The organism is Leclercia adecarboxylata, from assembly GCF_035787115.1.
GTDB classification, from domain to species: domain Bacteria; phylum Pseudomonadota; class Gammaproteobacteria; order Enterobacterales; family Enterobacteriaceae; genus Enterobacter; species Enterobacter adecarboxylatus_E.
In genome coordinates this window covers 172,552-229,614 of sequence record NZ_JALKTL010000005.1, presented here as the reverse complement: position 1 = coordinate 229,614, position 57,063 = coordinate 172,552, and the positions used below count along the sequence as shown (strand labels likewise).

Sequence of the window (57,063 nt, the reverse complement as noted above, 5' to 3'; positions counted from 1 at the left end):
TCACGTATCAATTCTAATCATTTATTATATTTCTGGTTGGCTTTTGTTTTATCATTTTAAATGATCTTTTGTCAGGGTGTGCCTGGCTTTTAATTAAATTTAACTGACTGTAATTAATGGTAATTTTGATGTTTTTATACTTAAAAAAAAGGCCGTGTTTTATTCTGTCTGATTTCGGACTTAATTAGATGATTTATTGAACCATTTTGTTTGGACACTGCATAATTCTCCTCGCAATATATTTGCACTGTATTTACGGACAAACTTGCTTACGTCCCTGAGGAGGGATGACCCAATGCAAACATGGAAAAAGAAACTTGTTGTATCTCAACTTGCATTAGCCTGCACGCTGGCTATCGCTTCTCAGGCCAATGCAAAAGATATATCCGGTAGCCACTACAATACCTTTGGGTATGATAATACTGCGGCAGCGCCCTGGTACCACGGATATACCGACTGGGATGACGCGGGTACCGCCCTGGATAACGATATCTACCCTGTTATCAACAAATCAACGGTAAACGGCGTTATCTCAACATACTATCTGGATGATGGCGCGGGCGGACGTGCCAATGCCCTGAACATCTCTAACAGCACCATCAACGGGATGATCACCTCTAAGTGCATGACCAGCGAATGTGCCGGCGGCCTGAATGCAGACGGTACAACCCATCTGCAGTATGACCGTTTTGCGCTGACCGTGGACAACACCACCATCAACGATAACTATGAGCATTACGCTTACGACGTGGTGAACGGCAGCAATACCACTACCCGCTACTGGGATACCTACGCGCTGGGGAATGCCATTACCCTGGACGTAGAATCTGACATTGTTATCCAGAACAACTCCCGCGTGGCCGGGATTACCCTGACGCAGGGTTATCAGCAGTCGGATAACACGCCGTATGATGGGGTCAGCGGCATTGAAGACAATAGCCATGTCTTTACCAACACCCTACAAGTGAAAGATTCTGTTGTGACCTCCGGCGCCTTGAGCGATCTGGGAACCAACGGTTTCTATGGGCAGTCGTCCAAACCGAGCGATTACGGTGAAAATAACGCCACGTCGTCAGATGATGCGGCGCTGATCGTGACCGCCAGCAATGCGGATAACGCCATGCGCACCACGGCGAACTTCGATCACTCCACCCTGACAGGCGATGTGCTGTTCACCAGCACCTTCGACAAAAACTTCTACCCGAATGGCGATCCGGCCACCGACACCACCGCTGACGGGATCTACAACCCAACCACCAACGGCTGGGACGGCACCGACAAGCTGGATCTGACCCTCACCAACGGCAGCAAATGGGTCGGCGCAGCCGTCTCCAGCGTCCAGTCGATTGGGCCTTCGCAGATGTATGGTCTGGGCTATAGCAGCGTCGACTGGCGCAGCCTTCAGCCAAACAGCATCTGGCCTGAATCCACCTTCAACAGCAACGGTCATCTGGTGGGCAATCAGGTTTATCAGAGCGGCCTGTTCAACGTGACGCTGGATAACGGATCCGAATGGGATACCCGTAAGCGGTCCAACATTGATACCCTGACCGTCAACAACCGTTCACAGGTGAACGTGGAGAGCTCCAGCCTGCTGGCTGACAGCATCACGCTGACTAACGCTTCAACCATGAATATCGGTGATTCCGGTGGTGTGGCAACCGACAGCCTGTACCTCGACAGTTCAAGCCTGACTACCCTGACGCAGGAAACGGCAGAGCTGTACGCCAACACCATTACCGTGGACAACCGTGCGGAACTGGCGCTGGGTCTGGGCCAGGTTGATACCCACAAACTGGTACTGACCGACGGCGGTGTGCTGAATGTCGCCAGCCGTGACTATGTATTCAATTCCGATCTGAACAACGCCCGTTACGTTACGAACGATATTCATCAGGCTGAGTACGACTACGGGACAATTGCGCTGAACTCAGACGGCCACCTGGCGGTGAACGGTGAAGTGTCCGGTAACTACAAGGTTCGTCTGGATAACGCGACCGGCGCGGGTTCGGTTGCTGATTATAAAAATAAGGAAGTTATCCGCATTTACGATAACAACGCCGATACGCAGGCCCGCTTCACGGCGGCCAATAAAGCCGATCTCGGTGCTTATACCTACCAGGCACAGCAGCAGGGTGACACCGTGGTGCTGCATCAGGAGCGTTTGACCGACTACGCTAACATGGCGCTGAGCATTCCATCCGCCAACACCAACATCTGGCATCTGCAACAGGATGCGCTGGCTAACCGTCTGACCAACAGCCGTCATGGCCTGAAAGATAAGGGCGGCGCATGGGTGAACGTCTTCGGCGGTAACGTCGACGGCGATAACGGCACTATCCATTACGATCAGGACGTTAGCGGCATCATGGTGGGTCTCGACACCTGGATTGATGGCAACAACGCCGACTGGATCTTCGGTGCGGCAGCGGGCTTTGCCAAAGGCGATATGAACGATCGCAGTGGCCAGGTGGATCAGGACAGCCAGACCGCGATGCTTTACTCCGCGGCGCGCTTTGCTAACGATGTGTTCATCGACAGCTCCCTGAGCTACTCGCGCTTCAATAACGATCTCTCTGCCAACATGAGCAACGGTGAATATGTCGATGGCAACACCACGACGGATGCCTGGGGCTTTGGGCTGAAACTGGGTTACGACTGGAAACCGAACTCTGCCGGTTACCTCACGCCGTACGCGGCCATTTCCGGCCTGTTCCAGTCTGGCGATGACTACCGCCTGAGCAACGGCCTGCGCGTGGGCAGCCAGTCTTATGACAGCATGCGTTATGAGGCCGGTTTTGACGCGGGCTACACCATTGGTTATGGCGACGATCAGGCGCTGACGCCGTTCTTCAAACTGGCGTATGTCTATGACGATGCGGGTGAAGATGCACGCGTGAACGGCGATGACATCGATAACGGTGTGAAAGGTTCCGCGGTGCGCGTGGGCCTGGGTACCCAGTTCAGCTTTACCAAAAACTTCAGTGCTTACACGGATGCCACTTACCTTGGTGGTGGTGATGTCGATCAAAACTGGGGCGCTAACCTCGGTGTGAAATACACCTGGTAATACGCCTGATGCAGGGAGGCACGCCTCCCTGCTTTTAGCCTTAGTAAAGGATGATCTGAGGTCTGCATGAATCGTTATGCAAAGCCCATTCCTGAATTCTCCCGGCTCGAGAAGTGCCTGGTTGCGCATAGCACGCCGTTCAAACTTTCTGCCCATCTCCCGGTTTTTCCTGAGCGCAATGAAGAAGAGCACTGCGCGGTGGTGCTGCAGTCAGGCTCGCTCAGTATTCACCGGCAGCAGGATGATTTATTGGTGGAGATGGTTGCCGCGCCGTACATCTTTGGTATTAACGCCGGCATGATGGGGTGCAGCACCGAGTACCTGCTGGTGACGCAATCACCCTGTACCGGTTTTTACCTGCCGGCACCTTGCGCCCGCTATCTGATCCAGCAGGCTGGTTTATGGTCCGATGCCTTTTGTTGGCTCTCCTGGCATCACCGGGTGATGGAGATCCGCGACAAACAGCTGGTGGGCAATAACTCATACAGCCAAATCCGCTCCACGCTGCTGGATATGGCCCAGTGGGATGAGACGCTGCGTATGCGGGTGGGGGTGATGAACTACATTCAGCGCCGCACGCGCATTTCGCGCTCGGTGGTGGCAGAAGTGCTGGCGGCGCTGCGTCAGGGGAACTACATCACTATGGACAGGGGCAAACTGGTCAGCGTCAACCATTTGCCCGCTGAATATTAGCGTCAGGACGCCGGAATGACCCGTGGTTTATTCTCGCTCAGTTCAACCACCAGCTGGTTGACGCCGTCGCTCATGTTGACGAAACGCGTGAGCGGCGAGCGCGTCACCACCACAAACACCCCCACGTTCGATTGTGGGATCATCGCCATATAGGTGATGAATCCGCCGCCACCGCCGGTTTTCTGGATAATCCCGGGCCGCCCATTTTTAGGCGCCATATAGACCCAGCCAAGGCCCAGTGCGTCCGCCCGACCTGGCACATCCATACCGATCACCCGGGTTAACTGGCTGCGTTGATAGATCAGGGTCTGCATTCTGTCGGCCTGATTGCTACGGGCATAGAAATCCGAGGAGAGGAACTGCTGCATCCAGCGCATCATGTCGCCCGGGGTGGAGTAAACGCCGCCGCTGCCCACCGCTGCCAGGGTGTTGTTACATGGACTTGCCCCTTTTTCCGCCACCATCAGGCGCTTGCACTGATCGGGGGAGGGGGTAAAGGTAGTGTCTTTCATCCCCAGCGGACGGGTAATTTGCTCTTCGAACAGCCGGGCATAGGGTTTACCCGCCGCGTTGCCCAGCGCATCGGCCAGCAGATCGAACGCCAGGTTCGAGTAGGCGGCCTGCGAGCCCGGGGAGGATTTCAGGGTTGCCGTCGACAGCCAGTTCCAGCGCTGATCGCGGGTTGGCCAGATGAAGACCGGACGATGTGCGGCGCCGCCCGGCTGCTCTCGCGGCAGAGCGCTGGTATGGGTGGCCAGGTTGACGAGCGTAATCGGCGCGCCCTGATACGTCGGCACGCGCGCACCCGGCGGAGCATATTTACTTAACGGATCGTTGAGCTTGACCACGCCCTGATCGAGCAGTTTTACCAGCATCTCACTGGTCATTAACTTGGTCAGGGAGGCAATGCGCACCACCGAATCGAGCTGCGGGTGGACATTATTGCCCGGGCGCGTTTCACCGAAGCTGCGGAACACGCGCTGGTTGCCGTCAATCGCCACCAGAGCCATCCCCGTTGCGCCACTTCCGTAAAAAATGAGATTCGCGTAGCGATCAACCACATCGGAGGCAAAAGCCGGATCGGCGATCGGCTCGGCAGCCTGCACGCTGGTGAGGCTGGCCGCATACAGCGCGGCGGAGAGTAACAGACAACGTTTCAACGAAAGTATCCATGAAGTGAATGAAAAAGTATGCGTATTTATACTACTAAACGGCATATTGCAAAGGCCTGAACAGCATAACGATAGCGTGAAAAACGTAACCGTGGGTAAATACAAACATTTTCGTTATTACCGATCTCATGTTTTGTGACATTGCGCTTATGATACCAGTCAGGTTCATTGACTTTTCCGCTCGGGTGGCGGTTGACGGCGAACTAAAACAGGGCCGACAGGTCTGATAATCCGTCGTCCACAGCAGTAGCGATAACTACAAGAAGGAAGCGTTATGTTTAAGTCGTTTTTCCCAAAACCGGGACCCTTTTTTCTCTCGGCCTTTATTTGGGCTCTGATCGCGGTCATTTTCTGGCAGGCGGGTGGTGGAGCCTGGTTTGAGCGTATGGTTGGCGCCACGGGCGATGTCCCAATCAGCGCGGCGCGTTTCTGGTCACGCAGCTATCTGCTGTTTTACGCTTATTACGCGTTCTGCGTCGGGGCGTTTGCCCTGTTCTGGTTTACCTACTCACCGCACCGCTGGCAGTACTGGTCTATTCTCGGCACCGCGCTGATTATCTTTGTTACCTGGTTTCTGGTGGAGGTTGGGGTGGCGGTCAACGCCTGGTATGCCCCGTTCTATGACCTGATCCAGACCGCCCTCAGCGCGCCGCACAAAGTCTCAATCAATCAGTTTTATCACGAAGTTGGCGTGTTCCTTGGCATCGCGCTGATCGCCGTTGTTATTGGCGTGATGAATAATTTCTTTGTCAGTCACTACGTCTTCCGCTGGCGTACCGCGATGAACGAACACTATATGGCCCACTGGCAGCAGTTGCGCCATATCGAAGGTGCCGCTCAGCGTGTGCAGGAAGACACCATGCGCTTCGCCTCCACCCTTGAGGATATGGGGGTCAGCTTTATCAATGCGATCATGACCCTGATTGCTTTTCTGCCGGTACTGGTGACGCTCTCTGCGCACGTGCCGGATCTGCCGATTGTGGGCCATCTGCCGTATGGCCTGGTGATCGCTGCGATTGTCTGGTCGCTGATGGGCACCGGCTTACTGGCAGTGGTGGGGATCAAACTGCCGGGGCTGGAGTTCAAAAACCAGCGCGTCGAAGCGGCCTACCGTAAAGAGCTGGTCTATGGCGAAGACGATGCCAGCCGCGCCTCGCCGCCGACGGTGCGTGAGCTGTTTGGCGCGGTGCGCCGGAACTATTTCCGCCTCTATTTCCATTACATGTATTTTAATATTGCCCGCATTCTTTACCTGCAGGTGGATAACGTTTTCGGCTTGTTCCTGCTGTTTCCGTCGATTGTGGCCGGTACGGTTACCCTGGGTCTGATGACGCAAATTACTAACGTGTTCGGTCAGGTACGCGGATCGTTCCAGTATCTGATCAGTTCATGGACCACGCTGGTGGAGCTGATGTCCATCTATAAACGTTTACGCAGTTTCGAACGTGAGCTGGACGGCCAGGATCTTCAGGAAGTTACCCATACGTTGAGTTAATACAGGGAGCAGTTATGTCTTTTACCGTACCGCGCGCGTTACCCTTTTCGCTGCTTGCCGCCCTGGTGCTGGCCGGGTGTGCTGAGCAAGGGGCGGCGCCGTTGAAAAAGGGTGAAAAACCCGTCGATGTGGCAAGCGTGGTGCGGCAAAAAATGCCCGCCACGGTAAAAGACCGGGACCACTGGGCCTCGGCGCTGGCTAAAACCTTTGAGAGCCAGAAGATCGCTCCTACCGAGGAGAACATCTGTTCGGTACTGGCGGTGGCACAGCAGGAGTCGCTGTATCAGTCCGACCCGGCGGTGCCGGGGTTAAATAAAATCGCCTGGAAAGAGATCGATCGCCGCGCCGAAAAAATGCATATCCCGGTATTTCTCGTCCACACGGCGCTGAAAATCACCTCGCCAAACGGCAAGAGCTACAGCGAGCGGCTGGATGCGGTGAAAACCGAGAAGCAGCTGAGCGCCATTTTTGATGATTTTATCAATATGGTGCCGATGGGGCAGACCCTGTTTGGCTCCCTTAATCCGGTGCATACCGGCGGGCCAATGCAGGTGAGTATCGCCTTTGCCGAAAAGCATACCGACGGCTATCCGTGGAAAATCGAGAACAGGGTTCGCCAGGAGGTCTTCTCCCTGCGCGGCGGTCTCTGGTTTGGTACTTACCATCTGCTGAACTATCCCGCCAGCTACGAGGTGCCGCTCTACCGCTTTGCTGACTTTAACGCCGGCTGGTATGCCAGCCGCAATGCAGCCTTCCAGAATGCCGTCAGCCGCGCCAGCGGCGTGAAGCTGGCGCTGGATGGCGATCTGATTGCCTATGGCAGCAGCGAGGCAGGGAAGACGGAGCTGGCGGTGCGTAAGCTGTCAGGCAAGCTGGAGATGAGCGACAGTGAGATTCGCCAGCAGCTGGCAAAAGGCGACAGCTTCGCGTTTGAGAAAACCGAGCTTTATCAGCAGGTGTATAAACTGGCGGAGCAGAAGAGCGGAAAGGCACTGCCAAGAGCGATGCTGCCCGGGATCCAGCTTGAGAGTCCGAAAATCACCCGTAATCTGACCACAGCCTGGTTTGCCCAGCGCGTTGACGATCGCCGGGCGAAGTGTATGGCGCTCAACTAGCGGTAACGGCGCCAGCGCACGACAAGGGCAACGGCGCCCAGTACGACCAGCCCCACCAGGAACGGGATCAACCCGAAGACGGTGCCGACGCCCAGCCCAATCTCAACCCGCGGGCGGACGCTGTCCTCAACCTGCATCAGGTGTTCATAGACGCCGGGGGCATGCACGAGGATGTTAAGTAGCTGTGAGCCAGCCCAGAAGCAGAACAGCACAAACAGCGCGTAAGCAATATTTCCTGCCGTGGAGGTCTTTGGTTGCCTGGTGTTGAAGATGGGCTTTGACATTGTGAAATCTGCCATAAATACCTCCGGAGTGTTCTGACTGGCTATGTGCCTGTTGTACACGTCAAGTTTGACAGCTCAGAGCCATTGTCAATATCGGAATGATGGTAATTTGGCCTGGGGAATTCTCCTGGTTTATCGATTTCTGCCGCGCATCACAGATTTTTTACTTAAATGAAATTCACTCGCATTTCAGATTTTCCGCATCCGCCACAGACCTGAAGACAAATCTGTGCGAGGATAGATTTTTTCTTCTGGAGCGACCATGAAACTGCCTGCCAAAATTCGCCGTGACTGGCATTTCTACGCCTTTGCTATTGGGCTTATCTTTATTCTGAATGGGGTGGTGGGGCTGCTGGGCTTCGAAGCGAAGGGCTGGCAAACCTATGCGGTGGGGCTGGTAACCTGGGTTGTCAGCTTCTGGCTGGCGGGGTTTATCATTCGCCGTCGCCCGGAAGAGACGGCGGCGAACGACGCGGATTAAGCGGTTACCGATACCTGAAGGGCGCTGTCTGCGGCATGACGCTCCAGCGCCAGTTCGATCAGGCGGGTAATTAAATCCGGGTAGCTGAGGCCGCTGGCCTGCCACAGTTTCGGGTACATGCTGATGTTGGTGAAGCCGGGCAGGGTGTTGATTTCGTTGATCACTACGCTGTTGTCTGCGGTTAAGAAGACATCGACACGCGCCATACCCTGGCAGCCCAGCGCCTGATACGCCTCGATGGCAATTCCGCGGATTGCGTCATTAATTTCAGCTTCCAGTGCCGCGGGCACCACCACCTGTGCGCCTTTGTCGTCTATATATTTGGTGTCGTAAGAGTAAAACTCGCTGTTCAGCACCACTTCGCCGCAGGTGCTGGCCTGTGGGAAATCGTTACCCAGCACCGCGCACTCAATCTCACGCCCCTTGATACCCTGTTCAACCACCACTTTGTGATCGAAGGTGAACGCCAGACGTACCGCCTCGCTGTACTGCGCCTCGCTGTTCACCTTGCTGACGCCAACGGAGGAGCCCTGGTTAGCCGGTTTGACGAACAGCGGCAGGCCAAAGCGGGCGCTGAGATCGGCAAAGGTGTGTTGTTCGCGGTTGGCGCGGGTCAGGGTAACGAACGGCGCTACGTTCAGACCGGCATCGCGAAGCAGGCGTTTGGTGACGTCTTTATCCATACAGGCGGCGGAACCGAGCACATCGGAGCCGACGAACGGCAGGTTGGCCATCCGCAGCATCCCCTGCAGGGAGCCGTCTTCGCCCAGCGTGCCGTGGACAATCGGGAAAATAACGTCAATTTGTGAAAGCATCTGCCCGGTAGCCGCGTCGATCAGCTGGCCCTGCGCCACGCCTGGCACCGCGGCCACGCTTACCTCGGACGGGTTCAGCGCAATGTGTGCCGGATCGTCGGCATTGAGCAGATAGCCCTGCTCGTCGTTAACGTGCCACTGACCCTGTTTATCAATACCCAACAGCACGACCTCAAAGCGGCTTTTATCGATCGCGTTAACGATATTTTTGGCCGATTGCAGCGACACTTCGTGCTCTGCTGATTTTCCCCCAAAGACAATACCTACCCGCAACTTCGCCATCACGTACACTCATCCAGTCTGACTCAAAACTCCTACCATATCACGATGCCCGGCGGGATTCGCCGCCTTCTGCCATAATGTTTTGACACAGTGCGAAGGAGGGTGAGTGAAAGGGAAAAGCCTGATTATCTGTCTTGTTATCATTGCCGTGGCCGTTGCGGTCTACCGCTGGCTGCCGTCTTATTACAATCCGTTTGCGCCGCTCACCCTCGACGATCCCCCCGGCACCCTGACACAGTTTAAGCTCCGTCGCCTGACGCCTGAACATTGCGAAGTACTGTTAGCGCAGGCCAATGCGCGCCAGATAATCCGCACCCAGGCGGTGGCCGACAGCACGGGAGAGTGTCCGCTGAGTGATGTGGTGCGTGTGCGAAGTTTTGGGCGCGTCAGCCTTAGCAGCAGCTTCCTTGCCAGCTGCCCGCTGGCGCTCAGCTCGGCGCTGTTCATCGATCAGCAGGCCCGACCGCTTACCCAAAGCCTGATGGGGAGCGGCCTTGCGCGAATCGACCATTTCGGCAGTTTTGCCTGTCGCAATATTTACCACCGCGCCAACGCCCGGCGCAGCGAGCATGCCACCGCCGAGGCGCTGGACATCAGCGGCTTTACGCTGGAAAACGGTCAGCGGATTTCAGTCCTGCGCGGCTGGAAGAACGCTTCTACCGAACCCTGGCTGCGTGCGCTACTGAGCGCCAGCTGCGGCTATTTCGGCAATGCGCTCGGCCCGGACTACAATGCGGCTCATGCTAACCATTTTCACCTCGGGATGCGGGGGTTTGGCTACTGCCCGAAAAGCATAAATCACCAGACAAAAGGCGATAATATGTGACATATTTCACAAATATGATGACTGGGAAGATAAAACACCGAAGTCATCCGGGACGCATCTCTGACAACTTCTGATGCTGCCTGACTTGCTAATCTGTTGACGAATTTACGTAATATGAAGACAGTGCCCGCCTATGGAATCCTGGAAGGTTAACCTTATTTCGGTCTGGTTTGGTTGTTTTTTCACCGGCCTGGCCATCAGTCAGATTTTACCGTTTTTGCCGCTGTATGTGTCTCAGCTTGGCGTCTCGTCGCACGAGGCGTTGTCGATGTGGTCAGGGCTCACCTTCAGCGTCACCTTTCTGGTTTCGGCCATCGTCTCGCCCATGTGGGGGAGCCTTGCGGACCGAAAAGGGCGAAAGCTAATGCTGCTGCGCGCCTCGCTGGGCATGGCGATTGCGATCCTGCTACAGGCGTTTGCTACCAACGTCTGGCAGTTGTTCCTGCTGCGTGCGCTGATGGGGCTGACCTCAGGCTATATTCCCAACGCGATGGCGCTGGTGGCATCGCAGGTTCCCCGTGAGCGCAGCGGCTGGGCCATCAGCACGCTCTCCACGGCCCAGATAAGCGGCGTGATTGGCGGGCCGCTGATGGGCGGATTTCTGGCCGACCACGTAGGGCTGCGCGCGGTGTTCCTGATCACTGCCGTCCTGCTGGTGATTAGCTTTCTGGTGACGCTGTTTCTGATTAAAGAGGGGGCCCGTCCCACCGTCAGCAAGACGGAGCGGCTGAGCGGCAAGGCGGTGTTTGCCTCGCTCCCCTATCCAGGGCTAATGATCAGCCTGTTCATCACCACCATGGTTATCCAGCTCTGTAACGGCTCGGTAGGGCCGATCCTCGCGCTGTTTATTCAGTCGATGGCGCCTGAAAGCAACAACATCGCCTTCCTTAGCGGGATGATTGCCGCCGTGCCGGGAATCTCCGCGTTGATGTCTGCCCCCAGACTGGGCAAGCTGGGGGATCGCATCGGGACGGGCCGCATTCTGATGGCGACGCTCATCGTGGCGGTGGTGCTCTTTTTCGCCATGTCCTTTGTCACCACCCCATTGCAGCTTGGTGTTTTGCGCTTTCTGCTCGGCTTTGCCGATGGCGCCATGCTGCCTGCCGTGCAAACGCTGCTGATTAAGTATTCCAGCGATCGGGTCACCGGGCGGATCTTCGGGTATAACCAGTCTTTTATGTACCTGGGAAACGTCGCCGGCCCATTGATGGGCGCTGCGGTCTCGGCGATGGCTGGATTCCGCTGGGTATTTGCTGCCACGGCGGTGGTGGTGCTGGTGAATATCCTGCAGCTGGCATGGGCGATGCGCCAGCGCCGCCAGCAGGACGCAAGGCGCGCTTAACTTCGTTGTATAATATATTCAGACCTGACCGCCATTATCATTCTTATGAAATGGCGGTTCTTCGTTTTAATTCAGCCTGCGCGGATAAAACTAAATTTAATTTAAGTCGCATCTTTTCCCGACCGCAGTGAATCTATTTTATGAGGCGTGTGGGGTTTGCTTAAAAATAGTACTTTTACCCACTTTGCAAGACTCAGACATAATGATAACGTCGAAAAAAACTGATAAGGAAATAGCGCTGTGAAAAATCTCATTGCAGAGTTGTTAGTGAAGCTGGCAGAAAAGGAAGAAGAGTCAAAAGAGCTGGTGGCTCAGGTTGAAGCACTGGAAATTGTGGTCACCGCACTGTTACGACAGATGGCGCAAAGCGATCAACAGGCGCTGATCAAAAGCGTGGAAGGCGCGCTGGATGAGGCCCGACCAGATTCAGAGGTTCCGGCCCAGGACAGCGAGATGCTGCAGCAATACGTAAAAAAGCTGTTGCGGCACCCGCGCAGCTGACCGGTTATCTGACATAAGTTTTTGTCATAGAACCGTCACATCGGTTGCCTATAGTCGCTCTGTTTTATTTTTTTATGTATTTCTACATGGAGAAAATAAGTGAAACAGAGCGCACTTTATATTGCATTACTTCCTGTCCTGTTTACCCCCACGATTTATGCCGAAAATGTCGCCTCAACTGCGGTACTGGATAATCGTGCTGCCCAGGGGGATATCACCCAGCCTGGCGGAGCTCGCCGCCTGACGGAAGATCAGACCGCCGCAATACGCGCATCGTTAAATGACAAACCGGCCAAAAATATTATTCTGCTTATTGGCGACGGAATGGGTGACTCCGAAATAACCGCCGCGCGAAATTATGCCGAAGGCGCGGGCGGCTTTTTTAAAGGTATCGACGCTCTGCCGCTGACCGGACAATATACCCATTATGCGCTGGATAAAAAGAGCGGTAAGCCCGACTACGTGACCGACTCTGCGGCCTCTGCCACGGCGTGGTCCACCGGCGTGAAAACCTACAATGGTGCGCTGGGTGTAGATATCCGCGAACAGGATCATCAGACCATCCTTGAGATGGCGAAAGCGGCGGGTCTGGCGACCGGCAATGTGTCGACGGCAGAGCTGCAGGACGCCACTCCGGCGGCGCTGGTAGCCCATGTCACCTCGCGTAAATGCTATGGCCCCACCGTTACCCGCGAGAAGTGCGCCAGCAACGCGCTGGAAAAAGGCGGCAAAGGCTCCATTACCGAACAGCTGCTGAACGCCCGCGCCGACGTCACCCTCGGCGGCGGCGCGAAAACCTTCGCTGAAACGGCGACCGCAGGCGAATGGCAGGGCAAAACCCTGCGCGAGCAGGCCGAGACGCGTGGCTACCAGCTGGTAAGCGACGCCGCGTCACTGGCCGCTATTACCGACGCCGGTCAGGATAAACCTTTGCTGGGCCTGTTTGCTGAGGGCAATATGCCGGTGCGCTGGCAAGGGCCGAAAGCCAGCTATCATGGCAACCTCGATAAGCCACCCGTCACCTGTACGCTAAACCCGGCGCGCAATGAGAGCGTGCCTACCCTGGCGGCGATGACCGATAAAGCGATCTCTCTGTTGAGCAAAAACGAAAAAGGGTTTTTCCTGCAGGTTGAGGGTGCCTCTATCGATAAACAGGATCATGCCGCCAATCCGTGCGGACAGATTGGCGAAACCGTCGATCTGGATGAAGCCGTGCAGAAAGCGCTGGAGTTTGCGAAAAAAGACGGCAACACGCTGGTGATTGTGACCGCAGATCATGCCCACTCCAGCCAGATCGTCGCGCCTGACACCAAAGCCCCTGGGCTAACGCAGGCGCTGACCACCAAAGACGGTGCGGTGATGGCGATGAGCTACGGTAACTCGGAAGAGGAGTCGATGGAGCATACCGGCAGCCAGCTGCGGATCGCGGCCTATGGCCCGCATGCTGCCAATGTGGTCGGTCTGACCGATCAAACCGATCTGTTCTACACCATGAAAGCCGCATTAGGGCTGAAATAACCTTATCACCCGACAGGAAAACAATCCCGTCGGGTGGTTTTTTTATCAGTACGAACCAGACTTAAGGAGATCATTCACAGAAGGAAAGTGCTATGAAAATCACACTGCTGGCTACGCTGCTCCTTGGCCTGTTCTCGCTTGCTCCGGCAGGGGCGCAAGATAAATCGCTCACACCGCAGCAGCAACGTATGACGACCTGTAACCAACAGGCTACTGCTCAGGCCCTGAAGGGCGACTCCCGTAAGACCTACATGAGCGATTGCCTGAAAAACGCCTCCTCTAAACCCAACGAAAAAAGCCTGACGCCGCAACAACAAAGGATGCGTGAATGTAATTCCCAGGCGACCCAACAATCGCTCAAAGGCGACGACCGGAATAAGTTTATGAGCGGCTGTCTGAAGAAAACGGGCTAGTTCAAAAGGGTGAGCGCCCCGGTTGGCTCACCCGAAATATCATACTTAGCGCCTGATAAGCCTTTCTATAATTTGGGAAAATGCTTTTGAGTGTTCCCAATGACCATGAATGATGAAGACTTTTACAGCAAAGACTATGCCCGGGAAGGCGTAAAGCAGGCGAATTCGGAGGAGGAGTATCATCGTTCGGGTATCCGCCTTGCCCACCGGTTACGGTTACCGCGAGCGGCAGGTCTGGCTATGCTGTTTTTCCCGATTGCCAGCGTGCTGGTCGCGCAACCGGTTAACGGTGTCTGGTGGCTACTGCTGGTCGGCTGGGCCTTTGTCTGGCCGCATCTGGCCTGGCAATTAGCGGTGCGCGCCGCCGATCCCCTGCAAAATGAGATGTTTAACCTTAAAGTCGACGCCATTATGGTTGGGGTATGGAGCGGGCTGATGGGGGTTAACGCGATGCCCACCGCGGCGCTGGTCATGATGATGAGCATGAACCTGATGGGGGTGGGAGGGATCCGACTGTATACCACAGGGGCGATCATGAGCGCGCTGGCGGCGCTGGTTACCCTGCAACTGATGCACGTCCCGACAGGCTTCGTCAGCACCCCGCTTGAGGTCTGGCTTTCGCTGCCGGGCATTGTCGGTTACCCCATGCTCTTTGCCTGGGTGAGCTATCGTACAACCAGCCGTCTGGTGGAACACAAGCGTCGGCTTGAGCTAATGAGCACGCTTGACGGGATGACGGGGGTGTTTAACCGTCGTCACTGGGAAGTGCTGCTGCGTACAGAGTTTGAAAACTGTCGTCGCTATCACCGTAGCGCCACGATCCTGCTGATCGACATCGATCACTTCAAAGGAATTAACGACACCTGGGGCCATGATATTGGCGATCAGGCCATTATTGCCGTTACCCGCCAGCTGCAGCTGACGCTACGCGCCAGCGATCTGATTGGCCGCTTTGGCGGCGATGAGTTCGCGGTAATTATGAGCGGTACGCCAGCGGAAAACGCCATTGCGGCGATGTCACGGGTCCATGAACGGCTGGCGGAATTGCGCCTGCCGGGGGCACCGCAGGTAAAGGTGTGCATCAGTGTGGGTGTGGCGCCGCTTACGACCTCAATCGTGCATTATCAGGAATGGCTGAAAGCGGCGGATATCGCGCTCTATAAAGCGAAGAATGCCGGACGTAACCGCACCGAAGTGGCCGCATGACGCCCGGCTGTCGGTCAGGACTTGCTCAGCAACTCTGACTTTTCCATGCACTTATTCATGGCTTCAATGACTGCTGCCCTGAATCCGCGCTCTTCCAGCACCCGCACCGCTTCAATGGTGGTGCCGCCTGGTGAACAGACCATATCTTTGAGCTCGCCCGGATGTTTGCCGGTTTCCAGCACCATTTTGGCTGAGCCCATTACCGCCTGCGCCGCAAATTTATAGGCCTGCGCGCGCGGCATCCCGCCCAGCACCGCCGCATCGGCCATCGCTTCGATAAACATAAACACGTAGGCTGGCGCCGAACCGCTGACGCCCACAACCGGATGGATCATCGCCTCGGCAATCACTTCAGCTTCCCCGAAGCAGCGGAAAATATTGACGACATCGGCAACTTCTTCAGGGGTCACCAGCGCGTTAGGGGTGATGGAGGTCATGCCCGCTTTTACCAGCGACGGCGTGTTAGGCATAGCGCGGACAATTTTACGGTCGTGGCCCAGCGCGCGCGCCAGCTGATCGAGAGTGATGCCCGCTGCAATCGAGACCACCAGCGTCTCTTTATTAAGACTGGAGGTGATGTCGCTCAGGACTTTTATCATCATGTTTGGCTTCACTGCCCCGAAGACGATATCGGCCACCTGCGCCACTTCCTGGGCGCTTTGCGCGGCGTTGATCCCGTACTGGTCGTGCAAGGCAGCGACCTTGTCCGGCGACGGGGTGTAGACCCAAATCTGACCAGGCTGCACCTGACCGCTGGCAATCAGACCGCCGAGAATGGCTTTGCCCATGTTACCGCAGCCGATAAAACCGATTTTCTTCTCCATCACGTCTCCCTCTTAGGCTTTGTTATGATTGTGGAACTTTAGCCTATCGCGGTTTTTTACGCAGCATTAAAGCGTCGGCGCCATCCGCGGCTTTGCCTGGGACGAAAAGCAGGCGACAATAGCACCACACTTTATGGCGGAGAGAGAAGATGGCGATTTGGGTGGATGCCGATGCGTGTCCGAATGTAATTAAAGAGATCCTGTTTCGTGCCGCCGAGCGCGTGCAGATGCCGCTGACACTGGTGGCGAATCAGAACCTGCGCGTGCCGCCGTCCCGGTTTATACGTGCCCTGCGCGTACCGGCCGGTTTTGACGTGGCCGATAACGAAATTGTACGCCTGTGCAGCGCGGACGATCTGGTGATCACCGCAGACATCCCGCTGGCGGCGGAGGTGCTGGAGAAAGGGGCAGCAGCACTCAATCCGCGCGGCGAACGCTATTCGCCAGCTACTATCCGCGAAAAGCTGACGATGCGTGATTTTATGGATACCATGCGTGCCAGCGGCATTCAGACCGGCGGGCCGGATGGGTTATCCCAGCGTGACAGACAGCTGTTTGCCGCCGAGCTGGACAAATGGTTGCTGGAAGTGAAGCGTCGTCAGGGTTAATCATCACTGTGACATATGATTTGGCCACGATTAGCTCAATCAGGGTTGTCAACGGTGGGCGGGTTCAGGTAAGGTGAGCGCACCTGTTAGTGCAATAATTTCTTTACAGATACTTTCCCTGATATTTCTGGGGTTGAGTGAAATGTCAGTTTAATACCACGCTCACTGTAATAAAATTTTTACATTTAACTTATGTACTAGTTTAATGGTATCATTGCACTCTTTTCGACTTCACGCACCGCACGCCCGCGGCATCAAAGGGAACACCTGGTCATGACCCAGCCTATTTTTTTAATTGGCCCCCGCGGCTGTGGCAAAACCACCGTCGGTCTTGAACTGGCTCGTCTGTGCCAGAGCGAATTTGTCGATACCGATCACTGGTTACAGACCCATGCCGGTCAGAGCATCGCCGAGATTGTTGAGCAGGAAGGATGGGAGAGTTTCCGCGCTCGTGAAACGGCAACCCTCGAAGCGGTGACCGGGGGCTCTGGCATTATCGCTACCGGCGGCGGCATCATTTTGTCCGCTTATAATCGCCAGTTTATGCACGAAAAGGGCATGGTGATATATCTCTGCGCCCCCGTACCTGTGCTGGTTGAGCGCCTCGAAGCCTCCCCGGAAGAGGGGCAGCGTCCCACCCTGACCGGCAAACCCATCAGCGAAGAGGTGAGCGCTGTGCTGGCAGAGCGTGACGCGCTCTATCGCGAAGCGGCCCATCATGTGGTGGATGCATCGCTTCCTCCTGCCCTGGTGGTGCAAAATATCGTCGCTGCGCTTCATCTGGCATGCGCCAGCTAACTGATGTCTATACTGATAGTTCAGCCAACCAAAAAAAGGATGAACTATGCCAACCAGACCTCCCTATCCGCGTGAAGCCCGTATTGTTGCCGTTGAGAAAGGTGCAACGGGCCAGACCATTACCTGGTATCAACTGCGTGCCGACCATCCGAAGCCCGACTCGCTGATCAGCGAGCATGAAACGGAGCAGGAAGCGCAGGATGCAAAAGTGCGTTACGAAGATCCCGATAAAGCCTGAATCAAATCTGAAAGCGACCAGAACCGTACGGTAATCACACTTTTTAAAAAGCGTTAACGTTAACCGGAGGGTAAAGTTCAGGGTTTACAGACACATTGTGTCAGGCACGTGGATCTTTACACTCCGCGACCTCAATCTGCTGCTACGCTTTTCAGCACTTTTTCCTGAACAGCGAACTGTGCAGCGAAGTGAGCCTGCATCTGTGTCACGGTCACGGTAGTGGTTGTAAAGAAAGGCGAGAACGATGAAGGCGACATTGGCGATCCTCACGATTGGGGTAGTCCCGGTAAGCGAAGTACTACCGCTCTTAACGGAGCACATTTCTGTACAACAGATTACGCATCATAGTCTGCTCGGTACGCTGAGCCGGGAAGAGGTCATGGAAGACTACGCCCCTGAACCGGGCGATATCCTCCTGCCAACGTTATTAAGCGACGGCGATTTGGCGAACGTCTCGCTCCGTAAGATCGAGCGCGCGTTGCAAAGCATGGTCGAAGTGCTCGATAACCAGGACTATGAGGTGATCCTGCTAATGAGTACTGCGCCCATTACCGGCCTTATTGCCAGCAATGCGATCCTGCTGGAGCCGATGCGGATCATTCCGCCGCTGGTCGGATCGATTGTTGACGGCCATCAGGTGGGGGTGATCGTGCCGATCCCTGAGCTGCTGGAGACCCAGTCGCAGAAGTGGCAGGGACTGGTTAACACGCCGCTGCTCGCCGTGGCCAACCCCTTCTGGGACAGCGAAGCAAAACTGATCGACGCCGGGCGCGATCTGCTGGATCGTGGTGCGGATGTTCTGATGCTCGATTGTCTCGGTTTCCATCAACATCATCGCGATTTACTGCAAAAAAGCCTGGATGTGCCGGTACTGCTGTCAAATGTGCTGGTGGCCCGGCTGGCCTCGGAATTGCTCGTCTGATGATTTTGCGTGACAGGCAAGGAGTGTCACCCCTATATTGGACTGACAACCAACGACAATAAGGACCAGTCCATGCTTCAGAGTAATGAATACTTTTCCGGTAAAGTGAAGTCCATTGGTTTTACCAGCAGCATTACTGGCCGCGCCAGTGTCGGCGTAATGGAAGAAGGGGAGTATGCCTTCGGTACAGCGCAACCTGAAGAGATGACCGTGGTCAGCGGCTCGCTGAAAGTTTTACTGCCGGGTGAAACCGAGTGGAAAGTGTATAACCCAGGGGATGTTTTCAACGTACCCGGCCACAGCGAATTCCATCTGCAGGTCGCTGAGCCTTCGTCCTACCTGTGTCGTTATCTGTAAAAAATAGCCGGGCACGTTAAACGCTCCCGGCTCTGGTTCTTTCGCCCTCTCACATCGGGAGGGCAGAATCGCAGCATCAGCGCTGTGCTTCGCCGCCTAATCCTTCTACCACGCTCTTAATCAATGCCGCCAGTTCACCCGTCATCAGAATGAAGTCAGCATCAAAACGCTGGGCGTAGTCGTCCCGGTCGATATCATCGTTCTGATCGCGCAGCTCATCGGAAAACTTCAGGCGTTTAATCGAGCCATCATCACACATCATGAACTGAATGCGCTGCTGCCAGTCGAGGGCGAGCTTAGTCACCAGCTTGCCGGCTTCAATATGCACGGCGATTTCATCGCTGACCAGCTCCTGCTTCTTAGCGCGGATCACGCCGCCGTCTTCGAGGATCGCTTTCAGTTCGGCTTCGTCCAGCAGCTGGAACCCTTGCGGTACGTTGTTGCCGCGTACCCACTCGGTGAGGGTCAGCTCGATGGGATTTTCCATCGTCAGCGGCACCACCGGCAGCGAGCCGAGGCTTTTACGCAGCAGAGCCAGAGTATCTTCTGCTTTTTTAGCGCTGGCGCAGTCAACCATAATCAGGCCGTTTACCGTGTCGATCCACATCATCGTCTGGCTGAAGCGGCTAAAGGCGCGCGGCAGCAGGGAGTGCAGCACTTCATCTTTCAGCGAATCTTTTTCGGTTTTTTTCAGCTTACGGCCCTGTTCAGCTTCCAGCTTGAAAATTTTGGCTTCCAGCGCCTGCTTCACCACCGGCGTTGGCAGGATCTTCTCTTCCTTACGCGCGCAGATGATGATTTGACCATTGGTGGTGTGGGTCAGCGCATCGCTCTGTGATCCCATAGGCGGAACCCATCCGGTTTTGGCCATATCCTGGCTGCCACACGGGGTAAATGCGTAAAGGTCTAACTGTTTTTCCATCTCGTCTGCGCGCAGGTCGATGTCGCGGCTGAGACGGTAAACCATCAAATTTTTGAACCACAGCATGATAATTTCCACGGTCTTGTCGTTTAATTCAGCGGGCATGATAGCGAATTGTCGCATCGCTTGCATTGCTAATCGGGTAGCGGGCTTCTACTCTGTTGATAATCAAAAAAATGAGGAACGTCCTGTGCGAATTGGTATTGATCTCGGCGGCACGAAAACAGAAGTTATTGCCCTGGGTGAGCAGGGGGAACAGCTGTTCCGCCATCGCCTGCCCACCCCGCGTGACGACTATCGGCAGACCATTGAAACCATCGCTAACCTGGTGGAGATGGCCGAAAAGGCCACCGGTCAGACCGGAACGGTCGGTATGGGGATTCCGGGTTCCATTTCGCCCTATACCGGGGTGGTGAAAAACGCGAATTCGACCTGGCTTAACGGCCAGCCTTTTGACCGCGATTTAAGCCAGCGCCTGAACCGTGAGGTCCGACTGGCTAACGACGCCAACTGCCTGGCGGTGTCCGAGGCCATCGATGGCGCCGCGGCGGGCGCCCAGAGCGTCTTTGCGGTGATTATCGGTACCGGTTGCGGCGCAGGCGTGGCCTTAGGCGGTCGGGCCCATATCGGCGGCAACGGCACGGCAGGTGAATGGGGGCACAACCCGCTGCCGTGGATGGATGAAGACGAACTGAAATACCGCGCCGAAGTGCCGTGCTACTGCGGCAAACAGGGCTGTATTGAGACCTTTATCTCAGGCACCGGCTTCGCCACCGACTACCGGCGGCTGAGCGGGCATCCGCTAAAAGGCAATGAGATTATGCGGCTGGTGGAAGAGCAGAACGCCGTTGCGGAGCTGGCGCTCAGGCGCTACGAGATGCGGCTGGCAAAATCACTGGCGCACGTGGTGAACATTCTCGATCCGGATGTGATCGTGCTGGGAGGCGGCATGAGCAACGTCGACCGTCTCTATACCACCGTGCCTCAGCTGGTGAAGCAGTGGGTGTTTGGTGGCGAATGCGAAACCCCGATCCGTAAAGCGGTACACGGTGACTCCAGCGGCGTGCGCGGCGCGGCCTGGCTGTGGCCACACTGATGTAACTCGCGGTGCGGCTTGTTCCCCCTCACCCCGGCCCTCTCCCCACAGGGGAGAGGGTGTTCAAGTTCCCTCTCCCCTGTGGGGAGAGGGTTAGGGTGAGGGGCATCAGACCGCACCATCAAACAATTACTCTACCGCAAACACCTTATCCAGCCTGCTGTACCCCAGCCCGTTAATCTTCTTCACTTTGATTTGTACCGGGATGCGCTCTTTCATCGCCTCGACGTGGCTTATCACTCCGATGGTTTTGCCGCTGGCGTTAAGCGCATCCAGCGCGTCCAGCGCGGTATCCAGCGTTTCGCTGTCCAGCGTGCCGAAGCCTTCATCAAGGAACAGCGAGTCAATTTGCGTTTTATGGCTCACCAGATCGGAGAGCGCCAGCGCCAGCGCGAGACTTACCAGGAAACTTTCACCGCCGGAGAGGGTGCGGGTATCGCGAACGGCATCCGCCTGCCAGGTATCCATCACTTCCAGCTCCAGCGCATCGCTGGCTTTGCGTTGCAGCAGGTAGCGGCCATGCAGGCGGGTCAGCTGCTGGTTGGCGAGCCATACCAGGTTATCGAGGGTTAAGCCCTGGGCAAACTTACGGAAGCGATCCCCCTCTTTTGAGCCAATCAGCGCGTTGAGATAGCCCCAGTCATCCGCCTGGCGGGCCGCCTCTTCAATTTGCAGCATCAGCGCCTGCTGGTGCTGACGGTTATCGCTGTCCTGCTTGAGCTGCTGGCGGATCTCACCCTGGCGGGTGGTGTTTTCCCGTAGCTTCAGCGCGAGCTGCTGGAGCTGCTCCTGCAACACCCCGGCTTCGGCCGTCAGTCCTGCCGGGCGTTGTTCCAGGTGCACGTTCAGCCGTTGACCGGCCTGCTGGAGCAGGGCCGTGCTCTGTTGGATCTGATTCTCGAGCGTCTGTTTCAGCTGCTCCAGACGGCGAACCGTATCGGCATCCAGCAGGGCCGCCAGAAACGCCTCCCGATCGCTGAATACACTGGCGGCCAGTGCGGCGGCAAACTGTTCCCTGGACTGCTGCAAGCGTTCGCTTTCCAGTGTGTACTGCTGCTGGAGCGTGGCGAGCTGGCTTTGCAGGGATACGCACTCGGTGTGGATCTCGCGCCAGTTATCCGGAATCACGCTCTCCTCTTGCGTGGATCCCGTTGCCGGAAGGGTATCCAGCAGCGGCGTCAGGGCGGTTATGCGCTCCCGTAGAGCGCTATGCTGAGACTGCCGCTCCTGCCAGCCCATTGACTCTTTTTCCCGTTCGGCAAGCCAGGTCGACTCCGTCCCGTCCTCCGGCGCCGCCAGCGACAGCGCCTGAAGCGCCTGTTCCATGGTGGTGCGCGTGGTCAGCAACTGCTGCTGGTAGAGCTGTTCCTGCGCTTCCTCTTCGCCCAGCTGGCTTTGCAGCGTCAGTCGCTGGCTCAGCTGATAAAGCTGCTGCTCGTACTGCTCCTGTTTAGCCAGCCACGGAGCGATATCGTCCTCAATATTTAGCTGGACAGAGAGGGAAGCACATGCCGCGTCCCACTCTTTAGTGAGCGCTTGCTCTTCATGAGCCAGCTTCTGCGCCTCGCTTGTTTCTCGCTGAAGCTGACTGTTTAGCGCATTCACCTGCCCAAGCACCAGCAGCCCTTCCTCTTTAAGCCCGGCGACCTCTTTCTCCATCGCATCCCGGCGGCGCTGGTTCACGGTGAGCGCCAGGGCCTGGTATTGGGCGATCGCCGGGTGTTCAGTGGCGCCGCAGAGCAGGCAGGGTTTTCCGGCCTCCAGTTCCGCCCGATAGCTCTCCAGCTTTTTGATCTTCTCTTCCTGCTCACACAGGGTTTTAAGATCGAGATAGTGCTGGTTTTTCTCTTTGTACTGGTGACGGCGCAACGTCAGGGTTTCGTTCAGCGTTACCAGCTCAGCCTGGGCCTTTTGCACGCTTTCGCCATTCTGCCGCAATCGCTGCAGCAGAGGTTGATAGCGGGCATGCAGGGTAGTCATACGCTGGCGTGCCGCACGGGACTGGGTCTGCAGCGCCATTTCGGCGGCGGTCTGTTCCGCCGTGAGCGTCAGCGCGCTTTCCGGTAATGCCGCCAGCTTCTGGCGTAATTCCGCGATACGACGGGTCAGGGTCGCGATCTGTGTTTTATCGCGATGAAGCTGGGTGAAATGCGCCCGCCAGCCCGCGATCTCCTGGCTCCACTGGCGGAAACGGTCGTGCTCGGTGAGCCACCGGGTCAGCGCGGTCAGTTCGGTTTGCAGTCCATCGTGCGCGCGCTGGGCCCCGTTGCGGATACGCGAACGCAACGCCGAGCTGGACTGTAAGCGAGTGTTCACATCTTGTATCTGCTGTTCCGTTTGCGCCAGACGGGCGAGCTGCTCCTGCTGGCGCTCCCACTGCGGACGCAGCTGGGCCGCGGGCTGCGCCAGATGCAGTTTTTCCAGCTCGGGCGTGGCGTCCGCCAGGGCCTGCTGCGCCTGTTGCCGGGCAACCATTGCCCGCTGTTGTTCGCGCACCAGCTCATCGTGACGTGTAAGCCATTGAAAATCTTTCTGCTGCGCCTGCTGTTGAGCCAGCAGTTGCGCTTCTTCGTCAGTAAGTACCTGCAAACCTTGCTGAAGCTGCTGTTGCTGCTCTTCGCTGAGTAACACTACCCCGGCAGCCTGGGCTTCACGCCTCTCCAGCTCGCTGCGAGCCGCTTTATGTTTCTCAAACACCATGGCGGAAATCTGGCCGTAGATTTCCGTGCCGGTCAGCTCCTCCAGCAGCTCGGCACGCTCTTTCGGTTTGGCATTCAGGAAGGCGGCAAACTGTCCCTGGGATAACAGCATCGAGCGGGTAAAACGGTCATAGTCCAGCCCGGTAAGAGAGGCCACCAGTTCCAGCTTGTCCTTCACTTTATCGGCGAGGATCTTGCCGTCCTGGCACTGGGCCAGCTCCACGCGCGGCACCTGCAAGTTGCCGTCCGGCTGGTTGCGTGCCCGGTTCTGACTCCAGAATGCCCGGTAAGCCACCCCTTTAACTTCAAACTCTACCTCGGCGAGGCATTCGGCCGTGTCGCGGGTCATCAGATCGTTTTGCGATTGCGAAACCGTGTTCAGGCGCGGCGTCTCGTGATAGAGCGCCAGACAGATAGCATCCAGCAGGGTCGTTTTACCGGCGCCGGTGGGGCCGGTTATGGCAAACAGGCCATTGCTCAGGAAGGGTTCGGCGGTAAAGTCGATTTTCCATTCGCCCTTGAGCGAGTTGAGGTTTTTCAGGCGCAGGCTAAGAATTTTCATGCCTCATCCTCCTCATTGCTGAGGGCGTGTAGCGTGTGGCTGAACAGTTCGTTGAGCCGGGTTCGCTGTGCGTCATCAAGGGTTTCCTGCGCCAGACGGCGCTCAAAGACCTCCTCCACCCGCAACTCGCTGAGGGTCTCCCGCAGACTACCGGCAAGGCGCCTCTCGCGCTGCTCGCGACTGCGCCGCACCAGTAGCACCTCTACCGGCAGATCTTCCGTCAGGTGCTGGATCTTACGCTGCATATCGTGCAGATACTCATCGGTGGTAAGTTCGATATCCAGCCAGACGGGAGGCGTCTGCTCCACGCCGCGCCACTGCTCAAGCTGGGCGGTAATGGCCGCCAGATCGCCCTTCAGCACCGCCAGCGGCTGGGTAATGGGCACCTCAAGTGATTCGACGGCGCTGAGCTTGCCCTGGTCAAAGCTCACCAGATGCACGCATTTGCTTTTGCCGGTTTCATCAAAGCTGAGGGGAATAGGGGAGCCGCAGTAGCGAATATGGTCACAGCCGCCAATCATCTGCGCCCTGTGGATGTGGCCCAGCGCAATGTAGTCTGCCGCCGGAAAGTGCTGCGCGGGAAACGCATCCAGCGTACCGATATAAATGTCACGTACGGCGTCACTTTTACTGGCACCGACGGTCGTGAGGTGCCCGGTGGCGATAATCGGCAATACGCTGTCGCCGCGAAGCTGGCAGGCCTGGGAATATTGCTCTGCATAATAGTGGGTGATGGCCTGTAGCAGCTGCTGCTGTTTCTCCAGACCGGAGAGGCCCGCCTGGCTTTGTACCACATCACGTGGACGTAAAAACGGGATTGGGCACAGTACCGCCCCGGGCGTGCCGTCGCGTCGGGTCAGAATTTGCGGCGCATGGCCGGCGCTGGCGACCACGGTAGTGTTGAGAAAAGCAAGAATCTCACGGGATTCATTCAGGGTGGCGACGGAGTCATGATTGCCCGCCACAATCACCAGATGACATCCGGTTTTTTGCAGGTTAACCACGAAACGGTTATACAGCTCGCGCGCATAGCTGGGGGGCGAGCCGGTATCGAAAATATCACCGGCTACGAGGATGGCATCGACGTCATGTGATTGCGCAATCTCAAGCAACCAGTTGAGGAACGCTTCATGTTCGGCGGCGCGGCTTTTGCTGTAAAAATTTTGTCCCAGGTGCCAGTCCGAGGTGTGAAGTATGCGCATAACAGTTCCGTGGCAAAAAAAGGTTAGCGGGATTATAAACTTTAAGGATAAGGAAGATAACCGCTACAATCGTGGCTGCCTTAAAACAACAGCTTGCCTTTATTAGCGGGCATTTTTTTCATAAATCTGTCATAAAACTGACGCATAATGACGCCGTATTACAAACATGTAACCTCAATAAGACAGGGCTAAGTATGGCGAGACGTATTCTGGTCGTAGAAGATGAAGCACCCATTCGCGAAATGGTCTGTTTCGTGCTCGAGCAAAATGGCTTTCAACCGATAGAGGCCGAAGATTACGACAGCGCGGTGAATCAGCTCAACGAACCCTGGCCCGATCTGATCCTGCTCGACTGGATGTTGCCTGGCGGCTCTGGTCTGCAATTCATCAAACATATCAAACGTGAAGCGTTAACCCGCGATATCCCGGTGATGATGTTGACGGCCCGCGGCGAAGAGGAAGATCGCGTTCGTGGCCTTGAGACCGGCGCGGATGACTACATTACCAAACCCTTTTCCCCGAAAGAGCTGGTGGCGCGCATTAAAGCCGTGATGCGCCGTATTTCACCGATGGCGGTAGAAGAGGTGATCGAAATGCAGGGGCTGAGTCTGGACCCTACCTCGCATCGCGTGATGACCGGTGAAAATCCCCTCGATATGGGACCAACGGAATTCAAGCTGCTGCACTTTTTCATGACCCACCCGGAACGCGTCTATAGCCGCGAGCAGCTGCTCAACAATGTGTGGGGCACTAACGTTTATGTTGAAGACCGGACGGTGGATGTTCATATCCGTCGTTTGCGTAAGGCACTGGAAACCAGCGGTCACGATCGCATGGTACAGACCGTCCGCGGCACGGGTTATCGTTTCTCCACCCGTTTCTGAACAATGACAGGAGTGTGACGCGTGCTGGAACGTCTGTCATGGAAAAGGCTCTGTTTTGAACTGGTACTGTGCTGCATTCCGGCCCTGATCCTCGGGGCCGTTTTCGGTTATTTACCCTGGTTTTTACTGGTGGCAGTCACGGGACTGCTGGTCTGGCATTTCTGGAATTTACTCCGCCTCTCCTGGTGGCTGTGGGTTGACAGAAGCATGACGCCACCGCCTGGAAGCGGCAGCTGGGAACCCCTCCTGTATGGCCTGCACCAGATGCAGATGCGTAATAAAAAACGCCGACGCGAGCTGGGTAGCCTGATCAAACGCTTTCGCAGCGGTGCGGAATCGCTGCCGGATGCGGTGGTGATGACCACCGAAGAGGGGACGATGTTCTGGTGCAACGGACTGGCGCAGCAGCTACTGGGGCTGCGCTGGCCGGATGATAATGGACAAAACATTCTCAACCTTTTGCGTTATCCGGAGTTCGCGCAGTATCTGAAAAAACGCGACTTCACCCGCCCGCACAATCTGGTCATGAACAACGGACGCCATCTGGAGATCCGCGTGATGCCCTACAGCGACCAACAGTGGTTGATGGTGGCGCGGGACGTGACGCAAATGCACCAGCTTGAAGGGGCGCGACGCAATTTCTTCGCCAACGTCAGCCATGAGTTACGCACGCCGTTGACGGTGTTGCAGGGCTATCTGGAGATGATGCAGGAGCAGACGCTGGAAGGCGCCCCGCGGGAAAAAGCGCTGCACACCATGCGCGAGCAGACGCAGCGCATGGAAGGTCTGGTGAAGCAGTTGTTGACCCTGTCCCGCATTGAGGCGGCGCCAACGCTGGCGCTGAATGAAACTATCGACGTGCCAATGATGCTGCGGATGCTGGAGCGCGAAGCGCAGACCTTAAGCCAGCAGCAGCACCAGCTTACTTTCGAAGTGGATAACACCCTGAAAGTGCGCGGCAGTAGCGATGAGCTGCGCAGCGCGATTTCAAACCTGGTCTATAACGCGGTGAATCATACCCCGGCGGGAACGCACATCACCGTGCGCTGGCAGCATGCGCCAACGGGGGCGGAATTCAGCGTGGAGGATAATGGCCCGGGTATTGGCCCAGAACATATTCCTCGTCTTACCGAGCGCTTTTATCGGGTGGATAAAGCGCGATCCCGGCAGACGGGCGGCAGTGGCCTGGGGCTGGCGATTGTTAAACACGCCATCAATCATCACGACAGCCGCCTCGATATCGTCAGTACGCCGGGTAAAAGCACGCGTTTCAGCTTCGTGATCCCGGAACGTTTAATTGCCAGTAACAGCGCCTGACGGCGTCTCTGTAATCAGATATTGCCACAGGCCAGCGTAAGCTGGCCTGTTTGCTTTGCACGCCAGCGAAGCGCGAGTAAATTTTATACGCTTGTTGCTTTTTTGTTCGCATGATTAGCCATGAGTTTTTCTTATAAATGGTGTAATGTTCCATCTCTGTGTTTCAGGCTGGCATATTGTTCTGGTTTTGAGATCCCATATTGCCTTTAAACGTTATAAGCGTTTAAATTGCCCCCCTGATATCGTCGGACAGACTGTATTTGCGTGGTAAATCGAAAAACTATTCTTCTCCACGCCGGTTGGGAAGCATTTCCCGCTGAGATTGCACATTTTTTCCGCTGTTTTGTTCCGCATGGGATAGCGAAAAATTCAACGTTTTCAACACCACATCCACAGGCAGTAAGGTTTTATGACCCATCAATTGAAATCGCGCGATATCATCGCACTGGGCTTTATGACATTTGCGCTGTTCGTTGGCGCTGGCAACATTATCTTTCCTCCAATGGTTGGCTTGCAGGCGGGTGAACACGTCTGGACAGCCGCAATTGGCTTTCTGATTACCGCCGTAGGTCTGCCTGTACTGACCGTCGTTGCGCTGGCGAAAGTCGGCGGCGGCGTTGACAGCCTCAGCGTACCGATTGGCAAAGTAGCCGGGGTATTGCTGGCCGTGGTCTGCTACCTGGCGATTGGCCCGCTGTTTGCCACGCCGCGTACGGCGACCGTCTCCTTTGAAGTGGGGATCGCCCCGCTGACCGGTGATGGTCCGCTGCCGCTGTTTATCTACAGCCTGGTCTATTTCGGGATTGTCATTCTGGTGTCGCTCTATCCGGGCAAACTGCTGGATACCGTGGGTAACTTCCTGGCACCGTTGAAGATCCTGGCGCTGGTAGTGCTGGCGGTCGCGGCGATCGTCTGGCCTGCTGGCCCGCTGAGTACTGCGACCGAAGCCTACCAAAACGCGGCTTTCTCTAACGGTTTTGTGAACGGCTATCTGACCATGGATACGCTGGGGGCGATGGCATTTGGTATCGTGATCGTTAACGCAGCACGTTCCCGCGGCGTGACCGAAGCGCGTCTGCTGACCCGCTATACCGTGTGGGCTGGCCTGATGGCGGGCGCCGGGCTGGCGCTGCTCTATCTGGCGCTGTTCCGTCTGGGTTCCGACAGCAGCGTGCTGGTTGACCAGGGGGCGAACGGTGCGGCGATCCTGCACGCTTACGTTCAGCATACCTTCGGCGGCGCGGGCAGCATGATGCTGGCTATCCTGATCTTCCTGGCCTGTCTGGTAACGGCGGTTGGCCTGACCTGCGCCTGTGCGGAGTTCTTCGCCCAGTACGTTCCGCTCTCTTACCGTGCGCTGGTATTTATTCTTGGTGGCTTCTCCATGGCCGTATCGAACCTGGGCTTGAGCCACCTGATTCAGGTCTCTATTCCGGTTCTGACCACCATCTACCCGCCGTGTATCGTGCTGGTGGTGCTGAGCTTCACCCGCGGCTGGTGGCATAATTCCTCACGAATTATCGCCCCGGCAATGTTTATCAGTCTGCTTTTTGGTATGCTTGACGGTATTAAGGCATCCGCTATCAGCGCCATTCTGCCTGCCTGGACACAGCGTCTGCCGCTGTCTGAACAGGGTCTGGCGTGGCTGATGCCTACCGTTGTTGCACTGGTACTGGCAATTATCTGGGATCGTGCTGCAGGGCGTCAGGTTACATCGAACGTCCATTAATCAACGGCTGAATGTTTAACCACGGGGCGTAATGCCCCGTGGTTTTTTGTTTTTTTTAGTCTGAAATGGCATGACAACAAATGGAAAGCACTAACAAACTCAAGCGTGGATTAAGCGCCCGCCACATCCGCTTTATGGCGCTGGGTTCTGCAATCGGTACTGGTCTTTTTTATGGCTCGGCAGATGCCATCAAAATGGCCGGTCCCAGCGTTCTGCTGGCGTATCTTATCGGCGGTGTCGCCGCTTACATCATCATGCGTGCGTTGGGGGAGATGTCCGTACATAACCCTTCAGCCAGCTCCTTCTCCCGCTATGCGCAAGACAACTTAGGCCCGCTTGCAGGGTATCTCACCGGCTGGACCTACTGTTTTGAAATCCTGATTGTCGCCATTGCCGACGTGACGGCATTTGGCATTTATATGGGCGTCTGGTTCCCGACGGTGCCGCACTGGATCTGGGTGCTCAGCGTGGTGCTGATTATCTGCGCCATCAACCTGATGAGCGTGAAGGTGTTTGGCGAACTGGAATTCTGGTTCTCCTTCTTTAAGGTCGCCACTATCATCGTCATGATTGCCGCCGGAATTGGCATCATCATCTGGGGTATCGGCAACGGCGGTGAGCCGACCGGCATCCACAACCTGTGGAGCAACGGCGGCTTCTTCAGTAACGGCTGGATTGGGATGGTGATGTCGCTGCAGATGGTGATGTTTGCCTACGGCGGAATAGAAATCATCGGTATTACCGCCGGTGAAGCGAAGGATCCTGAGAAATCCATCCCACGCGCCATCAACTCGGTGCCGATGCGTATCCTGGTTTTCTACGTGGGCACGCTGTTTGTCATCATGTCCATCTACCCGTGGAACCTGGTCGGCACCAACGGTAGCCCCTTCGTGCTCACGTTCCAGCACCTGGGGATCACTTTTGCCGCCAGTATTCTTAACTTTGTGGTGCTGACCGCCTCGCTCTCCGCCATTAACGCCGATGTTTTCGGCGTAGGGCGTATGTTGCACGGTATGGCCGAGCAGGGCAGTGCGCCGAAAGCATTTGCCAAAACCTCCCGCCGCGGTACGCCGTGGGTGACGGTGCTGGTGATGACCGTAGCGTTGCTGCTGTCGGTCTATCTCAACTACATCATGCCGGAGAACGTCTTCCTGGTGATTGCGTCGCTGGCAACCTTTGCCACCGTCTGGGTGTGGATCATGATTCTGATGTCGCAGATTGGCTTCCGTCGTCGTTTGTCCCCTGACGAAGTGAAAGCGCTGAAGTTTAAAGTGCCGGGCGGCGTGGCAAGTACCGTTGCTGGCCTGATCTTCCTCGTCTTTATTATCGGCCTGATTGGCTACCATCCGGAAACCCGCATCTCGCTGTATGTCGGCTTTGCCTGGATTGGACTGCTGCTGGTGGGATGGGTGTTCAAACGCCGCCGCGAGCGCCAGTTCGCAGAAGCACAGTAACCATAATGCCCGGCAAAAGCCGGGCATTTTTCTCCTCCCCCTTTCTCCTCCCCCAATAAACTTCTCCGTGAGGAGTGAACATCAACTACCCTGTGGCAAGGTGACCTCATTTCTGGGAAAGGGGATAAAAGATGTTGAATGCATGGCACCTGCCGGTTGCCCCATTTGTTAAGCAAAACAATGACAAGCTGGTCATCACGCTGTGGCTGACCGGGGAAAACCTGCCTGAGCGGGTGACGCTACGCGCTGAATTCGATAACGAAGAGACCTCGCTGCCGATGCACAAGCAGCGCAGCCAGCCGCACCCCGGCGTGACGGCCTGGCGGGCAACCATCGACGTGGAGAAAGGGCAGCCGCGTCGCCGCTACAGTTTCAAAATGCTCTGGCATAACCGCCAGTTGTGGTTCACTCCGCAAGGGTTCAGCCGCTTCCCGCCCGCACGGCTGGAGCAGTTCGCCGTCGATTACCCGGATGCCGGGCCGCAGTGGGTGGTCGAGCAGGTCTTCTATCAAATCTTCCCGGACCGCTTTGCCCGCAGCCAGCGGCGCAATCCGCAGCTGGATCAAACCTATCATCACCATGCCGCAGGTCATGAGACCCTCTTTCGCGAGTGGGATGAGCCAGTGACCGCCCAGGCAGGAGGATCGACCTTTTATGGCGGCGATCTCGACGGCATCAGCGAAAAGCTGCCGTATCTGAAAAAGCTCGGCATAACGGCGCTCTATCTCAACCCTGTATTTGTCGCCCCCAGCGTGCACAAGTACGACACGGAGGATTACCGCCATGTGGATGAGCGGTTTGGCGGCGACGTGGCCCTGTTGCGCCTGCGGGAGAATACCCACCGGGAGGGGATGCGTCTCATCCTCGATGGTGTGTTTAACCACAGCGGGGACTCCCACGGCTGGTTTGACCGCCACAATCGCGGCACGGGTGGCGCCTGTCACAACCCGGACTCGCCCCAGCGCGACTGGTACAGCTTTGACGATGAGGGCCGCGCTCTTGACTGGCTGGGATACGCCAGTCTACCGAAGCTGGATTACCAGTCTCCGGGCGTGGTAGAGGAGATCTACGGCGGCGAGGACAGTATCGTTCGCCACTGGCTGAAAGCGCCCTGGAGTATGGACGGCTGGCGGCTGGACGTGGTGCACATGCTCGGGGAAGGGGGCGGGGCACGGCATAATCTGCAGCACGTCACCGGGATCACTCGTTCGGCGAAACAGGCCAATCCGGATGCTTTCGTCTTTGGCGAACACTTCGGCGATGCCCGCCAGTGGCTGCAGGCCGACGCAGAAGATTCGGCCATGAACTATCGCGGTTTCACCTTCCCGCTGTGGGGCTTCCTCGCCAATACCGATATCTCCTACGATCCGCAGCAGATCGACGCCGAAACCTGCATGAAATGGATGGATAACTACCGCGCCAGCCTTTCGCATCAGCAGCAGTTACGCATGTTTAACCAGCTCGACAGCCACGACACTGCCCGCTTCAAATCCCTACTTGGTAAAGATGTCGCCCGCCTGCCGCTGGCGGTCACCTGGCTGTTTACCTGGCCTGGCGTGCCGTGCATTTACTACGGCGACGAGGTGGGGCTCGACGGGAATAATGACCCGTTCTGCCGGAAGACTTTCCCGTGGGAGGCTGAGAAGCAGGACGCGACGCTGCTGGCGTTGTATCAGCGAGTGATCAAGCTGCGCAAACAGAGCCAGGCGCTGCGCTACGGCGGTTGTCAGGTGGTGTACGCCCACGACAACGTGGTGGTGTTTATGCGCGTCTACAACCAGCAACGGGTGCTGGTGGCCATTAACCGGGGTGAGGCCTGTGAAGTGGTGATGGGCGACTCACCGCTGCTGAACGTAAAGCAGTGGCAGCTGAAGGAGGGAAAAGGGGTGGCACAGGATGGTGTGCTGTCGCTTCCTGCGATCTCGGCGTCCGTCTGGTTCGGTAATTAATCTTGCAGTGCGGCAGGGGCTGCGCGCCTGCCGCCTGTTCTTGCCTGCGCGTTCTGAACGTGAGAAAAGGCCAATCCGCAGGCCCGGCGGGTGGGAAGAATATCTGAAAACCGACTAGTTTTATTGTCAGGGATAGCGTAAATGCAACAATTTGTGTCAATCTGCTCTACCTGAATAGGGTGGAAGGTGGAAACATGGATGAGCTCCTGATCTTTGGCTGCATTATTTTAGTGTTCGTGGGAGTGGTGGTGCCCATCCTCGCGATAGTGGCGATTAACCGCAGCTCGGCGCTTCGCTTTGAGCTGGCGCTCCTGCGCCGTCGGGTTGAGGAGCTTGAACAGCGCGGCGTGGCGGAAAAGCCTTTGATGCCGCAGCCTGAAAGGATACAGACGACAGCGGAACGGATCGAGCCTGAGGCGACTGAGGCAACCGCTATGGCCGCGGAGCCAGTAGCCTCAGTGATGCCCGAGCCCGCCGATCCGTGGCTCGCCCGTGCGAAGCCTGTACCCGTAGCCAGTGAGCCAGCTTCAGATAACCTGGCCACCACTGCCAGAGAGTCTTCTGCAGTGGGAGGTATTATTACCTCGCTGGTACGCTGGTTTATGCAGGGCAACCCGCTGGCGAAGCTCGGTATTTTGCTCCTGTTCTTCGGCCTCTCTTTCCTGCTGCGCTATACGGTTGAACATGCACTGTTCCCCCTTGAATTACGTCTGGTGGCGGCAGCCCTGTTTGCCTTTGTTCTGCTGGCGGCAGGATGGCGACTGCGTCATAAACAGCGGGTTTATGCGCTGATTTTACAGGGAGGCGCGACAGGCGCGCTCTATCTCACCGTTTTTGGCGCGTTCCGCTTGTGGCAAATGCTGCCGATGACGCTGGCTTTTGCGTTGCTGGTGGTGATATGCGCCGCGAGCGTAGGGCTGGCTATCCTGCAAAAGGCGCTCAGCCTGGCGATGCTGGCAAGCCTCGGCGGTTATCTGGCGCCGTTGCTGCTCTCCAGCGGCGGCGGCAACCATGTGGCGCTGTTCTCGTTTTATCTTCTGCTTTCCGTGGGCATTCTCGCTATCAGCATCTGGCAGCACTGGCGGGAGCTGAACCTGCTCGGCCTGGTCTTTACCTTTGGCGTTGGGGGATTGTGGGGAGCGAATGCCTGGCAACCGGCGTACTACCTGAGCTGTCAGCTGTTCCTGATTGCAAATACGATCCTTTTTGGCGTACTGAGCGTGGCGCTGTCGCTACGTGCGCAGGAGAAAGGTAAGCAAATTATTGATGGCGTGCTGCTGTTTGCGCCGCCGCTGGTGGGCTTTGGCATGCAGTATGCCATTACCCGTCACTGGGAATATGGTCCGGCACTCAGCGCCCTGGGGTACGGCGGTTTCTATGTGGCGTTAGCCTGGCTGGCGTTGCGTCGTTACCCTTCTGCGGGAAGGCCGCTGGTACTGGCTGCGCTGGCGCTTGGCGGAGCCTTTATCACCCTCGCTGTTCCTCTGGCGCTATCGGCGCGCTGGACCGCGATGGCCTGGGCGCTGGAAGGGCTGGGGATCCTCTGGCTGGGCATGCAACAAAACCAGCGACGCATGGCTTACAGCGGTACGGCGCTGCTTGTACTGGCGCTATGCAGTGCGTTATGGGCGCAGGCTAACGGCACAGCACCGCTGTCTCTGATGCTGATCTTCGCGGTTCTCAGCCTGTGCTGGCTGGCGGGTTCATGGCTTTGGCACAGGGTTCAGCGTCAGGTCAGCCTGGGGCTTCTTGCAGGCGGAGTACTTTTCTGGATTGTCGCGCTGGCGGGCGCATCACAGTGGGTGCTGACCAACGACTCACGGGTGCTGGCGGGCGTACTGGGGCTGCTGGCGATATCGGTCTGGGGCTGGCGTAGTGTCGCGGGTCGGCTGGCATGGCAGGCGCTGGATCACAGTAAATGGCTGCTGTGGCCAGTGATGTTAGTGGTGCTGATATACCAGATATCCCAGCAGCAGATCTTCGCCGCTGGCTGGTCGAATCTGGCGTGGTGTTTTGCGTTACCTGCGGCGCTGGCGCTGCTCTGGCGCGACGGCGAGGCATTGCCGCCGCGCCTGTCTGTACTGGCGCATTTATCGCTTTTCTGGATAGTTCTGCTGGCGCTGGCGATCGAGCTTTTCTGGTTTGCACGCGATCTGCCGTGGGGCATGGCGGCCTGGGGAAGTGGCCTGATGATGGCGGCGGGCGGCCTGACCATCTTCCTGATTAACGAGGCGGTACGTCGAAAGGTCTGGCCTTTCCACGTCTGGCCTGCGCTGTATGGAGTACAGGCGATGCTGCCGGTAGCGGCGGCATTAACAGGCCTGTTAGTGCTGACCAATTTTCAGGATGGCGTGGTTTATCGTCAGAGCTACCTGCCGTTTATCAATCCGCTGGAGGAGGGGGCGGCGCTGGCGTTGCTGGGGCTGGTGATATTGTATCGCGCTGCGTTGCGCTATTTCCCGGTGTATATCTCCGTCTCTCGCCCCTGGCCTGTTAGCGCATTGATAGCTCTTATCTGCTGGTGGCTGAACGGCATGCTGCTGCGGGCGTTGGCCTGGTACGGAGAAATTGCCTGGGAGGCGGCTGCGCTGTGGGATTCGCGGCTGGTTCAGACCGCCTTTGCGCTGGTGTGGATGCTGGCGGCGCTGGTGATCATGCTTCATGCCACCCGGCGCCACTCCCGACGCCAGTGGCTGTGCGGCGCGGTGCTGCTGGGGATTGTGATTGTGAAACTGATGCTGGTGGACAGCGCAGGTGGCGGCGGGCTGGCGCGGGCAATCGCGTTTATCGGCGTGGCTATTCTGGTGTTAATCGTCGGGTATTTCTCTCCGTTACCGCCAAAAGCAGGAGAAGCAAAATGAAATGGATGAAAGCGGTGTTATGGGGCGTGCTGTTAGGTGCGGCCGGACCGGCATCGGCAAACGATAAGGCAGGGGAAACGCCGCAGGATTATGCCACGGGGATGATGCTGGAAACGTTCGACACATCGCCCTGGTATCGTGTTGCGCTGCCGCAGGCGGTATATCAGACCACGGCGTGGACGGACCTGCGTGATGTCCGGGTCTTCAACCATCGGGGTGACGCGGTGCCGTTTGCCCTCGACGTGCAAAAACAGCAGCCCGTGGCGCCAGAAACGGTGGATCTGCGGCTCTTCCCCCTTGATATGGCGCCGGTCTCGTCGGCGGAACAGGAGAGTAGTGGTTCGGCATCCGTTGTTTTACGCTCAAAGAGCGGCATAGAAATTCATCTGGAAAGCGATGAGGTTAAAACCTTTGGCCAGAGTTATTTACTGACGCTGCCCGAAGAGAGAAAAGATGCCTTTCATCTGGCGCAACTACGCCTGAACTGGAACACGCCGTCGGGCAGCTGGCAGGGTAAAGCGTCGGTATATGTCAGCCGGGATCTACGCTACTGGCGACAGGTGCAGCAAAATTCGCCTCTGATGGATCTGAGGCGCGATAACGATCGACTGAAGATGGATACCATCAGCGCCAGACTGACGCTGTCTGGCGAAGGTACACGATATGTGCTGGTGATCCTGGATTCGCAAAGCCCGGCGCTGGCATTGAACAGCGTCAGCGCCATTGCCGATAGCCGCGAGCCGGAACCCGAACGCGTTGTGATTGGCGCGCGGGCGGAAAAAGCGGGTGAGGACCAGATGGTCTGGCGCTGGACAAAGCCCCAGCCGCTGAGTTCGCTCAGGATCGCTCTGTCACATGAAGGCGTATTACCGGTAGAGCTGAGCTGGCGCAGTGGCGAAAAAGAGCCCTGGCAGCCGCTGAGCAAAACCGTGCTCTACCAGCTGGAGGGAAAACGTTCGGACGATATCCTCCTTTCCGGCCAGCCGGTTGAAGCGGTGCGGATGGAAACCATTAATACCCGCCTGCCGGAGCCGCTGCCTGAAATGAGCGGTGCCCGTGATAGCTATCAGCTGGTGTTCAACGCCCAGGGGAAAGGCCCTTATATGCTGGCGTGGGGAAACCGGGCGGCGCAAAAGGCGGATATTGGGCTGGATATGCTAATCCCGGCGTCGCTGCGTAGCACCCACCCGATAGACTCCCTGCCGTGGGCGTTGGCGCAACAGGACGTCACTCTGGGCGGGGAAGAACGACTGACGGCTACCTCGGCAGCCGAGCAAGAAGCACGCTGGAAAACGCTGCTGGTGTGGGGCGCGCTGCTGCTCGGGGTGGGTGCGCTGGCGCTGATGGCCTGGCGGATCTGGCGGGAAGTCAAAAAAGACGGCGCGGCGTAACGCCATAAAAAAGGCCCGCAGATGCGGGCCTTTTTCGTAAACCGTGCCGATTACAGGCTGGATACGTTCTCGGTCAGGTATTTAGCAACGCCTGCCGGAGAAGCGGCCATACCTTCTTTACCTTTTTCCCACTGAGCCGGGCACACTTCACCGTGCTCTTCGTGGAACTGCAGCGCGTCAACCATACGCAGCATTTCGTCGATGTTACGACCCAGTGGCAGATCGTTCACCACCTGGTGACGCACGATGCCGTTAGCGTCGATCAGGAAGGAGCCGCGCAGCGCAACGCCAGCGTCCGGATGCTCGATACCGTAAGCCTGCTGGATTTCGCGTTTGATGTCCGCAACCATTGCGTATTTCACTGGACCGATGCCGCCGTTGTCGACAGGGGTGTTACGCCATGCGTTGTGTACAAACTCAGAGTCGAAGGAGACGCCAACCACTTCCACGCCACGCTTCTGGAATTCTTCGTAACGTTTGTCGAACGCGATCAGCTCAGACGGGCAAACGAAGGTGAAGTCCATCGGCCAGAAGAACAGAACGGTCGCTTTACCGTTGGTGTGCTGTTTGAAGTTGAAGTTCTCAACGATTTCACCGCTGCCCAGAACGGCTGCTGCTGTAAAATCCGGAGCCGGACGAGTTACCAGAACCATATGATTCTCCTGTGATTACTAAGGTTATTTGGAACGCAACGCGGGCCATTATAGAGAGTGTTCATCTGAAAGACAAAGAGGCGCTGACAATCGTTAATCCAGCTTTTACCTATCAATCATATTTATATTAAAGCTGTTTACGCTTCGCCTGTTCCATCATGCGGGGATAGAACTGCCAGAAGCGCTTCTCGAGCGCGTCGTAATGGGCATCCAGATCCTGCCATGAGTCGCGCAGAGCATCGAGACGCGGGCGTCGGCTGGCCATGCCGTTAAGCACTCGCTGAATAAAATCCATTTCGCTATAGCGCTCAAGCCAGCGCTCTGACCACAGGTAGTTGTTCAGATTCACAAACCGCGGCGGGGAGTCGGGCAAAATGAGCGCCACCTGGGCATGGGCGTAGCGGACAAACGCCGGCAGCGGCATTTCGGGGGAGAGCTGCGCCCAGTGGCGGGAGACAAAATGATCCCACATCACATCCAGCGTAATGGGGGCCACGCGGCGGGTTTCCGGGCGGAACCACTCTTTGGCCTCTTTGACCTCGGGCAGGTTGTCGGTGAGAACATCAATCCGGCGGTGCATAAAAATGCCCTCCACGATGTCGGCAGGGTAATCCCCGGCAGGGTTGCCGCGCACAAAGTCGGCCAGCAGGTTGCCGGAAAGAGAGCTGTCAGCAAGATGGGCGAGATGCAGGTGAGCGAGAAAATTCATGCGATTCGTTATCCGAAGCGAGGCTAGTTGTTGCAGCAAAGAGGTGTGAGCACTAGACTAAGCCGCCTGTTTTTAAGTCACGAGTATATGCCATGCGCGTCGCCGATTTCTCCTTTGATTTACCCGAGTCCCTGATTGCCCACTATCCCATGCCTGAGCGCAGTAGCTGCCGCTTATTGTCGCTGGATGGGCCGACGGGTGCGCTGACGCACGGTACATTCACCGATCTGCTCGACAAGCTCAACCCGGGCGACCTGCTGGTGTTCAACAACACCCGCGTGATCCCGGCCCGTCTGTTCGGCCGCAAAGCCAGCGGCGGCAAGATTGAGGTGCTGGTCGAAAGAATGCTCGATGATAAACGTATTCTGGCACATATTCGCGCTTCCAAGGCACCGAAGCCGGGCGCAGAGCTGCTGCTGGGCGATGACGAGAGCATCAATGCCACCATGGTGGCGCGCCACGATGCGCTGTTCGAAGTGCAGTTCAATGATGAGCGTCCGGTGCTGGATATCCTTAACAGCATCGGCCATATGCCGCTGCCGCCGTATATCGATCGTCCGGATGAAGATGCCGATCGCGAGCTCTATCAGACCGTCTACAGCCAGAAGCCGGGTGCCGTTGCGGCGCCCACCGCGGGCCTGCACTTTGATGAACCGCTGCTGGAAAAACTGCGCGCAAAAGGCATTGAGATGGCGTTTGTAACGCTGCACGTTGGCGCAGGCACCTTCCAGCCGGTGCGGGTAGACAGCATTGAAGACCACATCATGCACTCCGAATATGCCGAAGTGCCGCAGGAGGTTGTGGACGCGGTGATGGCGGCAAAAGCGCGCGGCAACCGCGTCATTGCTGTCGGCACCACCTCAGTTCGTTCGCTGGAAAGCGCAGCCCAGGCTGCGAAAGATGCGCTGATCGCCCCTTTCTTCGACGATACACAAATCTTCATCTACCCGGGTTATCAATATCAGGTGATCGATGCGCTGGTGACCAACTTCCACCTGCCGGAATCGACCCTGATCATGCTGGTATCGGCATTTGCGGGTTATCAAAACACCATGAATGCCTACAAGACTGCGGTAGAACAAAAATATCGCTTTTTTAGTTACGGTGACGCGATGTTTATCACGTACAATCCGCAGGCTTTGAATGAACGTGTCGGGGAATAAGTCCGCGGCACCAGAATAATGTGTCGGACTGTTTTTCTGGCACAGAGGAATGAAAATGAAATTTGAACTTGATACCACCGATGGTCGCGCTCGTCGCGGCCGCCTGGTGTTCGATCGCGGCGTAGTAGAAACGCCTGCTTTCATGCCTGTGGGCACTTACGGCACCGTTAAAGGGATGACGCCGGAAGAAGTCGAAGCCACAGGCGCGCAAATTATCCTCGGTAACACCTTCCACCTGTGGCTGCGTCCTGGTCAGGAGATCATGAAGCTGCACGGCGATCTGCATGACTTTATGCAGTGGAAAGGGCCGATCCTGACCGACTCCGGTGGCTTCCAGGTCTTCAGCCTTGGTGACATCCGTAAGATCACCGAAAAGGGCGTGCATTTCCGCAACCCGATCAACGGCGACCCGATTTTCCTCGATCCTGAAAAATCGATGGAGATTCAGTACGATCTCGGCTCCGATATCGTGATGATTTTCGACGAATGTACGCCATACCCGGCGGACTGGGACTACGCTAAGCGCTCGATGGAGATGTCGCTGCGTTGGGCGAAGCGCAGCCGCGACCGTTTTGACGCTTTACAGAACAAAAATGCGCTGTTTGGCATTATTCAGGGCAGCGTTTACGAAGATTTACGCGATATCTCTGTTAAAGGTCTGGTAGAGATAGGTTTTGATGGCTACGCTGTCGGCGGTCTGGCTGTGGGGGAGCCGAAGGAAGATATGCACCGAATTCTGGAGCATGTTTGCCCGCAAATTCCAACAGATAAACCTCGATACCTGATGGGCGTCGGTAAGCCAGAAGATCTGGTTGAAGGCGTTCGTCGCGGCATTGATATGTTCGACTGCGTTATGCCGACCCGCAACGCCCGTAATGGTCACCTGTTCGTGACCGACGGCGTGGTAAAAATCCGTAATGCGAAGCATAAAAGCGACACCAGCCCGCTCGATGCTGAGTGCGATTGCTATACCTGTCGCAATTATTCTCGCGCCTATTTGCATCATCTTGATCGTTGTAATGAAATATTAGGCGCGCGTCTCAACACGATTCATAACCTTCGCTATTACCAGCGCTTAATGGCTGGTTTACGCAAGGCTATCGAAGAGGGTAAATTAGAGAGCTTCGTGACCGATTTTTACCAACGTCAGGGTCGGGATGTCCCACCTTTGAACGTTGATTAATTTATTTAATGAGGGAATTTTAATGAGCTTTTTTATTTCTGATGCGGTAGCGGCAACAGGTGCACCGGCGCAGGGCAGCCCGATGTCTCTGATTCTGATGCTGGTGGTGTTCGGTCTGATCTTCTATTTCATGATCCTGCGTCCACAGCAGAAGCGCACCAAAGAGCACAAAAAGCTGATGGACTCCATCGCGAAAGGCGATGAAGTGCTGACTAACGGTGGTCTGGTAGGTCGTGTAAGCAAAGTCGCTGATAATGGCTACATCGTTATCGCACTGAACGACACCACTGAAGTGGTTATCAAACGTGACTTCGTTGCTGCCGTTCTGCCGAAAGGCACCATGAAGGCGCTGTAATTAACTTTTCCCAAAGGGAACTGCCGTGTTAAACCGTTATCCTTTGTGGAAGTACGTCATGCTGGTCGTCGTTATTGTCGTCGGCCTGCTGTATGCGCTTCCCAACCTGTATGGTGAGGATCCGGCTGTTCAAATCACTGGCGCGCGCGGCGTCGCCGCCAGTGAGCAAACGCTGATCCAGGTCCAGAAAACTTTACAAGAAGAAAAAATTACCGCTAAGTCTGTGGCACTGGAAGAGGGCGCAATTCTTGCTCGCTTCGACTCCACCGACACGCAGCTCCGCGCTCGTGAAGCGCTGATGGGCGTGATGGGTGATAAATATGTCGTGGCGTTGAACCTTGCTCCTGCAACGCCGCGCTGGTTAGCTGCTATCAACGCTGAGCCGATGAAACTCGGCCTCGACCTGCGTGGCGGCGTTCACTTCCTGATGGAAGTGGATATGGAAACCGCACTCGGAAAACTTCAGGAACAAAACATTGATAGCCTGCGCAGCGATCTGCGCGATAAAGGCATCCCTTACACTACCGTGCGTAAGGAAGACAATTACGGGATGAGCATCGCGTTCCGCGACAGCAATGCCCGCGATCAGGCGATGGATTACCTGACCCAGCGTCACCGCGATCTGGTGATCTCTTCACAGGGTAGCAACCAGTTGCGCGCGGTCATGACCGATGAGCGTCTGAAAGAAGCGCGTGAATACGCGGTTCAGCAGAACATCAACATCCTGCGTAACCGTGTAAACCAGCTTGGCGTTGCTGAACCGCTGGTACAGCGTCAGGGCGCAGACCGCATTGTGGTTGAACTGCCGGGTATCCAGGATACTGCACGTGCGAAGGAGATTCTGGGCGCTACCGCGACCCTGGAATTCCGTCTGGTGAACACCAACGTCGATCAGTCCGCTGTCACCTCTGGCCGCGTACCGGGCGACTCTGAAGTGAAACAGACCCGTGAAGGTCAGCCGGTTGTGATGTACAAGCGGGTGATCCTGACCGGTGACCACATCACTGACTCGACCTCCAGCCAGGACGAATACAACCAGCCGCAGGTTAACATCTCGCTTGATAGCGCGGGTGGTAACATCATGTCTAACTTCACCAAGGACAACATCGGTAAACCGATGGCAACCCTGTTCGTGGAGTACAAAGACAGCGGTAAAAAAGATGCCAACGGCCGTTCGGTTCTGGTGAAAGAGGAAGAGGTGATTAACATCGCCAATATCCAGTCTCGCCTGGGCAATAGCTTCCGTATCACCGGTATCAACAACCCGAACGAAGCTCGTCAGCTCTCGCTGTTGCTGCGTGCCGGTGCGCTGATTGCGCCGATTCAGATTGTTGAAGAGCGTACCATCGGTCCAACGCTGGGTATGCAGAACATCACTCAGGGCCTGGAAGCCTGTCTGGCCGGTCTGGCGATCTCCATTATCTTCATGGTCTTCTTCTATAAGAAGTTTGGTCTGATTGCGACCTCTGCGCTGATTGCAAACCTGGTGTTGATTGTCGGCATCATGTCCCTGCTGCCGGGTGCTACGCTGACCATGCCAGGTATTGCGGGTATTGTTCTGACCCTTGCGGTGGCGGTTGATGCCAACGTACTGATTAATGAACGTATCAAAGAAGAGTTGAGCAACGGGCGTTCAGTACAACAGGCTATCGACGAAGGCTATAAGGGCGCGTTCAGCTCCATCTTCGATGCGAACGTAACAACACTGATTAAGGTTCTTATCCTGTATGCAGTGGGTACCGGCGCGATCAAGGGCTTTGCTATCACCACCGGTATCGGTGTGGCAACGTCAATGTTTACCGCTATTGTCGGCACCCGTGCCATCGTGAACCTGCTGTACGGCGGCAAGCGCGTTAAAAAGCTGTCTATCTGAGGAGTGCGTTGTGGCACAGGAATATACTGTTGAACAATTGAACTACGGCCGTAAAGTCTGGGACTTTATGCGCTGGGACTACTGGGCCTTCGGCATATCAGGTTTTCTGCTGATCCTGTCCATCGCCATTATGGGCGTAAAAGGCTTTAACTGGGGGCTCGATTTTACCGGCGGTACGGTCATTGAGATCACCCTGGAAAAACCGGTCGACATGGATCAGATGCGCCAGTCCCTTGAAAAGGCGGGCTTTGAAGAGCCGCTGCTGCAGAACTTCGGCAGCAGCCGCGACATCATGGTGCGCATGCCGCCAGTGAAGGATGCCAACGGCAGCCAGGAACTGGGCAGCAAGGTCGTTCAGGTCATTAACGAATCGACCAGCCAGAACGCGACGGTAAAACGTATTGAGTTTGTTGGCCCAAGCGTGGGTGCGGATCTGGCCCAGACCGGCGCGATGGCGCTGCTGGTGGCGCTGCTCTGTATCCTGGCGTACGTCGGTTTCCGCTTCGAGTGGCGTCTGGCAGCCGGGGTAGTTATCGCGCTGGCGCACGACGTGGTGATCACCATGGGGGTGCTGTCGCTCTTCCACATTGAGATCGACCTGACTATCGTGGCGTCCCTGATGTCCGTTATCGGTTACTCGCTGAACGACAGTATCGTGGTATCGGACCGTATCCGTGAAAACTTCCGTAAGATCCGTCGCGGTACGCCGTACGAAATCTTTAACGTGTCGTTGACCCAGACGCTGCACCGTACCTTGATCACTTCAGGGACCACCCTGATGGTGATCCTGATGTTGTATCTCTTTGGTGGCCCGATTCTGGAAGGCTTCTCGCTGACCATGCTGATCGGTGTTTCCATTGGTACGGCCTCATCCATCTACGTCGCGTCCGCGCTGGCGTTGAAACTGGGCATGAAGCGCGAGCACCTGCTCCAGCAGAAAGTGGAAAAAGAGGGGGCGGATCAGCCGTCCATTCTGCCGTAACATAACGTTTGTTCCGTCAGCAAAATCCCGGTCTTATGGCCGGGATTTTTTTTGCCTGCTCCTGGCTGTCGCGAGGGCGTTTTGCGTAATGTGGAGCAATAAAAAAGCCAGCTTTTACGCTGGCTTTTTTGCCCGGCGGCGCTGCGCTGCGCGGGTCTACGGGTTTTGTCGTGCTATAGGCCGGGTAAGGCGTAGCCGCTAGCCGGTAAAAACCGCATCGATTAGAAGTTGTAACCTACCACCAGGTAACCACCCCAGCCGGTAGAACGAACGCTGAAGTCACCGTCGCCGAAGTTCAGGCTTGCGTCGTCGTTCCACTGACCACCGTTGTGCCAGTAACGGGCAACAACAGAGTAGTGCCAGTGATCGTAGTTCAGCGCCAGGATGTGGCTGGAGGCGATAGAGTCGTTGGTGCGCGCTTTCTTGCCGTTCAGGTCACGGAAATCGTTATCGCCCAGATCTGAACCCCAGTCAAAGTTGGTGAAGCCGATATAGCTCAGGTTGCCGCCCCACAGCTGGGTGATTGGCACAAAGTATTTCACTTTGAAACGGTAGCCATCCCACTCGTTTTCGTTCGCTGCGCCGTAGTTCTGCCACTGGTATTTGGCATAGACGTTCATGGACAGGCTCATCGGCAGGCCAGTATCGATGTCAGTACCCAGACCCATGTACCAGGTGCTCTGACGACCGGACTTGTTGCGACCCATATCGTAAATGTAGTTGTTCGCGACGTACCACTCTTTGAACGGGCCAAATGCCAGGCTGGTACCGGTCAGCTTATCGATAGAGAAACGCGGTTCGATTTCCATAAACAGGGGAGAACCGTGGTTCCAGATACCTTTCGCGTCAGTGTTACCCCCGAAGAAGACAGGCGCATCCATATAGCCATAGAAATCAAACCAGTCTTTCTTGGCAAACGCTTCGTATTCCAGGTAAGTATCGTTGCGGATCTGCGGTCCAAAACGGGTGTGGTAACTGCCGACGACGTTAACGCTCTGGTGCCACCAGTCGGAAACATATTCCGGCTTGGTATCTTCTGCTGCCTGCACAGAGAAAGTCGAAGAAAGAGCCAGGGCTGCACCGGCTGCGAGTAATGTTTTTTTCATAATGATGCCACTGATTTGAAATCCCTTACGGGAGTGAAAAAGGCGCGAATTGCGTTTCTAAATATTTCGTATTTCCGGGAGCCTATTATAGGAATCCTTGCTCACAAAAATATGTGTTGTTTCACATATCTCTCATGCACGTAATCGATTGCGTTCACGTTTGCGTATTTTTGACGAAGCGGATTCTAATGGCAAACATTTTTGTTGCCAATGTTTACACTTCATAAGAGAGCGGAACGCGAAACACGTTCCGCGGGGGAATTATTGCGCGACGGGCTGAATATCGTGAATGCGGATAAAGCCGAGCTGCTCGGGCGTCATACCGTTTAGCTGTAGGGGGATGTCGACGTCGCTGGGTGCCAGCACGCTGGCCGGGGCATTAATGAGCTGGGTCTGTACGTTCAGCTCCTGGAAGCTGTCGGTCGTGCCCTGGATTTGGCCCCATTCCACGGTGGCGCTAAATGCCGGCAGCGGGTCGTTGGATTCTCCCTGAATGCGCAGCGTGGCACGGGTACCATCCGCATTTGGCGCCACATTGACCAGCGACATGCGCAGCGTGCCAATCTGGCTGTTCAGGCGGGCAGGAGTATTCGATCCCGGCAGCAAATACACGCCGCTGGTTGATTTCGCGTTCAGCGCATTCTGTTGGGTGATTTTGACGGTTTCCTGGTTGAGCTTGTTCATGGTCGTATTCAGTGAACTGATGCTCTGGTTCATCTGACGCACTTCGCTTTGCTGCGCGCAGGCGCTCAGGCTAAAGAGGCTTCCCACCAGCAGGATCCTCAGGTAACGTCTTGTCATGGCAGTTATTTCCCTGAAATATCGGATTCTGCTAAGGGTAGTCAACGAAGCAGGCGTTCGTATAGATCCTTTATCTCAAAAACGCTCTTTCTTTGTTGTGAGGCCAGTTCGGGGTAAAATAGAGTTCAGTCAACCCGATAGTCAGGACACCGTATGCATTGCCCATTCTGTCTCGCCGTGGATACCAAAGTAATCGACTCCCGACTCGTGGGAGAGGGCTCGTCCGTGCGCCGCCGTCGGCAGTGCCTGGTGTGTAACGAACGTTTCACGACCTTTGAAGTGGCGGAACTGGTGATGCCGCGCGTGGTGAAAAGTAACGACATCCGCGAACCATTCAATGAAGAAAAGCTGCGCAGCGGGATGCTCAAGGCACTGGAAAAACGGCCAGTGAGCGCAGATGACGTTGAAATGGCGCTTAACCACATCAAAACCCAGCTGCGCGCCACCGGGGAGCGCGAAGTGCCGAGTAAAATGATCGGCAACCTGGTGATGGAGCAGCTCAAAAAGCTCGATAAAGTTGCCTATATCCGCTTTGCCTCTGTATACCGCAGTTTCGAAGATATCAAAGAGTTCGGCGAAGAGATCGCCCGCCTACAGGATTAAGCGCATGCAGGATGAGATTTACATGGCGCGAGCGCTGAAGCTGGCGCAACGCGGTCGTTTTACTACCCATCCCAACCCCAACGTCGGCTGCGTCATTGTTAAAGATGGCGAGATCGTCGGAGAAGGTTTTCACTATCGTGCCGGCGAGCCGCATGCCGAAGTACACGCCCTGAGCATGGCCGGGGAGAAGGCGCGTGGCGCAACCGCCTACGTTACGCTTGAGCCCTGCAGCCACCATGGCCGCACTCCGCCCTGCTGCGATGCCCTTATCGCTGCGGGTGTTTCAAGGGTCGTGGCGGCGATGCAGGATCCTAACCCTCAGGTTGCCGGGCGTGGTCTGTACCGCCTGCAGCAGGCGGGTATTGAAGTCAGCCACGGGCTGATGATGAGTGAAGCCGAGCGCCTTAACAAAGGCTTCCTTAAACGGATGCGTACCGGTTTTCCTTATGTGCAGCTGAAACTTGGCGCATCGCTGGATGGTCGCACGGCCATGGCCAGCGGTGAAAGCCAGTGGATCACCTCCGCACAGGCAAGGCGCGATGTGCAACGTCTGCGTGCGCAAAGCCATGCTATTCTCACCAGTCATGCCACCGTGCTGGCCGACGATCCTGCCCTTACCGTGCGCTGGGATGAGCTGAACGCCGAGACTCAGGCGCTTTATCCCGAGGAAAATTTACGCCAGCCGCTGCGGATTGTGGTCGACCGACAGAACCTGGTCACCCCTGAGCACCGCCTCGTGCAACAGCCAGGCGAGACATGGTTTGCCCGCACACAGGAAGATGACCGCAGCTGGCCGGAAGCTGTGCGCAGCATTCTGGTGCCAGAGCACAATGGGCATCTTGATTTAGTGGTGCTGATGATGCTGCTGGGCAAACAGCAGATCAACAGCATCTGGGTTGAAGCGGGTCCGACGCTTGCCGGTGCGCTGTTGCAGGCCGGGCTGGTCGATGAGCTGATTGTCTACCTGGCGCCTAAACTGTTAGGCAGCGACGCACGCGGCTTATGCGCACTGCCAGGGCTGGAAAAACTGGCAGATGCACCGGCATTTAGCTTCAGCGAGATACGTCCGGTTGGGCCGGATGTGTGCCTTCACCTGACCACCGCGTAAGGCTTGCCTAAATAGGGAAGCAGTGCGCAAAATATTATGATAAAATCCGCCCCCCTGCGGGGCCACCAAATGAACCCGTTAAGGAAGAGTATGAACATTATTGAAGCAGCCGTTGCTACCCCGGACGCTCGCGTCGCCATCACCATTGCGCGTTTCAACAACTTCATCAACGATAGCCTGCTGGAGGGTGCGATCGACGCCCTGAAACGTATCGGCCAGGTGAAAGACGAAAATATTACCGTTGTCTGGGTTCCGGGTGCTTACGAACTGCCACTGGCAGCAGGCGCACTGGCGAAAACCGGCAAATATGATGCGGTAATCGCGCTGGGTACGGTGATTCGTGGCGGTACCGCGCACTTTGAATATGTTGCGGGTGGTGCAAGCAACGGTCTGGCGCACGTGGCGCAGGATGCAGAAATTCCTGTCGCTTTCGGCGTACTCACCACTGAAAGTATTGAACAAGCCATCGAACGTGCTGGCACCAAAGCCGGTAACAAAGGTGCAGAAGCTGCACTGACCGCGCTTGAAATGATCAACGTATTGAAAGCCATCAAGGCCTGATTTTTTTGTAAGGGGAATTCCGTGAAACCTGCTGCTCGTCGCCGCGCCCGTGAATGTGCCGTTCAGGCACTTTACTCCTGGCAGTTGTCCCAGAACGACATCGCTGATGTTGAATACCAGTTCCTGGCGGAACAAGACGTCAAAGACGTTGACGTCGTGTACTTCCGTGAACTGCTGTCGGGAGTGGCGACTAATAGCGCGTATCTCGATGGCCTGATGAAGCCGTACCTGTCCCGTCTGCTCGAAGAGCTGGGCCAGGTTGAAAAAGCGGTGCTGCGTATCGCACTGTTTGAGCTCTCTAAACGTGACGATGTGCCGTACAAAGTGGCCATCAACGAAGCGATCGAACTGGCGAAAACCTTCGGCGCTGAAGACAGCCACAAATTTGTGAATGGCGTACTGGATAAAGCTGCACCTGCGATCCGTCCCCGTAAAAAGTGATCCGTAAGCCGGAGTTTCGTACTGCCTCATGGCGGTGCGGGCTCCGGTTTTTTTATTTTCTTTGCTGAGGCATAACGTATGGCATGCGGCGAATTTTCCCTGATTGCCCGTTATTTTGACCGAGTCAGAAGCTCGCGTCGCGATGTGGAAACCGGCATCGGCGACGACTGTGCACTTCTTAATATCCCCGATAAACAGACGCTGGCGATCAGTACCGACACCCTGGTGTGTGGTAACCATTTTCTGCCGGATATCGATCCTGCCGATCTGGCGTTTAAAGCGCTGGCGGTGAACCTGAGCGATCTGGCGGCGATGGGGGCAGATCCGGCGTGGTTAACCCTGGCGCTGACCCTGCCGAAGGTCGATGAAAGCTGGCTTGAAACCTTCAGCGACGCGCTGTTTGAACAGCTTAATTATTACGATATGCAGCTGATCGGCGGCGATACCACCGCCGGGCCACTGTCGATGACGCTGGCGATCCACGGCTATGTGCCAACAGGCCGCGCGCTGAAACGCTCTGGTGCGAAGCCGGGTGACTGGATCTACGTCAGCGGCACGCCGGGTGACAGCGCGGCAGGGCTGGCTATTTTGCAGAAGCGCCTGGTGGTGGAAAATGCCGATGATGCGGCGTATTTCCTGCAACGTCATCTGCGCCCGACGCCACGTATTCTGCAGGGGCAAGCGCTGCGCGATCGCGCCAGTGCCGCCATCGATCTGTCGGATGGCCTGATCTCCGATCTTGGGCATATCCTCAAGGCCAGCGGCGTGGGTGCACGAATCGATCTGAACGAATTCCCGCTCTCAGAAGCGATGCGCAGGCATGTGGAGCCAGAGCAGGCTTTACGCTGGGCGCTCTCCGGCGGCGAAGATTATGAACTGTGCTTTACCGTTCCCGAGCTCAATCGCGGAACCCTGGATGTGGCGTTAGCCAATCTGGGGGCACGGTACACCTGCATCGGACAGATCATGCCGGAAAGCGAAGGGCTGCAGTTTGTACAGAACGGCGAGCCGGTAACGCTCGACTGGAAAGGGTACGATCACTTCGCATAAAAGCAAAACGGCAACCTCAGTTGCCGTTTTTAGTGTTTGCGCCCTTTCCCCGTGGAAGAGGAGCGGGGTGAGGGCATCAGGCCTCACGCTTTGTAGGCCGGGTAAGGCGAAGCCGCCGCCCGGCTTTTTTATTTGAACCCAACAACCGGATGCTGTTTGTACGGCGTCTCCAGCTCGGCAATCTGCTCCGGCGTCAGGGTGATATCCACGGCGTTTATTAGCTCGTCCAGCTGCTCTTCGCGCGAGGCACCGATAATGGGGGCGGCCACACCCCGTTTGCTCAGTACCCACGCCAGTGCCACCTGGGCGCGCGTCACTCCCAGATCTTCGGCAACCCCCGTTAAACGCTCGGCGATTTGCGCGTTATTGGCTTCGGTTTCGTCATACAGCGTTTTGCCAAACTCGTCCGACACCGAACGGGCGGTAGTTTCACCCCACGGACGGGTTAAACGCCCGCGCGCCAGCGGGCTCCAGGGGATCACCGCCACGCCGTGCTGGTAGCACAGAGGCAGCATCTCGCGCTCTTCTTCACGGTAAATAAGGTTGTAGTGATCCTGCATGGTGACAAACGGCGCCCAGCCGTGTTGTTCCTGTAATGCCAGCGCTTCGGCAAACTGTGCGGCATGCATCGACGAAGCGCCGATGTAGCGCGCTTTCCCCGCTTTAACCACGTCATTCAGCGCTTCCAGCGTCTCTTCAATGGGCGTGTTGTAGTCCCAGCGGTGGATTTGCAGCAGATCGACATAATCCATATTCAGGCGTTGCAGGCTGTCATCAATGGAGCGGAGGATCTGCCCCCGGGAAAGGCCTTCCGGCAGATTGCCTGTTTGATGGTACACCTTGGTGGCGACCACCACCTCGTCACGCCGGGCAAAGTCGCGCAGCGCCCGGCCAACAATCTCTTCGCTGCTGCCGTCGGAATAGCTGTTGGCGGTATCGAAGAAATTAATGCCGCCCTCAAGGGCGTGTTTGATGATGGGACGACTGCTCTCTTCCGGTAACGTCCAGGCGTGCTTGCCCCGGTCCGGCTCGCCAAAGGTCATACAGCCCAGGCAAAGACGGGAAACCTTAAGATCTGTTTTTCCTAATGTATTGTATTGCATGGTTCCACTCCTGCTGATTACTTAAAACGTACCGTTAAGCATAGCAGGAGCGGAAAGGGGAGGGATTATGCCAGCCAGGCGTTGATGCGTGCTTCGATGCCAGCAGCATCCAGACCGATTTCAGCGCGCGCTTCGTCCTGAGTACCTTGTGGGATAAAGTGATCCGGCAGGCCGAGATTCAGGACAGGCACAACGTTGCGCTTCGCCATCAGTACTTCATTGACGCCACTGCCTGCGCCACCCATGATCGCGTTCTCTTCCAGGGTGACCAGCGCCTCGTGTTGCGCAGCCATCTCAAGAATCAGCGCCTCATCGAGCGGCTTCACAAAGCGCATGTCTACCAGCGTTGCGTTGAGGGATTCTGCCACTTTGGCCGCTTCCGGCATCAGGGTACCAAAGTTGAGGATCGCCAGCTTTTCGCCGCGGCGTTTGACCACGCCTTTGCCAATCGGCATTTTTTCCAGCGGCTCCAGGGTTACGCCCACGGCATTACCGCGAGGGTAACGCACGGCGGAGGGCCCCTCCTGGTAGTGATAACCGGTGAACAGCATCTGGCGGCACTCGTTTTCGTCGCTCGGTGTCATCACCACCATGTCCGGAATACAGCGCAGATAGGAGAGGTCGAAAGCCCCCTGATGCGTCTGCCCGTCAGCACCGACAATACCTGCACGGTCAATGGCGAACAGAACCGGTAATTTCTGGATCGCGACGTCGTGGATCACCTGGTCATAGGCACGTTGCAGGAAGGTGGAGTAGATCGCCACTACCGGCTTGTAGCCGCCAATTGCCAGACCTGCGGCAAAGGTCACCGCGTGCTGCTCGGCGATGGCGACATCAAAATACTGGGTCGGGTATTTTCTGGAAAATTCGACCATGCCGGAGCCTTCGCGCATCGCCGGGGTCACGGCCATCAGCTTGCTGTCTTTGGCGGCGGTTTCACACAGCCAGTCACCGAAGATTTTTGAGTAGCTCGGCATCCCGCCGCTGCTTTTTGGCAGGCAGCCGCTGGTTGGGTCGAATTTCGGCACCGCGTGGAAGGTGATTGGATCTTTTTCTGCCGGTTCGTAACCCCGGCCTTTTTTGGTCATGATGTGCAGGAATTGCGGACCCTTCAGGTCGCGCATGTTCTTCAGCGTGCTGACCAGGCCCAGAACGTCATGACCATCTACCGGGCCAATGTAGTTAAAGCCCAGCTCTTCAAACAGCGTGCCGGGAACCACCATGCCTTTGATATGCTCTTCGGTGCGACGCAGCAGCTCTTTGATTGGCGGCACGCCTGATAAGACTTTTTTGCCCCCTTCACGCAGGGTGGAGTACAGCTTGCCGGAGAGCAAATTGGCCAGATGGTTGTTCAGCGCGCCGACGTTTTCGGAGATCGACATCTCGTTGTCATTAAGAACCACCAGCATATCCGGTTTGATATCGCCCGCGTGGTTCATCGCCTCAAAGGCCATTCCGGCGGTGATTGCGCCATCGCCAATCACACAGACGGTGCGGCGTTGTTTGCCCTCTTTGGCGGCCGCGACGGCTACCCCGATCCCGGCAGAGATAGAGGTGGAAGAGTGACCGACGCTCAGCACGTCATACTCGCTTTCACCACGCCAGGGGAACGGATGCAGGCCATCTTTCTGGCGAATGGTGCCAATTTTATCTCGACGGCCGGTAAGAATTTTGTGTGGATAAGCCTGATGACCCACGTCCCAGATCAGCTGATCGAACGGGGTGTTGTAGACATAATGCAGCGCCACGGTGAGTTCCACCGTGCCAAGTCCGGAGGCGAAATGACCGCTGGAGCGGCTTACGCTGTCGAGAAGATAGCGACGCAGCTCGTCGCACAGCTTCGGCAGGCTCTCTTTCGGCAACAGACGTAACTCCTGGGTGGAGTCAACCAACGCCAGTGTCGGGTATTTGGCAATATCAAAACTCATCAGAGACTCATCGTGGTGTTTTCGTTATTTATCACGCTGGATTATATAGTCCGCTAGCGCTTCCAGTGCCGAGGTGTCCAGTGACTGCGCGGCCAGTTGTTCAAGCGACTGGCGGGCATCGTCAATCAGGTCCCGGGCTTTTTGTCGGGCTTGCTCAAGGCCCAGAAGGGCGGGATAGGTACTTTTGCCAAGCTGCTGATCGGCACCCTGACGTTTACCCAATGTTGCAGTATCGCCCACGACATCCAGAATGTCATCCTGAACCTGGAAGGCTAAACCGATACTTTCGGCATAGCGATCCAGAACTGGCAGGGCTTCGCGTCCTCGCTCACCCGCGCTCAGCGCGCCCAGACGAACGGCTGCACGAATCAGGGCCCCGGTCTTGTGGCGGTGAATTCGCTCCAGCTGTTCCAGATTAACCTGATGACCTTCCGCCTCCAGATCCAGCGCCTGACCACCGCACATGCCGGCAACCCCGCTGGCCATTGCCAGCTCGGAGACCATCGCAACACGGTCGCGATCCGCCACTTCAACCATCGGCGCATCGCTCAGGATAGAGAATGCCAGCGTTTGCAGGGCATCGCCTGCCAGAATAGCGTTCGCTTCGCCAAACTTAATATGGCAGGTCGGCTGACCACGGCGCAGGTCGTCATCGTCCATGGCAGGCAGATCGTCATGGATCAGCGAGTAGGCATGGATACACTCGACCGCGGCAGCTGGCGCATCCAGCGTATCCGCGCTGATACCAAACATCCTGCCGGTGGCATACACCAGAAAAGGACGCAGGCGTTTACCGCCTAACAGTGCGCCATAATGCATGGCCTCAACCAGTGGAGTGTTCTGAAAAGGCTGCGGTTCTATAAAACGGCGCAGTGCGTCGTTGGCACGCTCGACGCACGCCTGAAGCTGATTCGAAAAATCCATCTACTCGGCATCCGGTGTGAAGGGGGTCGTGGCAGCGTCTTCGTTATCGGAGAGCAGGATCTGCACGCGCTGTTCCGCCTGTTGCAGCTTAACCTGGCCCTGGCGCGCCAGCTGCACGCCGCGTTCGAATTCATTAAGCGCCTCTTCTAACGGCAGGTCGCCGCTTTCCAGACGGGTAACGATTTGCTCCAGTTCACTCAGCGCAGTTTCGAAACTGGCAGGTGCATCGTTTTTCTTCGGCATAGTGAATGTCTGACTCTCAGTTTTTTATCCCTGATATGGTATCGGACTCAGGGTAATTATCAAATAACGCGCAATGTGCACAGGAGGCGCATGATGGTGGTATACTTGCGCGCCTGGATGCAGCCTTCGGTATAGGGGCCGCTGTACTTTTTCCATTACAAGCTTTAATGCTTGCCAAAGAAACATTGCCGCCATGAAGTTTATCATTAAATTGTTCCCGGAAATCACCATCAAAAGCCAATCTGTGCGTTTGCGCTTTATTAAAATTTTAACCGGGAACATTCGTAACGTTCTGAAGCACTACGACGAGAACCTTGCCGTCGTGCGTCACTGGGATCACGTTGAAGTCCGCGCTAAAGATGAAAACAAGCGTCAGGATATTCGTGATGCGTTAACCCGAATCCCTGGGATCCACCATATTCTGGAAGTGGAAGATGTGCCTTTCACTTCCCTTCACGACATTTTCGAGCAGGTGCTGACGCAGTATCGCGATCGGATCGAGGGGAAAACCTTCTGCGTGCGCGCCAAGCGTCGCGGCAAGCATGAGTTTAGCTCCATTGAAGTGGAACGCTACGTGGGCGGTGGTCTGAATCAGCACGTTGAGTCCGCGCGCGTGCGCCTGACCAACCCGGAAGTGACCGTTAACCTGGAGATCGAAAACGACCGTCTGCTGCTGGTTAAAGGTCGCTACGAAGGGATCGGCGGTTTCCCGATAGGTACTCAGGAAGATGTGCTGTCGCTTATCTCCGGCGGCTTCGACTCCGGTGTCTCCAGCTATATGCTGATGCGTCGCGGCTGCCGCGTACACTACTGCTTCTTTAACCTCGGCGGCGCCGCCCATGAAATTGGCGTGCGTCAGGTTGCACACTACCTCTGGAACCGCTTTGGTAGCTCCCACCGCGTGCGTTTTGTCGCCATTAACTTTGAACCCGTGGTCGGCGAAATTCTCGAAAAAGTGGACGACGGCCAGATGGGCGTGGTGCTGAAGCGCATGATGGTGCGTGCGGCCTCAAAAGTTGCTGAACGTTATGGCGTGCAGGCGCTGGTTACCGGCGAAGCGCTGGGCCAGGTCTCCAGCCAGACCCTGACCAACCTGCGTCTCATCGACAATGTGTCTGATACGCTGATCCTGCGTCCGCTTATCTCTCACGATAAAGAGCACATCATCGATCTGGCGCGTGAAATCGGTACCGAAGATTTTGCCCGCACCATGCCGGAATATTGCGGTGTGATCTCAAAGAGTCCGACGGTTAAAGCCGTGAAGGCGAAGATCGAAGCGGAAGAAGAGAACTTCGATTTCACTATTCTGGATAAAGTGGTCGCGGAAGCCTCTAACATCGATATTCGCGAAATTGCGCAGCAGACCGGGCAGGAGGTTGTGGAAGTTGAAACCGTCAACGGTTTCGGTCCTGACGACGTGCTGCTGGATATCCGTTCTGTGGATGAGCAGGATGCGAAGCCGTTTGAGCCGGAGGGGGTGGAAGTGGCCTCGCTGCCGTTCTACAAGCTGAGCACCAAATTTGGCGATCTCGACAAGAACAAAACCTATCTGCTGTGGTGTGAGCGCGGGGTGATGAGCCGTCTGCAGGCGCTCTATCTGCTTGAACAGGGCTTTACCAACGTGAAGGTATATCGCCCGTAGTTATAAGGTCGCGTGAGTGCGCGCTGCTACCCTCACCCCGGCCCTCTCCCACGGAAGAGGGCGTAAACATTAAAAACGGCAACCCTGGGTTGCCGTTTTGCTTTTACTTTCCGCCGCCGGGCAATTTCTACGCTTCGTAATAATTATAAATTCCCGCCGCCATCACCAGAGATGACGCGACTTCATAAGCTTTCTCACGCCCGACCAGCAGCTCAATAATCCTCAACGCAAAATCAATCGATGTACCTGGCCCCTGGCTGGTTAACAGGTTGACGCGAGGGTCCCAGACCATACGCTTGTCCACCCACTGCTCTTCAGGGATGCGGTCTTTTAGCGTCGGGAAGCCGGTCATATTCCCGATCGGGAAAAGATTATGCGGCACCAGCACCGTGGCCGCCGCCGCGCAAATGGCTGCCACAATTCGCCCGGAAAGATGAAACTGTCTTACCGTCTCGACCAGAAGAGGGCTGTCGCGGAAACACTCCGCACCCTTCAGGCCACCCGGCAGGACAATGACGTCGTAATCGCCATCGGCGACTTCGACCAGTGGCGCATCAGCCACGATCTTCACCCCGCGCGAGCAGGTGATGATCAGGTTGCCGTCGCTGGCAACGCTTGCCGTCGTGACGCTAATTCCGGCGCGTACCAGCAGATCGATGGTGGTGACCGCTTCGGTCTCTTCGCTACCAGGGGCGAGGCATACCAGTGCCGACGCGCTCATATTCACTCTCCTTACGTTTAACCTGTTCATAAAGACGGACATTTTCCGGCACGCTGATACCGTGCGCCCGGGCGCGTTTTAGCAGGTAGCCAGTGATGTAGTCAATTTCGGTATGGCGCAGGGCACGGATATCCTGCAGCATCGAGGAGATATTCAGCGCGGTGCTCTCAATGACCTCTTCGACGTAATAGCGAATATCCTCTTCAGAGGTGTGAATGCCTTCCCGCTCCACCACGGCAGCCACTTCGGCGCACAGTGTTGTTACCGTTTGTGGATGATTTTTTAGCTCGCCATTCGGACAATCCAGCAGGGCGGTGAGCGGGTTAATCACGCAGTTTACCGCCAGCTTGCGCCACATCTGTGGGCGAATGTTATCGTGCCAGGCGACATCCGGCAGCACCTGCTGGAAGCGATCCGCCAGATAACTGTAGTCGCCCTCCTGGGCTCTGGCAGGGCCGATATGGGTCATGCCGCTGGCGACATGGACAATGACATTGCCATCCCGGCGGGCAGCGTGAGTGGTGATCGCCATCAACAGGGGCTGGTGAATCTGTTTGAGCTCTTCAATGGTACCCATGCCGTTGTGCAGCAATACAATTGGTGAGGTGCGGGGTAGGGTGGTTGCCAGCGCCCGGACGGCATCGGACACCTGCCAGGCTTTCAGGGTGACCAGCAGCAGATCGCTTTGCGACAGAAAATCAGGATCGTTAGCGATAAGCGATTCGTTAAAGATACTCCCGTCTTCTTCAATCAGGTTTACACTGCAATAGGGTTGCGGCACGCGCAGCCAGCCCTGTACTTCATGCCCATGTTTGCAAAGTGCGGTAAGCCAAAGTTGTCCCAGTGCCCCGCATCCGAGCACGGTAATTTTCATCGTTCCTCCTCACC

General features: G+C 56.4%; 53 protein-coding genes. 35 read left to right on the top strand and 18 right to left on the bottom strand.

Annotated features, from left to right (window positions below; all coding sequences use genetic code 11):
• The first annotated feature begins 295 nt into the window (after nt 1–295).
• Together MXM41_RS16890 and MXM41_RS16885 are read left to right on the top strand one after the other, a co-directional pair.
• Nucleotides 296–3,070, top strand: a complete 2,775-nt coding sequence (locus MXM41_RS16890; RefSeq protein ID WP_325933211.1) for an autotransporter outer membrane beta-barrel domain-containing protein — start codon at nt 296–298, stop codon at nt 3,068–3,070.
• Between the two features lie 66 nt (nt 3,071–3,136).
• A complete protein-coding gene (locus MXM41_RS16885; protein ID WP_325933210.1) occupies nt 3,137–3,763 on the top strand; it encodes a helix-turn-helix domain-containing protein in 627 nt (208 codons plus the stop codon).
• A gap of 2 nt (nt 3,764–3,765) precedes the next feature.
• Here the strand turns inward: MXM41_RS16885 and ampH are convergent, their stop codons facing one another.
• Nucleotides 3,766–4,923, bottom strand: a complete 1,158-nt coding sequence (gene ampH, locus MXM41_RS16880; protein ID WP_325933209.1) for a D-alanyl-D-alanine-carboxypeptidase/endopeptidase AmpH — start codon at nt 4,921–4,923, stop codon at nt 3,766–3,768.
• Nucleotides 4,924–5,209: 286 nt separating this feature from the next.
• Between ampH and sbmA the strand changes: the two genes are divergently transcribed.
• Both sbmA and MXM41_RS16870 read left to right on the top strand, forming a co-directional pair.
• On the top strand, nt 5,210–6,430 hold the full coding sequence (gene sbmA / locus MXM41_RS16875; protein WP_325933208.1) for a peptide antibiotic transporter SbmA: 1,221 nt from the start codon (nt 5,210–5,212) through the stop codon (nt 6,428–6,430).
• A gap of 14 nt (nt 6,431–6,444) precedes the next feature.
• On the top strand, nt 6,445–7,545 hold the full coding sequence (locus tag MXM41_RS16870; RefSeq protein ID WP_325933207.1) for a DUF1615 domain-containing protein: 1,101 nt from the start codon (nt 6,445–6,447) through the stop codon (nt 7,543–7,545).
• On the opposite strand, the gene MXM41_RS16865 is transcribed toward MXM41_RS16870, so the two are convergent.
• Nucleotides 7,542–7,844: a DUF2755 family protein gene (locus MXM41_RS16865; RefSeq protein WP_325933206.1), complete on the bottom strand. Its 303-nt coding sequence runs from the start codon at nt 7,842–7,844 to the stop codon at nt 7,542–7,544. The two genes, MXM41_RS16870 and MXM41_RS16865, sit on opposite strands and share 4 nt — an antisense overlap.
• Before the next feature lie 247 nt (nt 7,845–8,091).
• On the opposite strand from MXM41_RS16865, the gene MXM41_RS16860 reads away from it, so the two are divergent.
• Nucleotides 8,092–8,310: a DUF2754 domain-containing protein gene (locus tag MXM41_RS16860; protein WP_325933205.1), complete on the top strand. Its 219-nt coding sequence runs from the start codon at nt 8,092–8,094 to the stop codon at nt 8,308–8,310.
• On the opposite strand, the gene ddlA is transcribed toward MXM41_RS16860, so the two are convergent.
• Complete coding sequence (ddlA, locus tag MXM41_RS16855; protein ID WP_325933304.1) at nt 8,307–9,407, bottom strand: D-alanine--D-alanine ligase; 1,101 nt, start codon at nt 9,405–9,407, stop codon at nt 8,307–8,309. The genes MXM41_RS16860 and ddlA overlap by 4 nt on opposite strands.
• Before the next feature lie 106 nt (nt 9,408–9,513).
• Between ddlA and MXM41_RS16850 the strand changes: the two genes are divergently transcribed.
• The 6 genes from MXM41_RS16850 (at nt 9,514) to adrA (ending at nt 15,213) form a co-directional block, all read left to right on the top strand.
• On the top strand, nt 9,514–10,233 hold the full coding sequence (locus MXM41_RS16850; RefSeq protein ID WP_325933204.1) for an extensin family protein: 720 nt from the start codon (nt 9,514–9,516) through the stop codon (nt 10,231–10,233).
• 133 nt (nt 10,234–10,366) lie between these two features.
• Entirely contained in the window at nt 10,367–11,575 is a 1,209-nt protein-coding gene (locus MXM41_RS16845; protein WP_325933203.1) for a multidrug efflux MFS transporter, read from the top strand.
• 240 nt (nt 11,576–11,815) lie between these two features.
• On the top strand, nt 11,816–12,076 hold the full coding sequence (iraP, locus tag MXM41_RS16840) for an anti-adapter protein IraP (protein ID WP_325933202.1): 261 nt from the start codon (nt 11,816–11,818) through the stop codon (nt 12,074–12,076).
• A 99-nt stretch (nt 12,077–12,175) separates the two neighbouring features.
• A complete protein-coding gene (gene phoA / locus MXM41_RS16835; RefSeq protein ID WP_325933201.1) occupies nt 12,176–13,594 on the top strand; it encodes an alkaline phosphatase in 1,419 nt (472 codons plus the stop codon).
• A 92-nt stretch (nt 13,595–13,686) separates the two neighbouring features.
• On the top strand, nt 13,687–14,007 hold the full coding sequence (psiF, locus tag MXM41_RS16830; protein ID WP_325933200.1) for a phosphate starvation-inducible protein PsiF: 321 nt from the start codon (nt 13,687–13,689) through the stop codon (nt 14,005–14,007).
• Between the two features lie 99 nt (nt 14,008–14,106).
• Complete coding sequence (gene adrA / locus MXM41_RS16825; protein WP_325933199.1) at nt 14,107–15,213, top strand: diguanylate cyclase AdrA; 1,107 nt, start codon at nt 14,107–14,109, stop codon at nt 15,211–15,213.
• Between the two features lie 14 nt (nt 15,214–15,227).
• On the opposite strand, the gene proC is transcribed toward adrA, so the two are convergent.
• Entirely contained in the window at nt 15,228–16,037 is an 810-nt protein-coding gene (proC, locus tag MXM41_RS16820; protein ID WP_325933198.1) for a pyrroline-5-carboxylate reductase, read from the bottom strand.
• Nucleotides 16,038–16,186: 149 nt separating this feature from the next.
• On the opposite strand from proC, the gene MXM41_RS16815 reads away from it, so the two are divergent.
• The 3 genes from MXM41_RS16815 (at nt 16,187) to yaiA (ending at nt 17,681) form a co-directional block, all read left to right on the top strand.
• Nucleotides 16,187–16,645 carry a YaiI/YqxD family protein gene (locus tag MXM41_RS16815; RefSeq protein WP_325933197.1) on the top strand — a complete coding sequence of 153 codons (459 nt, stop codon included), beginning with the start codon at nt 16,187–16,189 and terminating at the stop codon, nt 16,643–16,645.
• A 273-nt stretch (nt 16,646–16,918) separates the two neighbouring features.
• On the top strand, nt 16,919–17,443 hold the full coding sequence (aroL, locus tag MXM41_RS16810) for a shikimate kinase AroL (protein WP_325933196.1): 525 nt from the start codon (nt 16,919–16,921) through the stop codon (nt 17,441–17,443).
• Nucleotides 17,444–17,489: 46 nt separating this feature from the next.
• Nucleotides 17,490–17,681 (top strand): protein YaiA, encoded by a 192-nt coding sequence (gene yaiA / locus MXM41_RS16805; protein WP_325933194.1) that lies wholly within the window; start codon nt 17,490–17,492, stop codon nt 17,679–17,681.
• Nucleotides 17,682–17,812: 131 nt separating this feature from the next.
• On the opposite strand, the gene MXM41_RS16800 is transcribed toward yaiA, so the two are convergent.
• Nucleotides 17,813–17,938 (bottom strand): hypothetical protein, encoded by a 126-nt coding sequence (locus MXM41_RS16800; RefSeq protein WP_325933193.1) that lies wholly within the window; start codon nt 17,936–17,938, stop codon nt 17,813–17,815.
• Here MXM41_RS16800 and MXM41_RS16795 point away from each other — a divergent pair.
• Together MXM41_RS16795 and ppnP are read left to right on the top strand one after the other, a co-directional pair.
• Complete coding sequence (locus tag MXM41_RS16795) at nt 17,926–18,603, top strand: AroM family protein (RefSeq protein ID WP_325933192.1); 678 nt, start codon at nt 17,926–17,928, stop codon at nt 18,601–18,603. The genes MXM41_RS16800 and MXM41_RS16795 overlap by 13 nt on opposite strands.
• A 72-nt stretch (nt 18,604–18,675) precedes the next feature.
• Nucleotides 18,676–18,960, top strand: a complete 285-nt coding sequence (gene ppnP / locus MXM41_RS16790; RefSeq protein WP_325933191.1) for a pyrimidine/purine nucleoside phosphorylase — start codon at nt 18,676–18,678, stop codon at nt 18,958–18,960.
• A 76-nt stretch (nt 18,961–19,036) separates the two neighbouring features.
• Here ppnP and rdgC read toward each other — a convergent pair whose 3' ends face one another.
• The gene (gene rdgC, locus MXM41_RS16785; RefSeq protein ID WP_250587948.1) at nt 19,037–19,948 is read right to left on the bottom strand and encodes a recombination-associated protein RdgC; all 912 of its coding nucleotides are present in this window, start codon (nt 19,946–19,948) and stop codon (nt 19,037–19,039) included.
• Between the two features lie 124 nt (nt 19,949–20,072).
• On the opposite strand from rdgC, the gene mak reads away from it, so the two are divergent.
• Nucleotides 20,073–20,978, top strand: a complete 906-nt coding sequence (gene mak / locus MXM41_RS16780) for a fructokinase (protein WP_325933189.1) — start codon at nt 20,073–20,075, stop codon at nt 20,976–20,978.
• Between the two features lie 129 nt (nt 20,979–21,107).
• Here mak and sbcC read toward each other — a convergent pair whose 3' ends face one another.
• Nucleotides 21,108–24,239, bottom strand: coding sequence for an exonuclease subunit SbcC (sbcC, locus tag MXM41_RS16775; RefSeq protein ID WP_325933188.1), 3,132 nt, complete (start codon nt 24,237–24,239; stop codon nt 21,108–21,110).
• Nucleotides 24,236–25,441: an exonuclease subunit SbcD gene (gene sbcD / locus MXM41_RS16770; protein ID WP_325933187.1), complete on the bottom strand. Its 1,206-nt coding sequence runs from the start codon at nt 25,439–25,441 to the stop codon at nt 24,236–24,238. The genes sbcC and sbcD overlap by 4 nt, the downstream gene beginning before the upstream one ends.
• 194 nt (nt 25,442–25,635) lie before the next feature.
• On the opposite strand from sbcD, the gene phoB reads away from it, so the two are divergent.
• The 7 genes from phoB to MXM41_RS16735 all read left to right on the top strand — a co-directional run bounded on the left by phoB (nt 25,636) and on the right by MXM41_RS16735 (nt 37,026).
• Nucleotides 25,636–26,325 (top strand): phosphate response regulator transcription factor PhoB, encoded by a 690-nt coding sequence (gene phoB, locus MXM41_RS16765; protein ID WP_039031479.1) that lies wholly within the window; start codon nt 25,636–25,638, stop codon nt 26,323–26,325.
• Nucleotides 26,326–26,346: 21 nt separating this feature from the next.
• The gene (gene phoR / locus MXM41_RS16760; protein ID WP_325933185.1) at nt 26,347–27,642 is read left to right on the top strand and encodes a phosphate regulon sensor histidine kinase PhoR; all 1,296 of its coding nucleotides are present in this window, start codon (nt 26,347–26,349) and stop codon (nt 27,640–27,642) included.
• A 409-nt stretch (nt 27,643–28,051) separates the two neighbouring features.
• On the top strand, nt 28,052–29,371 hold the full coding sequence (gene brnQ, locus MXM41_RS16755) for a branched-chain amino acid transporter carrier protein BrnQ (RefSeq protein ID WP_325933184.1): 1,320 nt from the start codon (nt 28,052–28,054) through the stop codon (nt 29,369–29,371).
• A gap of 80 nt (nt 29,372–29,451) precedes the next feature.
• Entirely contained in the window at nt 29,452–30,825 is a 1,374-nt protein-coding gene (proY, locus tag MXM41_RS16750; protein ID WP_325933183.1) for a proline-specific permease ProY, read from the top strand.
• A 131-nt stretch (nt 30,826–30,956) separates the two neighbouring features.
• Entirely contained in the window at nt 30,957–32,774 is a 1,818-nt protein-coding gene (malZ, locus tag MXM41_RS16745; RefSeq protein WP_325933182.1) for a maltodextrin glucosidase, read from the top strand.
• Between the two features lie 194 nt (nt 32,775–32,968).
• Nucleotides 32,969–35,635, top strand: coding sequence for a DUF2339 domain-containing protein (locus MXM41_RS16740; RefSeq protein WP_325933181.1), 2,667 nt, complete (start codon nt 32,969–32,971; stop codon nt 35,633–35,635).
• Nucleotides 35,632–37,026: a DUF3999 domain-containing protein gene (locus MXM41_RS16735; protein ID WP_325933179.1), complete on the top strand. Its 1,395-nt coding sequence runs from the start codon at nt 35,632–35,634 to the stop codon at nt 37,024–37,026. Before MXM41_RS16740 ends, MXM41_RS16735 begins: the two co-directional genes overlap by 4 nt.
• A gap of 50 nt (nt 37,027–37,076) precedes the next feature.
• On the opposite strand, the gene MXM41_RS16730 is transcribed toward MXM41_RS16735, so the two are convergent.
• Together MXM41_RS16730 and acpH are read right to left on the bottom strand one after the other, a co-directional pair.
• Nucleotides 37,077–37,679, bottom strand: coding sequence for a peroxiredoxin C (locus MXM41_RS16730; RefSeq protein ID WP_032616797.1), 603 nt, complete (start codon nt 37,677–37,679; stop codon nt 37,077–37,079).
• A gap of 127 nt (nt 37,680–37,806) precedes the next feature.
• Complete coding sequence (gene acpH, locus MXM41_RS16725) at nt 37,807–38,388, bottom strand: ACP phosphodiesterase (protein ID WP_325933178.1); 582 nt, start codon at nt 38,386–38,388, stop codon at nt 37,807–37,809.
• A gap of 92 nt (nt 38,389–38,480) precedes the next feature.
• On the opposite strand from acpH, the gene queA reads away from it, so the two are divergent.
• Genes queA through secF form a run of 5 tightly spaced genes read left to right on the top strand, consistent with a single transcriptional unit; the run spans nt 38,481 to nt 43,944 of the window.
• Nucleotides 38,481–39,551: a tRNA preQ1(34) S-adenosylmethionine ribosyltransferase-isomerase QueA gene (queA, locus tag MXM41_RS16720; protein ID WP_325933177.1), complete on the top strand. Its 1,071-nt coding sequence runs from the start codon at nt 38,481–38,483 to the stop codon at nt 39,549–39,551.
• A 55-nt stretch (nt 39,552–39,606) separates the two neighbouring features.
• A complete protein-coding gene (tgt, locus tag MXM41_RS16715; RefSeq protein ID WP_325933176.1) occupies nt 39,607–40,734 on the top strand; it encodes a tRNA guanosine(34) transglycosylase Tgt in 1,128 nt (375 codons plus the stop codon).
• Between the two features lie 22 nt (nt 40,735–40,756).
• Nucleotides 40,757–41,089, top strand: a complete 333-nt coding sequence (yajC, locus tag MXM41_RS16710) for a preprotein translocase subunit YajC (RefSeq protein ID WP_032616800.1) — start codon at nt 40,757–40,759, stop codon at nt 41,087–41,089.
• A 25-nt stretch (nt 41,090–41,114) separates the two neighbouring features.
• A complete protein-coding gene (secD, locus tag MXM41_RS16705; RefSeq protein ID WP_325933175.1) occupies nt 41,115–42,962 on the top strand; it encodes a protein translocase subunit SecD in 1,848 nt (615 codons plus the stop codon).
• A gap of 10 nt (nt 42,963–42,972) precedes the next feature.
• Nucleotides 42,973–43,944: a protein translocase subunit SecF gene (secF, locus tag MXM41_RS16700; protein ID WP_325933174.1), complete on the top strand. Its 972-nt coding sequence runs from the start codon at nt 42,973–42,975 to the stop codon at nt 43,942–43,944.
• 221 nt (nt 43,945–44,165) lie between these two features.
• On the opposite strand, the gene MXM41_RS16695 is transcribed toward secF, so the two are convergent.
• Both MXM41_RS16695 and MXM41_RS16690 read right to left on the bottom strand, forming a co-directional pair.
• Nucleotides 44,166–45,050 carry a nucleoside-specific channel-forming protein Tsx gene (locus MXM41_RS16695; RefSeq protein WP_325933173.1) on the bottom strand — a complete coding sequence of 295 codons (885 nt, stop codon included), beginning with the start codon at nt 45,048–45,050 and terminating at the stop codon, nt 44,166–44,168.
• 261 nt (nt 45,051–45,311) lie between these two features.
• A complete protein-coding gene (locus tag MXM41_RS16690) occupies nt 45,312–45,851 on the bottom strand; it encodes a DUF3251 domain-containing protein (RefSeq protein ID WP_325933172.1) in 540 nt (179 codons plus the stop codon).
• Between the two features lie 153 nt (nt 45,852–46,004).
• Here MXM41_RS16690 and nrdR point away from each other — a divergent pair, with 153 nt between their 5' ends.
• The 5 genes from nrdR to thiL all read left to right on the top strand — a co-directional run bounded on the left by nrdR (nt 46,005) and on the right by thiL (nt 49,614).
• Nucleotides 46,005–46,454, top strand: coding sequence for a transcriptional regulator NrdR (gene nrdR, locus MXM41_RS16685; protein ID WP_103178462.1), 450 nt, complete (start codon nt 46,005–46,007; stop codon nt 46,452–46,454).
• A 4-nt stretch (nt 46,455–46,458) separates the two neighbouring features.
• Nucleotides 46,459–47,562, top strand: a complete 1,104-nt coding sequence (gene ribD, locus MXM41_RS16680; RefSeq protein WP_325933171.1) for a bifunctional diaminohydroxyphosphoribosylaminopyrimidine deaminase/5-amino-6-(5-phosphoribosylamino)uracil reductase RibD — start codon at nt 46,459–46,461, stop codon at nt 47,560–47,562.
• A gap of 90 nt (nt 47,563–47,652) precedes the next feature.
• Nucleotides 47,653–48,123 carry a 6,7-dimethyl-8-ribityllumazine synthase gene (gene ribE, locus MXM41_RS16675; protein WP_014882758.1) on the top strand — a complete coding sequence of 157 codons (471 nt, stop codon included), beginning with the start codon at nt 47,653–47,655 and terminating at the stop codon, nt 48,121–48,123.
• A 21-nt stretch (nt 48,124–48,144) separates the two neighbouring features.
• Entirely contained in the window at nt 48,145–48,564 is a 420-nt protein-coding gene (gene nusB / locus MXM41_RS16670) for a transcription antitermination factor NusB (RefSeq protein ID WP_032616814.1), read from the top strand.
• A gap of 78 nt (nt 48,565–48,642) precedes the next feature.
• Nucleotides 48,643–49,614 carry a thiamine-phosphate kinase gene (thiL, locus tag MXM41_RS16665; protein WP_325933168.1) on the top strand — a complete coding sequence of 324 codons (972 nt, stop codon included), beginning with the start codon at nt 48,643–48,645 and terminating at the stop codon, nt 49,612–49,614.
• A 128-nt stretch (nt 49,615–49,742) separates the two neighbouring features.
• On the opposite strand, the gene MXM41_RS16660 is transcribed toward thiL, so the two are convergent.
• The 4 genes from MXM41_RS16660 to xseB all read right to left on the bottom strand — a co-directional run bounded on the left by MXM41_RS16660 (nt 49,743) and on the right by xseB (nt 53,812).
• Entirely contained in the window at nt 49,743–50,717 is a 975-nt protein-coding gene (locus tag MXM41_RS16660; RefSeq protein WP_325933167.1) for an aldo/keto reductase, read from the bottom strand.
• 65 nt (nt 50,718–50,782) lie between these two features.
• Nucleotides 50,783–52,645, bottom strand: a complete 1,863-nt coding sequence (gene dxs / locus MXM41_RS16655; protein WP_325933166.1) for a 1-deoxy-D-xylulose-5-phosphate synthase — start codon at nt 52,643–52,645, stop codon at nt 50,783–50,785.
• Between the two features lie 24 nt (nt 52,646–52,669).
• On the bottom strand, nt 52,670–53,569 hold the full coding sequence (gene ispA / locus MXM41_RS16650) for a (2E,6E)-farnesyl diphosphate synthase (RefSeq protein WP_325933165.1): 900 nt from the start codon (nt 53,567–53,569) through the stop codon (nt 52,670–52,672).
• A complete protein-coding gene (gene xseB / locus MXM41_RS16645; protein ID WP_032616819.1) occupies nt 53,570–53,812 on the bottom strand; it encodes an exodeoxyribonuclease VII small subunit in 243 nt (80 codons plus the stop codon).
• Nucleotides 53,813–54,005: 193 nt separating this feature from the next.
• Between xseB and thiI the strand changes: the two genes are divergently transcribed.
• On the top strand, nt 54,006–55,454 hold the full coding sequence (gene thiI, locus MXM41_RS16640; RefSeq protein ID WP_325933164.1) for a tRNA uracil 4-sulfurtransferase ThiI: 1,449 nt from the start codon (nt 54,006–54,008) through the stop codon (nt 55,452–55,454).
• Between the two features lie 127 nt (nt 55,455–55,581).
• Here thiI and yajL read toward each other — a convergent pair whose 3' ends face one another.
• Together yajL and panE are read right to left on the bottom strand one after the other, a co-directional pair.
• The gene (gene yajL, locus MXM41_RS16635) at nt 55,582–56,175 is read right to left on the bottom strand and encodes a protein deglycase YajL (protein ID WP_325933163.1); all 594 of its coding nucleotides are present in this window, start codon (nt 56,173–56,175) and stop codon (nt 55,582–55,584) included.
• Nucleotides 56,138–57,049: a 2-dehydropantoate 2-reductase gene (panE, locus tag MXM41_RS16630; protein WP_325933161.1), complete on the bottom strand. Its 912-nt coding sequence runs from the start codon at nt 57,047–57,049 to the stop codon at nt 56,138–56,140. Before panE ends, yajL begins: the two co-directional genes overlap by 38 nt.
• Nucleotides 57,050–57,063 lie beyond the last annotated feature (14 nt).

Bases quoted from the DNA above. Each gene is read 5' to 3' on its own strand.
- yajC (WP_032616800.1), top strand. From the start codon at position 40,757: ATGAGCTTTTTTATTTCTGATGCGGTAGCGGCAACAGGTGCACCGGCG.
- ribD (WP_325933171.1), top strand. From the start codon at position 46,459: ATGCAGGATGAGATTTACATGGCGCGAGCGCTGAAGCTGGCGCAACGC.
- psiF (WP_325933200.1), top strand. From the start codon at position 13,687: ATGAAAATCACACTGCTGGCTACGCTGCTCCTTGGCCTGTTCTCGCTT.
- proC (WP_325933198.1), bottom strand. From the start codon at position 16,037: ATGGAGAAGAAAATCGGTTTTATCGGCTGCGGTAACATGGGCAAAGCC.
- MXM41_RS16800 (WP_325933193.1), bottom strand. From the start codon at position 17,938: ATGTCGCCTTCATCGTTCTCGCCTTTCTTTACAACCACTACCGTGACC.
- MXM41_RS16870 (WP_325933207.1), top strand. From the start codon at position 6,445: ATGTCTTTTACCGTACCGCGCGCGTTACCCTTTTCGCTGCTTGCCGCC.
- aroL (WP_325933196.1), top strand. From the start codon at position 16,919: ATGACCCAGCCTATTTTTTTAATTGGCCCCCGCGGCTGTGGCAAAACC.
- thiI (WP_325933164.1), top strand. From the start codon at position 54,006: ATGAAGTTTATCATTAAATTGTTCCCGGAAATCACCATCAAAAGCCAA.
- yajL (WP_325933163.1), bottom strand. From the start codon at position 56,175: ATGAGCGCGTCGGCACTGGTATGCCTCGCCCCTGGTAGCGAAGAGACC.
- MXM41_RS16740 (WP_325933181.1), top strand. From the start codon at position 32,969: ATGGATGAGCTCCTGATCTTTGGCTGCATTATTTTAGTGTTCGTGGGA.
- ispA (WP_325933165.1), bottom strand. From the start codon at position 53,569: ATGGATTTTTCGAATCAGCTTCAGGCGTGCGTCGAGCGTGCCAACGAC.
- tgt (WP_325933176.1), top strand. From the start codon at position 39,607: ATGAAATTTGAACTTGATACCACCGATGGTCGCGCTCGTCGCGGCCGC.
- thiL (WP_325933168.1), top strand. From the start codon at position 48,643: ATGGCATGCGGCGAATTTTCCCTGATTGCCCGTTATTTTGACCGAGTC.
- ppnP (WP_325933191.1), top strand. From the start codon at position 18,676: ATGCTTCAGAGTAATGAATACTTTTCCGGTAAAGTGAAGTCCATTGGT.
- queA (WP_325933177.1), top strand. From the start codon at position 38,481: ATGCGCGTCGCCGATTTCTCCTTTGATTTACCCGAGTCCCTGATTGCC.
- yaiA (WP_325933194.1), top strand. From the start codon at position 17,490: ATGCCAACCAGACCTCCCTATCCGCGTGAAGCCCGTATTGTTGCCGTT.
- ribE (WP_014882758.1), top strand. From the start codon at position 47,653: ATGAACATTATTGAAGCAGCCGTTGCTACCCCGGACGCTCGCGTCGCC.
- MXM41_RS16860 (WP_325933205.1), top strand. From the start codon at position 8,092: ATGAAACTGCCTGCCAAAATTCGCCGTGACTGGCATTTCTACGCCTTT.
- malZ (WP_325933182.1), top strand. From the start codon at position 30,957: ATGTTGAATGCATGGCACCTGCCGGTTGCCCCATTTGTTAAGCAAAAC.
- MXM41_RS16690 (WP_325933172.1), bottom strand. From the start codon at position 45,851: ATGACAAGACGTTACCTGAGGATCCTGCTGGTGGGAAGCCTCTTTAGC.
- MXM41_RS16865 (WP_325933206.1), bottom strand. From the start codon at position 7,844: ATGGCAGATTTCACAATGTCAAAGCCCATCTTCAACACCAGGCAACCA.
- MXM41_RS16885 (WP_325933210.1), top strand. From the start codon at position 3,137: ATGAATCGTTATGCAAAGCCCATTCCTGAATTCTCCCGGCTCGAGAAG.
- MXM41_RS16730 (WP_032616797.1), bottom strand. From the start codon at position 37,679: ATGGTTCTGGTAACTCGTCCGGCTCCGGATTTTACAGCAGCAGCCGTT.
- acpH (WP_325933178.1), bottom strand. From the start codon at position 38,388: ATGAATTTTCTCGCTCACCTGCATCTCGCCCATCTTGCTGACAGCTCT.
- MXM41_RS16660 (WP_325933167.1), bottom strand. From the start codon at position 50,717: ATGCAATACAATACATTAGGAAAAACAGATCTTAAGGTTTCCCGTCTT.
- adrA (WP_325933199.1), top strand. From the start codon at position 14,107: ATGACCATGAATGATGAAGACTTTTACAGCAAAGACTATGCCCGGGAA.
- MXM41_RS16735 (WP_325933179.1), top strand. From the start codon at position 35,632: ATGAAATGGATGAAAGCGGTGTTATGGGGCGTGCTGTTAGGTGCGGCC.
- MXM41_RS16815 (WP_325933197.1), top strand. From the start codon at position 16,187: ATGGCGATTTGGGTGGATGCCGATGCGTGTCCGAATGTAATTAAAGAG.
- panE (WP_325933161.1), bottom strand. From the start codon at position 57,049: ATGAAAATTACCGTGCTCGGATGCGGGGCACTGGGACAACTTTGGCTT.
- sbmA (WP_325933208.1), top strand. From the start codon at position 5,210: ATGTTTAAGTCGTTTTTCCCAAAACCGGGACCCTTTTTTCTCTCGGCC.
- brnQ (WP_325933184.1), top strand. From the start codon at position 28,052: ATGACCCATCAATTGAAATCGCGCGATATCATCGCACTGGGCTTTATG.
- sbcC (WP_325933188.1), bottom strand. From the start codon at position 24,239: ATGAAAATTCTTAGCCTGCGCCTGAAAAACCTCAACTCGCTCAAGGGC.
- MXM41_RS16795 (WP_325933192.1), top strand. From the start codon at position 17,926: ATGAAGGCGACATTGGCGATCCTCACGATTGGGGTAGTCCCGGTAAGC.
- sbcD (WP_325933187.1), bottom strand. From the start codon at position 25,441: ATGCGCATACTTCACACCTCGGACTGGCACCTGGGACAAAATTTTTAC.
- MXM41_RS16695 (WP_325933173.1), bottom strand. From the start codon at position 45,050: ATGAAAAAAACATTACTCGCAGCCGGTGCAGCCCTGGCTCTTTCTTCG.
- MXM41_RS16890 (WP_325933211.1), top strand. From the start codon at position 296: ATGCAAACATGGAAAAAGAAACTTGTTGTATCTCAACTTGCATTAGCC.
- MXM41_RS16845 (WP_325933203.1), top strand. From the start codon at position 10,367: ATGGAATCCTGGAAGGTTAACCTTATTTCGGTCTGGTTTGGTTGTTTT.
- proY (WP_325933183.1), top strand. From the start codon at position 29,452: ATGGAAAGCACTAACAAACTCAAGCGTGGATTAAGCGCCCGCCACATC.
- nrdR (WP_103178462.1), top strand. From the start codon at position 46,005: ATGCATTGCCCATTCTGTCTCGCCGTGGATACCAAAGTAATCGACTCC.
- xseB (WP_032616819.1), bottom strand. From the start codon at position 53,812: ATGCCGAAGAAAAACGATGCACCTGCCAGTTTCGAAACTGCGCTGAGT.
- rdgC (WP_250587948.1), bottom strand. From the start codon at position 19,948: ATGCTGTGGTTCAAAAATTTGATGGTTTACCGTCTCAGCCGCGACATC.
- ddlA (WP_325933304.1), bottom strand. From the start codon at position 9,407: ATGGCGAAGTTGCGGGTAGGTATTGTCTTTGGGGGAAAATCAGCAGAG.
- phoB (WP_039031479.1), top strand. From the start codon at position 25,636: ATGGCGAGACGTATTCTGGTCGTAGAAGATGAAGCACCCATTCGCGAA.
- dxs (WP_325933166.1), bottom strand. From the start codon at position 52,645: ATGAGTTTTGATATTGCCAAATACCCGACACTGGCGTTGGTTGACTCC.